Source organism: Achromobacter sp. Root83 (assembly GCF_001428845.1).
Taxonomy (GTDB): Bacteria; Pseudomonadota; Gammaproteobacteria; order Burkholderiales; family Burkholderiaceae_B; genus Achromobacter.
Genome location: NZ_LMIU01000002.1, coordinates 55,027 through 111,926 on the forward strand (window position 1 = coordinate 55,027; position 56,900 = coordinate 111,926).

The following is a 56,900-nucleotide window of genomic DNA, read 5'->3' on the forward strand; positions in this document are numbered from 1 at the left end:
TGCGGCTGTTCCCAAGCTGGCGCAGCACGCTGGCCGTGTACCGCTTCGCATCCCCCTGACATTCCGACACGCATCTCCTGACGGCGCGGACGAACAGGCCCTAAAATGCCGCAAGCCCGCGGCCGGCGCCGATTGCGCCGCCGGCCAAGTCCCAGGAGACCGTCATCACCGCTGTATCCAACGTCTACACCAGCCCGCGCGTTGCCCCATTGCTGGTTTTGGGCTTTGCCAGCGGGCTGCCGTTGGCCCTGACCAGCGGCACCTTGCAGGCCTGGGCCACTGTCGAAGGCGTCCCGCTTCAGGAAATCGGTTTCCTCACCCTGGTAGGCACGGCCTACACCATCAAGTTCCTCTGGGCCCCGCTGGTGGACCGCTACGTGCCGCCCTTGCTGGGCCGCCGCCGCGGCTGGATGCTGGTGACCCAGCTGCTGCTGGCGCTGGCCATCATGGGGATGGGGGCGATGTCGCCGTCGGCCGCGCTGATGCCCCTGGCCTTGCTGGCGGTGTTGGTGGCCTTCCTGTCCGCCACGCAGGACATTGCTTTCGACGCCTATTGCACGGACGTGCTGCGCAAGGACGAACGGGGCGCGGGCGCGGCCATCAAGGTCATGGGGTACCGGCTGGCGATGATCGTGTCGGGCGGCCTGGCGCTGATTCTTGCGGACCAGTGGATAGGGTGGGGCAATACCTACGTGCTGATGGGGGGGCTGATGCTGCTGTGCGCGCTGGCCACGTTATGGGCGCCGGAACCCGAACACGTTTCGCGCCCGCCGCGCAGCCTGCGCGAGGCCGTCGTCGAACCCCTGCATGAATTCTTCACCCGCCGCGGCGCACTGGCGGTCCTGCTGCTGATCGTGCTGTACAAGCTGGGCGACGCCTTCGCCGGCGCGCTGTCCACCACCTTCCTGATCCGCGGCGCGGGCTTCACGCCGACCGAAGTCGGCACCGTGAACAAGGTGCTGGGGCTGGCGGCCACCATCATCGGCGCGCTGGCCGGCGGGTCGCTCATGTCGCGCTGGGGGCTGTACCGTTCGCTGATGGCCTTCGGCCTGCTGCAGGCAGTGTCGAATCTGGCGTACTGGCTGATCGCGGTCAGCCCGAAGAACATCTGGCTGATGGCCACCGGGGTCGGCATCGAGAACCTGTGCGGCGGCCTGGGCACGGCGTCTTTCGTCGGCCTGCTGATGGCGCTGTGCCGCCAGCGGTTCTCGGCCACGCAATTCGCTTTGCTGTCGGCGCTGTCGGCCGTGGGCCGCACCTATCTGGCCGGGCCGCTGACGCCGCCGTTGGTGAACCATCTGGGCTGGCCCGGCTTTTTCCTGCTGACGGTCGCGATTGCGATACCGGGGCTGGTGCTGCTGAAGATCCTGCGCGGCACCATCGCTTCCATGGAAAAACAGGGCGAAGCGTAGCCGCGCCACGTTTCGCCCTGTGTGAAAGGCGGCGCCCAAAGCGCCGCCTTTTTTCTTTGGCCCGATTACTCGTCGCCAGTCAGCCTGACGATCAGCACGTCGCTGGGCAAGGATTCCAACAGGCGTTCAGCCACGCTGCCGATCGCCGTGCGCAGGATGCCCGTGCGGCCATGGGTGCCCGTCACGACCAGGTCGGAACGGTGGTTGAACGAGTATTCGGACAGCACGGTTTCCGGCTGGCCGGCTTCCAGCACGACCTTTGGCGGCACTCCCTTGGGCAGTTCGGGCGTTTCGGCGATGAACTGCAGCGCGCACTGTTCGGCGGTCTTGAAGAAGCTGTTGACGACGGCGTCGTCGGGCGTGTTCACCCCCTGGAAGGGCACTTCATAGGCGTTGAACAAGGTCAGGTCGGCGTTGGGCACGAGTTGCAGCGCCGCGCGCAGCGCCTGCCGCGAGCCGGCCGAGAAGTCGGTGGCGACCAGGACGTCGCGGTACGGCTTGCGCGGGCGGTTCTTCACGACCAGCACCGGCTGGCGCGCCTGGCGGGCCAGCTTTTCCACGGTGGTGCCCAGCAGCAGGCGGCCCAGGGTTTCGTCGCGGGCGATGCCGGTGACGATCAGCGAGCAGCCGTAGGTGTCGGCCGTTTCCATGATGCGCGCAAGCGGATCCCCCTTGGCGACGACGACTTCGGTGGGCACATCGGCCGCGGCCAGGTCTTCCGCCAGCTCGCGTTCGGCCAAGGCCTTGTGGTCGGTCGACAGGCGCCGCCAGACCGGCGTGGTCAGGCGCGCGGGCGTGGCATGGGATTCCATGACATGCAGCACGATCAGCTTGGTATTGAGTTCCTTGGTCAACTGCAATGCGCGGTCCAAGGCTCGGTCGCCGCGTGCGCTCAGGTCGGTGGCCAGCAGGATGGGGCCAGTTTGCTGTGTCATACCTTATCTCCCGGTTGTGGCCAGATGGGCGGCTCCCGCGTCCGTGCCGTCTGGCTATTGGCGCCCGGTCGGGCACATTTCCATTGTCTCGCCGCGAAACGAGACGGGCTTTGATGGATATCAACCCAGGGTCGAGGGTACGGGATGGCGGGCCGGCAGGCAATGGGCGCCGGCCGCCGGCCAGGCTCAATACAATGGGGCCTTCCTCGACCTTCGCGCGTCCCATGCTCTCCGATATTTCGCCCGTTCTGCTGCACACGCTGTACCTCGTCGCCATCGTGGCCGAAGCCATGACCGCGGCGCTTTCGGCGGGGCGGCGGGACATGGACTGGATGGGCGTCTGCATCATCGCCTGCGTCACCGCCCTGGGGGGCGGCTCGTTGCGCGACGTGCTGCTGGGGCACTATCCGCTGACCTGGGTGATCCATCCTGAATACCTGTGGATGACCGGCGGGGCGGCGATCCTGACCGCCCTGATCGCGCCGGTCATGCGGCGGCTGCGCAGCGTGTTCCTGCTGGCCGACGCGCTGGGACTGGTGGCTTTTACCGTCATCGGCTGCCAGGTGGCGCAAATGATGCAGCTTCCGATCACGGTGGTGCTGATCAGCGGGATGATCACCGGATGCGCCGGCGGGGTGCTGCGGGATGTACTCTGCAACGAGGTGCCGCTGCTGTTCCGCAAGGAGCTCTACGCCAGCGTGTCCCTCGTGACCGGCGCCCTGTACCTGGGTGTGCAGGCCTTGGGCCTGTCCGCCAACGCCGCCGTGCCCATCGCGCTGGCCGCCGGCCTGGCGATGCGCCTGCTGGCGCTGCGATTCAACTGGCAGATGCCCAAATTCGTGTATCGCGACGATTGGGACTGAACGGCCGGGCGCCGGGATGGTTTTTTCGGTATGAAACAGTATTACTACTTGTGTTTCAATAAATTTCTAGTATCTTGTCACTGTCTCATACCATGCGTTGCGCAGTAAAAGGGGAGCCGATTGGACGTCAAAGCGCCCGCCACGATTCCGTATTTCCTACAGGAACAGATTCGTGAGTTGATAGTGGACGGCACTATCCGGCCAGGGCAGCCGTTGCGGGAACAGGAACTGGAGCAGCGCTTCGGCACCAGCCGCAGTCCCATCCGGGAAGCCCTGCGTCTGCTGGAGCTGAGCGGCCTGGTTACGCATATTCAGCGCAAGGGCTTCCGGGTCACCCTCTATACCGAAACCCAGATCCGCCATCTGTACATGTTGCGCGCGGAGCTGGAGGCGTACTGCATCCGTCAGGTTGCCGAAATGCCCGATGTGGCGCCGCTGGTGGCCGAATTGCGCGGCTATCACGAGGCGATCGTCGCCGCGATGGCCCGCCGCGACGTGCGCGGCTTTATCGTGGCATCGCGCGAGTTCTATCTGGCAAGCGCCCGTTACACCGGAAATACGCCGCTGACCAGCATGCTCAGCAAGCTCTACGAGCAGATCGAGCCGCTGCGCTATCTGCTGGCCCGTCAGTCGCTGGCGTCCAACCAGATCCCGAACTACACGCACGGGATACTCCTGGCGCTGGGCAACCGCGACTTTGACCGCGCGGCCGAGTTGACGCGCGCCTACGTGGTGGAAGTATTGCCCGAAATCCTGCGGACCTATCGCAGCGCGTCCCTGCAGGACGCTTGATCAGCAGGCGCCCCGGCTTCTGACGCCGGGCGGCCACCACCCCTCAGCCGCGAGGCGGCGTACCCACTTCGATGCCCGCCTTTTCCAAGGCCTGGCGGATGCCGTTGGCGAAAATCAGCGCGTTGGGCTGGTCGCCATGGATACAGAGCGTGTCGGCCTGCACCGGCACGTCCTTGCCGTCGACCGAGCGCACCAGACCTTCCCGCACCATGCGCACCACCTGCGCCACGGCCTGATCCACGTCTTCGATCATGGCGCCGGCACGCGCGCGCGGCGTCAGCGAGCCGTCGTCCTGGTAGGAGCGGTCGGCGAATACTTCGTTGGCGGCCGCCAGGCCGATGGCGCGCGCGGCGTCGATCAGCTTGCTGCCCGCCAGGCCGTACAGGATCAGCGAGGCGTCCACGTCCTTGACCGCCTGGCAGATGGCTCGCGCCAGGCCTTCGTCCTTGGCCGCCATGTTGTAGAGCGCGCCATGGGCCTTCACATGGTGCAGCCGCGCGCCCTGCGATGCCGCCACGCCGGCCAGCGCGCCGATCTGGTAGACCACGATGTCATAGGCTTCGTCGGGGCTGATCTGGATGATGCGGCGGCCAAAGCCCGCCAGGTCCTGCAGGCTGGGATGGGCGCCAAGCGCCACGCCCTGCTTGAGCGCGGCCGCCACGGTCTTGCGCATGGTGGCTGGATCGCCGCCGTGAAAGCCGCAGGCGATGTTGGCGGAGCTGACGTATTGCAGCACCGCCGCGTCGTTGCCCATGGTCCAGGCGCCATAGCTTTCGCCCATGTCGCAGTTCAAATCGATGCGGGTGGTCATAGCGGTTTCCTTTTTAGGCCAGGAGCGCGCGCAGCGGCGCCAGCGCCTCGTGCAATTGCGCGAAGGCGCGTTCGCGCTCGCCGTCCAGGCGCTGCGCTTCCTCGAGTTCGATGCGCTGGAATCGCAGGGCCTGTCCGGGCGCGCATTGCGCCAGGGCGGGCAGGTCCACCGTTGCGATCTGCGCGATCTTGGGATAGCCGCCGGTGGTTTGCCGGTCGGCCATGAGGATGATGGCCTCGCCGCCCGAAGGAACCTGCACGGTGCCGAAACAGGCGGCCTCCGACAGCATTTGCCGTGGCTGGTTCATGGACAGGCGCGGACCGATCAGCCGATAGCCCATGCGGTCGGACTGCGGGCTGATGTGGAATTCGGATTCGGCGTAGGCGCGGCGGCTGGATTGCGAGAATTCCGGCCAGTGCACGCCGGGCAGGAAGCGGATGGCCTCGCGGCGCTTGTTGCCCAAGGTGGACGGCAGGTAGACGCGGACATCCCAAAGCGCTTTCTGCAATGCGCCCAGGTCGCGGCCTTGCGCGAGCGGCTGGCGTAGGGGGATGACATCGCCCTTTGCCAGCGCGCGCCCCTGGAAGCCGCCGAAGCCGCTGCGCAGGTAGGTGGTTTCGCTGCCCATGACGGGCGCCAGCGCAAAGCCGCCATGCACCGCCAGATAGGCGCGCACGCCCGCCGCGGGCCGGGCTCCGAAGGCCAGGATGTCGCCGGCCCGGGCGACCAGCGGCCGAAGCAGCGGAATGTCCTGGCCGTTCAGCGTGGCGCCAAGGTCGGCGCCGGCCAGCGCGAAGCAGGCCGGGGCGTCAAAGCGCAGGGACGGGCCGGTCAGGGTGATTTCCAGCGTGGCCGGGTCGCCGGTATTGCCCGCCAGCGCGTTGGCCAGCCGGTGGGCGCGTTCGTCCATGGCGCCCGCCACCGGGATGCCCTGGTGCTGGTAGCCTTCGCGCCCGCGGTCCTGGAAGCTGGACTGCATGCCGGGCTTGATCACGGTCACGCTCATGGCCGGGCTCCGCGGATGCGGTCGAATTCTTCGGGGCCGATGGGCACGAACCGCACCGAGTCGCCAGGCTGGAGCAAGGCGGCGGGGTCGCGGGACGGATCGAACATCACGAGCGGGGTGGCGCCGATGATGTTCCAGCCGCCCGGCAGCCGGTTCGGGTAGATCACGGTCTGGCGGTTGGCGATCGCCACGGCGCCGGGAGGCACCGCGGTGCGCGGCGACGGCCGCCGGGGAATGTTCAGTTTTTCGTCGTGCACGCCCAGGTAGGCGTGGCCCGGCGCGAAACCCAGCATGAACACCATGCTGCGCGGCTGGCTGTGCAATTGAATGATGCCGTCGGGCGTGAGGCGGGCGGCGCGGGCCACTTCGTCCAAGTCGGGTCCGTGTTCGCCACCGTAGCAGACGGGGATATCGACCTCGCGTCCGCCGGCGTCGGCGGCCGGGATACCGTTGGCCAGCAGGGCCTGGATATGTTCGGCCAGCGTGGCGTAGGAGGGGCCTTCGCCGTGTCCGCCGGGGCGGTAGTGCACCGCCACCGCGACAAAGGAGGGCACCACGTCGGTCACGCCCGGCAGCCGCGCGTCGCGCAGCTTGCGGGCCGCGGCCAGACAGGTGCGTCCTACCGAGGCGTCGATCTGGTCTCCGAAGGAGATGATCAGGCAGCGGTCACCCTGGGGCAGGATGCGCCAGCGGGTTTCGGCCGGAGAAGGGGGGTCTGAAGTTGCGTTCAACGGCACGAAACCTGTAGTGGCGGATTACTTGGCGAACAACGAATCCATGTTCTTGAATGCCTTGAATTCCAGCGCATTGCCCGACGGATCCAGGAAGAACATGGTGGCTTGTTCGCCCACTTCGCCCTTGAAACGGATGTAGGGCTCGATGACGAACTCGGTGCCGGTGTCGGTCAGGCGCTTGGCCATGGCTTCCCATTGTTCCATGGAAAGCACGGCGCCGAAATGGCGCACCGGCACATTATGCGAATCCACGGCGCTAGTGGCCTTGTGGCCGCATTCGCCGGGCGACAGGTGAGCCACGATCTGGTGGCCGTAGAAATTGAAGTCGATCCAATCGGGCGAGCTGCGGCCCTCCGGACAGCCCAGCTTGTCGCCGTAGAAGGCGCGGGCTTCGGCCAGGTCGCGGACCGGAAAGGCCAGGTGGAACGGCGGCAGATTGGTTTGGGCGGTCATGAAAAGCTCCGGGTGAGGCAAAAGAAGATGATCGGTCAGAATGCGGGCCGTCGCAAGATTGCGGGACGCTTAGCACCAGTGTGTAGTTTAGGTATTGTTTTTTTGATTGAAAAACGATATTTTTTGTGTCTTAGCATCGAAAATATTGATCGTGATCAAAGAATTCAGGACCTTCCTGGCGGTGGCGCGCGACGGCACCTTCACCGGCGCCGGCGTTCACCTGGGGCTGACGCAGTCCGCCGTCAGCGCCCAGATCAAGCGCCTGGAGGAATACCTGGGGATCGAACTGTTCGACCGTGGCGCGCGCGCGGCAGTGCTGAATGCCCATGGCCGCGAGATGCTGCCTCAGGCCGAGGAACTGGTCGCCATGGCCGAGCGCATGGTCACCACGGCGGGCGCGGGCCACGTCAGCGGCTCGCTGCGCATCGGCGCCATCGCCTCCGTGCAGCAGGACCTGCTGGTGCGCGCGCTGGGCGTATTCCGCGCCGTCTACCCGGACGTGCGGGTGCGCATCGTGCCCGGCGTATCGCTGTCGTTGCTGGGGCAGGTGGACGCCGGCGAGGTGGATCTGGCCGTGCTGATCCGGCCGCCGTTTGCCCTGCCTCCCGAATTGGGCTGGCAGCCCCTGATGAGCGAGCCCGTGGTGCTTGCCGTGCCAGAATCCCTGGCGCCCGCGCCGTGGCGCGAACTGCTGGCGACCCAGCCCTTCATCCGCTACGACCGGGCGTCGTTCGGCGGGCGCGTGGTGGACATCTTCCTGAAGAAGCACCGGATCAACGTCCACGAGGCCGTGGAGCTCGACGAAATCGAGGCCATCGCGGGCATGGTGCGGCATGGCCTGGGCGTGGCGCTGCTGCCGCGACTGCGGCGGCTGGATATGACGGGGCTGCGGCTGGTGTCTCTGGGCGAGGCGGCGTTCCATCGCGAGATCGGCATCATCGGGCGCCTGCCCTTCGATGCGGGCAGCGTGCGGGACAAGATCGCGGAATGCCTGGTGAGGTCGGCGGCCGACGATACATCGACGACTCCAATCACCCTCGCATCAAGCGCAAGCGAAAAGGCCTGAGCCCGGTTCGGTACCGGACCCAGGCCTTCGGCCTTTGGATAACCGACCGTCCAACCATCGGGCGGCCAGTTCTCGAAGGGCTCTTTGCTTTACAGCCGGTCGCAGCGCACGGTGATCGGATGGTCGCGCAGGGCGGTCATCACGATGTCGTCGACCTGGCCTTCCACGTCCGTGATCACGTAGCCGATCTGGCCGCGGGTCTGCAGGGTTTGGCTGACGATGTTCAGCCCGTGCTGCGCCATCAGGTTGTCCAGTGCGCCCAGGGCGCCCGGCGCGTTGCGGTGGACGTGCAGGATGCGCGTGCCGCCCGCCTGTTCCACATAGGGCAGTTCCGGGAAGTTGACCGCGCCCTTGGTGGTGCCGGCTTGCAGGAAACGCACCAGTTTCTCGGCCACTTCGCGGCCGATGTTCTCTTGCGATTCCTGCGTGCTGCCGCCGATGTGCGGGGTCAGGATCACGTTGGGCATGCCGATCAGCGGGCTGGCCAGCGGTTCGTCGGCGCTCTTGGGCTCGGTGGGGAACACGTCCAGCGCGGCGCCGGCCAGGTGGCCGGACTTCAGCGCCGCGTGCAGCGCGGAGATATCCACCACCGTGCCGCGCGAGGCGTTGATCAGGATGGCGCCGCGGCGCATGCGCGCGATGGTTTCCGCGTTCATGATGTTTTCGGTGGACTTGCCGCCGGGCACGTGCAGCGTCACGACGTCGGCCTGTTCCAGCAGGTCGTTCAGCGTGCCGGCGGGGCGGGCGTTGCCCAGCGGCAGCTTGGCTTCCACGTCGTGATAGATGACGCGCATGCCCAGGCTTTCGGCCAGCGTGCTGATCTGCGAGCCGATATTGCCGTAACCCACGATGCCCAGCGTCTTGCCACGGGTCTCGAAGGCGCCGGAGGCGCTCTTGTCCCAATGGCCCAGGTGGACGCGCGCGTTCTTTTCGGGAATGCGGCGCAGCAGCAGGATGGCTTCGCCCAGCACCAGCTCGGCCACCGAACGGGTGTTCGAGAAGGGCGCGTTGAACACCGGGACGCCGCGCTGCATGGCCGTATCCAGGTCGACCTGGTTGGTGCCGATGCAGAAGCAGCCCACGACGCGCAGGTCGGGGTTGCCGGACAGCAGGGCGGCATCCAGATGCGTGCGAGAACGGATCCCCGCCACTTGCACGCCGCGCAGGGCGTCGTGCAATTGCGCCGGCGGCAGGGCCGCGGCATGCGTGACGATATCGGTGTAGCCGGCGGCTTCGAATACGGCGCGGGCGCTCGGGTGGATGTTCTCGAACAGGACGATTTGTGCCATGACTGCCAGGGGGTGGGTGAGAAACGCGTTTTATTTATTGTGGCGCATTTTTGCTGCAGTGCAAGGAGTAGCCATTGAGCCGGTGTGGATGAATTGTTTCAGCGCGGCGGCTAGCGCGGCGGCTAGCGCGGCGGCTAGCGCGGCGGCGAGCGCCGCGGCCAGCGCGCGCGCCTAGCGGTAGGCCTGGAAGACCTTGGACTGGCCCTGCTTATCCACCAGCACCACATCGTGCGGGGTCTTGCGGCCGCCGTATTCCGGGCCATCCATGCCGGGCGACCCCAGCGGCATGCCCGGCGCGGCCAGGCCCGCCGCGTGGGGCTTTTCCAGCAGCAGCCGGCGCACATCGCTGGCCGGGACGTGGCCTTCGACGGCATAGCCGTCGACCATGGCCGTGTGGCAGGAGCCGTAGTCCGCCATGCCCGCGTTACGGCGGATGGGGCCGGTGTCCTGGACGTCATGCGTGGTGACGGCGAAGCCGTTGTCGCGCATGTGCTTGACCCAGTCCTCGCAGCAGCCGCAGGTGGGCGTCTTCCAGACTTCCACCTTGACGGGCGTCTGCGCGGTGGCATAGACGGGGGCGCACAGGGCCGCGGCGATAAGCAGGCGGCGCGTAAGACGGGAAACGTTCATGATGCTCCGTACAGAAAACGTGAGTCCTTGCGGGGCGCGGGCCCTGAAGGGTCAGAACCAGAATCGGGTCAGAACCAGAAGCGGACGCCCGCGATGATGGCGGCCTGGGACCGCCCTTCGCCGGCATCGGCCGCGTAGCGTGCGGTTTGGCCGAACTTGCGTTCAAAGGATACGCCAACATAGGGCGCGAATTCGCGCGTGACCTCATAGCGCAGCCGCAGCGATAGCGCGCCCTGCGACAGGCCGGAACCGATGCCGCGCGCCGGGTCGTCCTTGCCATAGAGGCTGGCCTCCAGCTCGGGCGTGAAGATCAGCCGCTGGGTCAGCAGCAGATCGTATTCGGCCTTCAGCGCCAGCGCGGTGCGGCCGGACGGACCGGCGTAGGCGGTGGTCTCCAGTTCGATGTTGTAGGGCAGCACGCCTTCGATGCCGATGGCGGCCCAGTTGCGCTTGGGGCCCGTGCCGATGTCCCGGCGCGCGCCCAGCTGCAGGTCCCAGAACGGCGACACGGCGTGGCTCCAGAAGGCTTCCACCTTGCCGTCCGAGCCGCCGCCGCTTTCTCGTTCACCCTCGCTCTTGACCACCAGCCGGTTGGCGGCGGTGCCGAACCAGTAGCGGCCGTCCCATTCCAGCGCGTTCTGGCCATCGCGATTGCGGGCGGCGCCGAACTTGTCGAACAGCACTTGCCAGGTGGGCGCGTTGTCCATCATGTGGGGATGGATGCCATAGCTGTCATAGCCCCGCTCGCCCGCGCCGTCGCTGGCGGGCAGGCTGCCCACGGGTGGCGCGCCGGTGGCCGGGGCGGTGCCGTGGCCCATCGATCCATGGTCCATGCCGGCGGATTGCGCCCACGATACGGGGCCGGCCAGTGTCATTGCGATGGCGCAGGCGCCCAGCAGCGCATGTCGGGGATTCTTCGGTTTCATTATTTACTCCACCACGACCGCCCTGAACATGCCGGCCTCCATGTGATACAGCAGATGGCAGTGGTAGGCCCAATGCCCGCGCGCATCGGCGCTGACGCGATAGCTCAGGCGCTGCGCCGGATTGAGCGTGATCGTGTGCTTGCGCACCTGGAACGCGCCGTCGGGCGATTCAAGGTCGCTCCACAGTCCGTGCAGGTGGATCGGATGCGTCATCATCGTGTCGTTGACCAGAACGAAGCGCACCCGCTCGCCGTAGCGCAGCACGATGGGCTTGGCGTCCGAGAATTTCACGCCGTTGAACGACCACATGTAGCGTTCCATGTTGCCCGTCAAGTGCAGCTCGATCTCGCGCGAGGGCGGACGGTTGTCGTCCGGTTCGCGCATGGAACGCAGGTCCGCGTAGGTCAGCACGCGGCGGCCGTTGTCGCGCAGGCCGACGCCCGGATCGTCCAGCCGCGTCGACACCACGTCTGGCAGCATCGAGTTGCCCACGCCGCGCTCGGCAGCATAGGGGTGCCTGACCTCGATCATGCCGCCTTGCTCCGCGCCGGAGCCGTGGACGCCGCCGTGGTCCATGCCCGCCATGGCGGCGTGGTTCATCGCGCCGGCGGCCGCGCCGTCCTGCATGCCCGCCATGTCGTGGCCGCCACCCATGTCGTGGGCCATGCCCATGTCCATCATGCCCAGCAGCTGCACACGGTCCACCGCCGGCACCTCGGCCTGCATGCCGGCGCGCGGCGCCAGCGTGGCGCGCGCGTAGCCGGAGCGGTCCATGGCTTGGGAGAAGATGGTGTAGGCGCGCGCTTCCCGTGGTTCGACGATCACGTCGTAGGTTTCCGCCACGCCGATGCGGAATTCCTCGACGTCCACGGGCCTTACATCCTGCCCGTCGGCGGCCACGACCGTCATCCGCAAGCCGGGGATGCGCACGTCGAAGTACGTCATCGCCGATCCGTTGATGAAGCGCAGGCGCATGCGCTCGCCCGGCTGGAACAGCCCGGTCCAGTTGCCCGCCGGCGTGGCGCCGTTGGTGAGGAAGGTGTAGGTCGAGCCTGACACGTCCGCCAGGTCTGACGGGTTCATGCGCATCTGTTCCCACATCAGGCGTTCGGACAGCGCGCCGCGCCAGCCCTTTTCCCGGGCGTCGGCCGCCAGGCTCTGGATGCTGGGCTGGATGCGGTTGTAGTAGTCGGGCATCACCTTCAGCTTGTTGAACAGGCGCATCGGGTCTTCGTCCGTCCAGTCGGACAGCAGCACGGTGTAGTCGCGGTCGGACGCGATGGGGTCGCGGTGGCGCGGATCGATGACGATGGCGCCGTACAGGCCGGTCTGCTCCTGGAAGCCCGAGTGGCTGTGATACCAGTACGTGCCGCTTTGACGGACATCGAAGCGGTAGGTGAATGTCTGGCCCGGATCGATGCCGGGAAAGCTCAGGCCCGGCACGCCGTCCATCTCGGTGGGCAGGAGGATGCCGTGCCAGTGGATGGATGTCTGTTCGCGCAGGCGGTTGGTGACATGCAAGGTCACCGTATCGCCCTCGCGCCAGCGCAGCAACGGCGCGGGCAGCTGCCCGTTAACCGTGGTGCCGATGCGCGCGGCGCCCGTGAAGTTCACGGGGGTCTCGCCGATCTCCAGGTGGAATTCGGTGCCGCGCAGTTCGGCGGCCGGCGCCGTGTGCTCGCGCGCCAGCGCCACGCGCCAGCCGCCAAGCGCCGCCAGCGCGCCGCCGGCGGCCAGGCCCTGCACGAAGCGCCGACGGCCAGGGGGAGGAGATGTCGTCATGTCAGAGCACCGACACCGAGCCCTTCATGCCGGCGGTGTAGTGGCCGGGCTCCAGGCAGCCGAAGGACACCTTGCCCGCCTTGTCGAAGCGCCACACGATCTGGCCGCTCTTGCCGGCTTCGAGCGATACCGCGTTGGCTTCCTCGTGACGCATGCCGGGGTCCTTCATCATCATGTCGTAATGCGATTTCAGGTCGGCGTCGGTGCCAAGCACCAGCTCATGGCGGATCTTGCCGGAGTTGCGCACGTTCAGGCGCACGGTTTCCCCGGCCTTGACCTCGATGCTCGCGGGAGTAAAGCGCATGGCGTCAGACATGTCGACGTCGATCGTGCGCGTGACGCGGGCGGCGTCTCCCGGTTTGCCGATGGGGGTGGAAGCGGCCGGCATGGCGTGGCCGGCATGATCGCCCGCGGCGTATGCGGCGCCGGCGGACAGCGTAAGGGCCAGGGCGGCGGCTTGGGTGATGCGTAGCAATGTGCTCTTCACGTGAATCCTTTCAGGGAGTGACCGTGAAGACACTTTAGGAAAAGCCGGGTGACCCGATCCTGTCGCGCAGATTACGTTTCTGTAATGTTCGCGGAGTTGGCGGGGGCGTCGGCCCCTCTCAGGGTGATGCCGACCACGGTGCCGCCGGCGGCGTCCGACCTGGCGTCGACATCGCCGCCATGCATGCGCGCAATGGCGCGCACGATCGCCAGTCCCAGCCCGTGGCCTTCGCTGCGCGGCGCGCGGGCCTGGCCGGAGCGGAAGAAGCGATCGAAGATGCGGGGCAGGTCGGCGGGCGGAATGGGCGCACCGGGGTTTCGGACTTCGACCCGGGCCCCGGCGCGGGACGCAGAGCAGGCCAGCACGATCTCGCGGCCCCGGGGGGTGGCCTTGATGGCGTTGGAAATCAGGTTGGCCAGGGCGCGGCGCACCAGGCCCGGATTGGCGGCCACGGTGGCGTCGCCCTCGCAGCGCAGCTGCACACCGTGCTCCTCCAGCGTGGCTTCGTAGTATTCCGCCACGCGCCGGGCTTCGGCGGCCAGCGACACCGGCGCCAGGTCGGCGGCGCGTTCGCCGCGGTCGGCGCGGGCCAGGAAAAGCATGTCGTTGACCAGGGTCTTCAGGTCTTCCAGCTCTTCCAGGTTGGATTCCAGCGCGTCGCGCAGTTCCGCCGCATGGCGCGGCGAGGACAGCATGACCTGCGTGCCGTTGATGAGTGTCGCCAGCGGGGTGCGCAGCTCGTGCGCCACGTCGGCGTTGAAGCCCTCCATCTGCTGATAGGCCGCCTGCAGCCGGTCCAGCGTGCGGTTGAAGGAGCGCACCAGCTCATGCAGTTCGCGGTCGGTGTCTTCGAGCGGCAGGCGCCGCGCCAGGTTATCGGGCTGGATGCGCGCGGCCTGCCCGGAAAGCCGGCGCGCCGGCGCCATGCTGCGCCGCACGGCCCAGGCCGCCAATACCACCGTGGCGCCCACCCATAGCGCGCAGATCAGCAGCAGCGCGGTGCCGTAGGCGTAGAGAAACTGCGAACTGGTGCGGGTGCTGACCGCCACGGTGAGCTGCGCGCCCGGCAGGATGCGGTCGTTCATGGCGACCCGCAGGCCGCGCATGCGGACGCCGTCCTGGGTCTGCAGCACGACCTGATTACCGTCCGCGGTCTCCAGCGTGGCGGGGGCGGGGCCGCCGTAGACGGCCTGGCCGCCCGCGTCCACGATCCAGATGCCGAGCTGGCCCTGCCCGGTCCGCATCTCGTCGAAGGTGGCGGCCAGGTCCTGCAGGCCGCTGGCGCTGTTCTGCATGTCGATCAGGTGGTCGATCAGTTCGAGCTTGCCGCTGACCTCGGTGATCTCCTGGCGCTCCACTTCGCGCTTGAGCGCCCAGAACAGCGTGGCGCCCGCCAGACTGGACACCAGCAGGGCAATGGCGCCCAGCAGCAGCGTCAGCCGCGCCTGCATGGACCGCACGCGGGGCGGCTTCATGCGGGGCGGCCATCCGCGGGGCGGCCATCCGCGGGGCGCGATTCCAGTACATAGCCCATGCCGCGCACGGTGTGCAGCAGCTTGGCGTCGTAAGGATCGTCCAGCTTGCCCCGGAGCCGCCGGACGGCAACGTCGATGACGTTGGTGTCGCTGTCGAAATTCATGTCCCAGACCTGTTCGGCCAGGGTGGTGCGCGACAGCACCTGGCCCTGGCGGCGCAACAGCAGCGCCAGCAGGCTGAATTCCTTGGCGGTCAGGTCCAGCCGCTGGCCGCCGCGCTGGGCCCGGCGGCGCGCCAGGTCCAGTTCCAGGTCGGCCAGCCGCAGCAGCGTGGGCTCCTGGGAACGTCCGCGGCGCAGCAGCGCCTGCACGCGGGCCAGCAGTTCCGAAAACGCGAAGGGCTTGACCAGGTAATCGTCGGCGCCGCCCTCCAGGCCGCGCACCCGGTCCTCGACGGCGTCGCGCGCCGTCAGCATCAGGATCGGGGTGTCTTTTCGCGCGCGCACGGCCGACAGGACCTCGAAGCCGTCCAGGCCGGGCAGCATGACGTCCAGCACGATCAGGTCGTAGGCGCCTTCCAGCGCCAGGTGGCGGCCGTCCACGCCGTCGCGGGCCACGTCCACGACGTGGGTTTGCTCCGACAGTCCCTTCTTGAGGTAGTCGGCCAGTTTGGGTTCGTCTTCGATGACCAGGATGCGCATGGCCAAAAATTTACCATCCGCGCCGCGCGGATGCCGCGTCGCCCGCGGGCAACCGGATCAGGCCGCCTCGCTGGGGATCGGGCAACTCGGCATCGGGCCGCCTCGCGTGGGACAGGCCACTTGGGGTCAGGCGGCTTCGTCGAGGGCGATGCGGTCGGGCGGAAAGCGCAGGGAAAAGACGCTGCCCTTGCCCGGCTCGCTGGTGATGAGCAACTCGGCGTCGTGACGCATGGCGATGTGCTTGGTGATCGCCAGCCCCAGGCCGGTGCCGCCCACCGCGCGCGACCTGCCGCGGTCCACGCGGTAGAAGCGCTCGGTCAGGCGCGGCAGATGGCGGGCGGGAATACCGATGCCCGTGTCCTGGACGCTATAGCGGGCGCCGCCGTTGGGCTCGCGCGCCCAGCGCACGGTGATGGTGCCGCCGTCAGGCGTGTAGCGCACCGCATTGGTCAGCAGATTGGACAGCGCGGAGGTCAGTTCGGTCTCGGCGCCCAGCACGTCCAGTCTTTCGTCGATGTGCCATTCCAGCACATGGCGGCCGCCCGACAGCGCCTCGATCTGCTGGCGCGCCTTTTGCAGCAGCGCGCCCATGTTGATGGCGCGGGGATCGCTGCCCGGCGACGATTCCAGCGTGGACAGGGTCAACAGGTCTTCGACGATGGCCTGCATGCGCTGGGCCTGCTCGTGCATCATGTCGATGTACTGCGAGCGCTGCTCCGGGGGCAGCGCGTCGGTCGGCATGTCGCGCAGCGTTTCCAGGAAGCCCGCCAGCACGGTCAGGGGCGTGCGCAGTTCGTGCGAGACGTTGGCGACGAAGTCGCGGCGCGTGGTTTCCAGGCGTTCGATCTGCGTGACGTCGCGCGTGATGAGCAGGCGCTGATTGCTGGCGTAGGCCGTCAACTGCATCATCATCAGCCGCTCCTGGCCTTGCTGGCCCAGGCGCACCAGGATGGGTTCGGGCCAGGACGGACGGTGGGCGTATTCCACGAACTCCGGCGCGCGCAGCAGGTTCAGCAGGTTGTGGCCGCGGTCCGCGGGCAGGCGCAGACCCAGGTGCTGGCGCGCCATGCGGTTGCACCAGTCGATCTGGAAGTCTTCATTCAGGGTCACCGCGCCGTCCGGCAGCGCCTGGGCGGCCGCCAGCATGCCCTGCATGGTGTCGCGGGTTTCAGTCAGTTCGCGGGCGCGGGCCCGGGTGTAGCGGTACAGCGGGGCGAGGATGTCGTCCCAGGGCCCGACGGAGGCGGGAGGAGAGGTGTCCGGGTGGCTGGCCCAGTGGGAAACCAGCGTCAGCCGCCAACTGCGCCAGAGCAGCATGGCGGCCAGCGCGGCCGAAAACACTATCCAGCCCGCCGGATCTCCAATGAGCCATTGCGCCAGTAATGCAATCACCGCCCACAGGGCGACCAGGAAAAGTGTGCGCAGCCAGATCATCGTGCGGGAGTTTTACCGCGTCGGAAGCTGTGCCGTAAACCGGTAGCCGCTGCCGCGGACCGTTTCCACATGCGCATCGTGGCCGCTGGGTTCCAGCGCCTTGCGCAGGCGGCGGATATGGACGTCGACCGTGCGCTCTTCCACGAACACGTGGTCGCCCCAGACCTGGTCCAGGAGCTGCGAGCGGGAGAACACGCGCTCGGGGTGCGTCATGAAGAAGTGCAGCAGGCGGAATTCGGTGGGGCCGATCTGCAGCGACTGGCTGTTGCCCGACAGCCGGTGCGTGACGGGGTCCAGCTTCAGGCCGCCCACGTCGATCACGTCGTCGGTAAGCTGGGGGGCGCGGCGGCGCAGCACGGCCTTGATGCGCGCCATCAGCTCCTTGGGGGAAAACGGCTTGGTGATGTAGTCGTCGGCGCCGGCTTCCAGGCCGTCCACCTTGTCCTGCTCGGAGCCCTTGGCGGTCAGCATGATGACCGGAACGGCGCGGGTGCGCTCGTCGTTGCGCAGCTTGCGCGCCATGGCCAGGCCGGACGTGCCGGGCAGCATCCAATCCAGCAGGATCAGATCGGGGAGTTCGGCGCGGATCAGCGTCTGGGCCTGGTCGGCGTCGAAGGCGCGCAGCACCTTGTGCCCGGCGAAGGACAGGTTGACGGCGATCAGTTCCTGGATTGCGGGTTCGTCTTCGACGACGAGGATGGTGCTGGACATGTCGAATTTGGCACACTTCGGAGCGCCGGCGCGGCGCGAACATTGCGATAGTATGGCCGCAATATTTCAGGTATGTGACCGCAGCGTGCTATCTGTGGCGCCGAGCGGCCGCGCCCGGTTGCCCGATAGGCTACCATTGAACGATATATCGGGAATTCACCATGCAAAACCCCTCCGAATCGCAACAATCCGCGGACTCCGCCTCGCCATCGACACATTTCGGCTTCCAGTCGGTGCCGGAAGGCGAAAAGGCCCGCAAGGTCGCTGAAGTCTTCCACTCGGTCGCCCAGCGCTACGACGTCATGAACGACTTCATGTCGGCGGGCCTGCACCGCGTATGGAAGGCGTTCACCATCGGCCGCGCCGCCATCCGCCCCGGCATGAAGGTGCTGGACATCGCGGGGGGCACGGGCGATCTGGCCCGTGCCTTCGCCAAGCGCGCCGGCCCCACGGGCGAAGTCTGGCTGACCGACATCAACGATTCCATGCTGCGCGTGGGCCGCGACCGCCTGACCGACGCCGGGCTGCTGGTGCCCGCCGCTGTGTGCGATGCCGAACGCCTGCCGTTCCCGTCGGGTTACTTCGACCGCGTCAGCGTGGCCTTCGGCCTGCGCAACATGACTCACAAGGACCGCGCCCTGGCCGAAATGACCCGGGTGCTCAAGCCGGGCGGCAAGCTGCTGGTGCTGGAATTCTCGCGCGTGGCCAAGCCGCTGTCGCCCGCCTACGACTGGTATTCCTTCAACGTGCTGCCCTGGCTGGGCAAGAAGATCGCCAACGACGAGGCCAGCTACCGCTACCTGGCGGAATCCATCCGCATGCATCCCGACCAGGAAACCCTGGCCGACATGCTGCGCACCGCCGGCCTGGAGCGGGTGCAGTACTTCAACCTGACCGCCGGAATCGCCGCCTTGCACGAAGGCGTGCGACTGGCCTGACGCCGGGGCGGGGTCACGGCATGTTTCGCTGCCCCCCGGGGAACTTGTGGGGCGGCGTCTTGTCCGTTATTCTTACGTCATTCAGATTATTGTAAGAAAAGTCGCGCAGATGGTCCTGCTGTTCGTGGGACCCTCCCGTTGCTCGGGGCAGCGGGGGCGCGAGTACGAGGGAGCAAACCTATGACCAAATTCTGTCTTTCGCGGTTTGTCGCCGCGGCGCTCATTGCCGTTTCCGGCGCGGCGTTGGTGACGGCGTCGTTTGACGCCGAAGCCCGCCGTGCGGGTGGCGGCAGCAGCGTCGGCCGCCAATCCTCCAACGTGACCACGCAACGCCAGGCCACCACGCCTCCGGCCGCCGCCAACAATACGGCTGGCGCCAGCGCCGCTCCGGCAGCCGCCGGCGCGGCCACGGCCGGTGCCGCGGGCGCCGCCGCCAAGAGCGGCGCTTCGCGCTGGCTCGGCCCCATCGCCGGCATCGCCGCCGGTCTGGGTATCGCCGCGCTGCTTTCCAGCATGGGCCTGTCGGGCGCTTTGATGGAATTCCTGTCGTCCGCGCTGCTGATCGGCCTGGTCGTCTTCGCAATCATGTTCATCGTCCGCCGCCTGCGCGGTGCCGGTCCGCGCGCTGCCACGCAGGGCGCGTTCAACGGTGCCAACAACGCTTCGGGCCAGCAGCAACAGCAGCCGATGTGGCGCGAATCGCTGCAGCCGGGCGCCGCAGCGGCTCCGGCCGCCGCGCCCGTGGCTCCCCCGGCCGTGATGCCCAAGGCTGGCGAGGACAACAACTGGTTCGTGCCCGGCGATTTCGATACGCCGAACTTCCTGAAGCAAGCCAAGGAACAGTTCGTCCGCATCCAGGCCGTCTGGGACAGCGGCAGCACCGATGGTCTGCGCGACTTCCTGACCGATGACCTGATCACCGAGCTCAAGCCGCAACTGGCCGAGCGCGGCGCGGCGCCCAACAAGACCGAAGTGGTGCTGTTGAACGCCGAAATGCTGGGCATCGAAACGGTGTCCGACGGCCACCTGGCCAGCGTGCGCTTCTCCGGCATGCTGCGCGAGGCGCCCGGCGCCGAAGCCTTCCGCTTCGAAGAGGTCTGGAACCTGTTCAAGCCGGCCAATGGCGGCTGGTTGCTGGCCGGCATCCAGCAGATTCCGGTGGACCAAGCCAGCTAAGCCTGGCGGACTGGCTTGACCCGTCTCCGTTGGGGGTGCCGTCAGGCATCCGCTTGAACCGGCCCCTCAAGGGCCGGTTTTTCCATGTGCCTCGACAAAACACGCTCCGATCTAACCCGTTACACTCCCGATTTACCCATCAACTTCGGCAACCCGTCCATCCGGGCCGTCGCAACCGTCATGCTGCCTTTTCCGTTCCTGCCCACTCCAACGCGGTTGGCTGTAAGCGCGCTCAACGCCCTGTTGCGGCGTGAGGACTGGGCGCGCGAGCGCCTGGCCCGGCACGCCGGCAAGACGGTGCGCTTCGCGCTGGGCGGCTTCACGCTCGGGCTGTCGATCGACAGCGAGGGGCTGGCGGACCAGGCCGATCCCGCCGTGGTGCCCGACGTGACCCTGACCGTCGCGCCCGAAAAACTGCCGCTGCCTCGCCTGGGCGCGGATCGCCAGACCCCAGACTTCGCCGAAGCCACGCATATCTCCGGCGACGCGGCGCTGGCGCAGGTGGTGGCGGACCTGTCCAAGCAACTGCGCTGGGATCCCGAAGACGCGCTGGCCCGCGTGGTGGGCGACATCGCCGCGCTGCGCCTCCTGGGCGGCGCCCGCGCGGTGGCCGGCAGCGCGCGCACGGCCGGACAGCGCCTGGCGGAGAACGTCTCGGAATACCTGGCTGAAGAGAGCGGTGTGCTGACGGGCCGGCCGGCCCTGGAGCAGTGGCGCCTGGACCTGGCGGAACTGAACGCCCGCGCCGACGCGCTGGCGCGTTCGGCGACGGCCCTGCAAACCCGGCTGGCCACGGCCGCCGCAAAGCGGGGCGCCTGATCCATGTTCCCCCTGTTGCGCCTGCTTCGCATCATCGTCGTCTCTCTGCGCTATGGCCTGGATGAGCTGGTGCTCTCCAGCCTGAATCACCCGCTGGCCACCTGCCTGTTGCGCGTCATCCGCCTGGGCACCCGCCCGCGCGCCCCGCGCGGCCGGCGCCTGCGCCTGGCGCTGGAATCGCTGGGGCCCATCTTCGTCAAGTTCGGACAGGTGCTGTCCACCCGGCGGGACCTGATCCCCGCGGATATCGCCGACGAACTGGCCCTGCTGCAGGACCGCGTGCCCCCCTTTCCGTCCGCGCAGGCCGCCGCCTGCATCGAGGCCGCGCTGGGCGCTCCCCCCGAAAAACTGTTTGCGCAGTTCGACGTGGACCCCATCGCCTCGGCCTCGATCGCCCAGGTCCACTTCGCGGTGCTGCACGATGGCCGCGAGGTCGCCGTGAAGGTGCTGCGGCCGGGCATGCTGAGCATCATCGAGAAAGACCTGTCGCTCTTGAAGATCGTGGCGCGCATCATCGAGCGCCTGGGCGCGGATGGCCGCCGCCTGAAGCCGCGTGAGGTCGTGGCCGAGTTCGACAAATACCTGCACGACGAGCTGGACCTGGTGCGCGAGGCCTCGAATTGCAGCCAGTTGCGCCGCAACTTCGGCCCCGAATCCGGCCGCGGCGACATGCTGATCGTGCCCGAGGTGATCTGGGAATACACGGCCTCCACCGTGTTCACCATGCAGCGCATGTACGGCATGCCGGTGGGCCAGGTCCAGCGCATGCGCGAGGCCGGCATCGATATCCCGACGCTGGCGCGCACCGGCGTCGAGATCTTCTTCACTCAGGTGTTCACCGACGGCTTCTTCCACGCCGACATGCACCCGGGCAACATCTACGTGTCCGATCGGCCCGGCACGCTGGGCAGCTATATCGCGCTGGACTTCGGCATCGTGGGTTCGCTGTCCGAGTTCGACAAGAATTACCTGGCGCAGAATTTCCTGGCCTTTTTCCACCGCGATTACCGCCGCGTGGCGCAACTGCACATCGAATCGGGCTGGGTGCCCCGCGACACGCGCGAGGAAGAGCTGGAGGGCGCCGTGCGCGCCGTCTGCGAACCGTACTTCGACCGGCCGTTGTCCGAGATCTCGCTGGGGCAGGTGCTGCTTCGGCTGTTCCAGACCTCGCGCCGCTTCAATGTGGAGATCCAGCCGCAGTTGGTGCTGCTGCAGAAGACGCTGCTCAACGTCGAGGGATTGGGCCGCCAGCTCGATCCCAACCTGGATCTCTGGAAAACCGCCAAGCCCTATCTGGAACGCTGGATGCGTCAGCGTGTCGGATTCAAGGGGCTGCGCCAAAGCCTGGAAAAGGAGGCTGCGCAGTGGTCGCAAATGCTGCCGGCCCTGCCCAGGCTGGTTCACGACCACCTGAACCGCCCCAATGTCTCGCCCGCGTTGCTGGCCGAGATGATTCAGTTGCGGCGGGCGCAGGAGCAGAACAACCGGCTGGTTGCAGCGCTGGTTGGGGTGCTGGCGCTGGCGATCGGGGTTGCGATATGGGCCCTGACCCGATAGGCGGCGCGATGATCTAGATGATTCTTGTCATGTTTCATTCATGAAACGGTCATCATAGCTTCGCGGGAGACGGCGAAAAATAGCGCTGCGGTGGATGAATGCAGCGACCATGCCGATAAGACGCGCGCGCCATCCGTTAATTTTCACAGCCCCACAAGCGGGACGAATACAAGGGCAGAACATGCTTTATCCTGAACTCTTCAAGACCATGGAAGCCGTACGCTGGAACATGGCTCATGACATCCCCTGGGATGATTTTGACCGCAGCAAGCTCTCGGACGAGCAGGCGCACACGATCAAAATGAACGCCATCACCGAGTGGGCGGCATTGCCGGCCACCGAAATGTTCCTGCGCGACAATCGCGGCGACAGCGATTTCTGCGCGTTCATGTCGGTGTGGTTCTTTGAAGAACAGAAGCATTCGCTGGTGCTGATCGAATATCTGCGCCGCTTCCGCCCGGATCTGGTGCCCACCGAAGAAGAACTGCACAACGTGCGCTTCGAATTCGACGCGGCCCCCGAACTGGAAACGCTGATGCTGCATTTCTGCGGCGAAATCCGCTTGAACCACTGGTACCGCCGCGCCGCCGAATGGCACACGGAACCGGTCATCAAGGCCATCTACAAGACGGTCGCGCAGGACGAGGCCCGCCACGCGGGCGCGTACCTGCAGTACATGCGCCGCGCGCTCCATGACCGCGGCCAGGACACCAGCGAGCAGGCGCGCCTGGCGTTCTCGAAGATCGGCGTGCTGATGGCGTCCGCCGGGCGCACCCAGCAGGCCCTGCACCCGACCAATCTGCATGTGAACAAAGATCTGTTCCCCAACGACACGGTGCAATCGCGCCTGCCGGAGCCGGGTTGGCTGGAACACTGGCTGGACACGCAGATCCGCTTTGACGGCGTCTGGGAACAGAAGGTCGCCAGCCGCATCCTGCACATCCTGTCCAAGCTGATGGACCGCAGCTTTGAATCGGTGAAGGACCTGAACCGCTACCGCAAGGAAATGACGGCGCTGCTGGTGCCCAAGGAAAAGCAGATCATCCTGGGCGGGGCCTGACAGCCAATATAATCGCCGCATGTCCACCGCCCGTTTCGAATCCAAGGTCCTGACCCGCGACGAATGCGTCGCCGCCGTTGCCGCTGGCCGCTATCCGCGGCCGCTGGTGTTCACCAATGGCGTGTTCGACATCCTGCACCGGGGCCATGCCACGTATCTGGATCAGGCCGCCCAACTGGGCGCCACCCTGGTGGTGGCGGTGAACACCGACGAATCGGTGCGGCGCCTGGGCAAGGGCGCGGAACGCCCGCTGAACCGCATGGAAGACCGCGCCGCGCTGCTGGCCGCGCTGGGCTTCGTGACGGTCGTCACGTCTTTCCACGAAGACACGCCCGAAGCGCTGATCGCCGAACTCAAGCCCGACCTGATCGTCAAGGGCGGCGACTACGACATGGAAAAGCTGCCCGAGACCGCGCTGGTGAAAACCTGGGGCGGCCGCGCGGTGGCGATTCCGTTCGAGTTCGAGCGGTCGACCACGGCGTTGGTGAAGAAGATCCAAGGCGCCTGATCTCGGCCGGATTTAAGAGGCTGGCGGGAGCGTGCTACGCCCGCGGTCATTGCGAGCCCGCCGGATTGACATGATGTAATCACTCGATTACAGTTTTTCATGATCTACGTGTTGAAGCAACTCGATGAGTTCTCCGACTGGCTGAAAGGCCTGAAGGATGGGCTCACGCGACAGCGCCTCATTAAGCGGCTGCGCAAGGTCCAGCTCGGCAACTTGGGCGATGTCGAGCCCGTGGGTGAAGGCGTGTTCGAGATGCGCGAACATTTTGGGCCAGGCTGGCGCCTGTACTACGTTCAGCGTGGCGAGTTGGTGATCGTGATGCTTGGCGGCGGTGACAAGTCCACTCAACAGGCCGACATTCGGCGAGCCATTGCGCTGGCGAAATCCCTGGAGGATTGACCATGACCAAGAAAATTAAGGTTTCCCAGCTCGGTGAGTTCGATGCTGCCGAATATCTGAACAGTGAAGAGGATGTGGCGGCATACCTGACAACCGTCCTTGAAGAGAACGACCCGGCGCTGCTCGCCGCGGCCATCGGTGACATTGCCCGTGCCCGTGGAATGTCGCAAGTCGCCAAGGATTCAGGCATCGCTCGGGAAGCGCTATATAAAGCGCTTCGGCCCGGCAGCGAGCCGCGTTTTGAGACCATCACCCGCGTGTGTGCCGCGTTGGGTGTGCGGCTGGTAGCGAAACCGATACATCTACCGCACTGACGGAATCTTCGGCGGTGATTGTCCGCCAGCCGGAAGGCTCAGCGCGGGTCCCGCAGCAGGCGGTTGATTGCTTCCAGATCGGTTTCGGCCAGGATGCCGCCGGTGGCTTTCAGGCGCAGGCCCGACAGCACCGTGCTGTAGCGCGCCAGGGCCAGGTCGCGCTGGGTGGCGTAGAGCTGCTGCTGGGCATTGAGCACGTCCAGGTTGATGCGCACACCCACCTCGTAGCCCGTGCGGTTGGCCTCCACGGCGGCGCGGCTGGATTTCTCGCCGGCTTCCAGCGCCTGGATGCGGGCCAGGCCGTTGGTGACGCCGGTGTAGTACTGGCGGGACGCCTGAACCGCCTGGCGGCGCGCCGTTTCGAAGTCGTACCGCGCCTTTTGTTCCAGCTGGACCTTTTCCGTGACTTGCGAGGACACGCCGCCGCCGGCATACAGCGGGATCGACAGCACCACGCCGATCGTGTTGTCGATCGGCTTTCCGGGGGCCGCGTTGCGCATGACGGCGTCGCTGGCGCTGCCACTGGTGGCGCGCAGGTTCAGCGTGGGGTAGTGGCCGCTCTTGGCGATCTGGATCTCGCGGCCGGCGATGCGGGTAAGCAACTGCGCGCGCAGCACTTCCAGGCTGGATGATTCCGCCTGGTTGCTCCAGTCCGCGACGCGGGCGGGTTGCGGCGCGGGCAATTGCACGCCGTAGGGCAGTTCGGCCAGGGCGCCGGGCTGCGTGCCGATGATCTTGGCCAGCTCGTCGCGGCGGACTTCCAGGTCGTTCTGCAGGCGCAGTTCCTGGGCCACCACCAGGTCGTAGCGCGCCTGCGCTTCATACGTATCCGTGATGGTGGAATTGCCCAGCTCGAAGTTGCGCCTGGCCGATTCGAGCTGCCCGGCCACGGCGGCCTTCTCGGCCTCGGTGGCGGTCAGCGTGTCCTGGGCGTACAGCACGTTGAAGTAGGCGTCCGCCACGCGCAGGAGCAGATCCTGGAAGGCTTGCTGGAGCTGCACTTCAACGTCGGCGACGATAAGCTTGGACTGCTCGAAATTCTGCCAGCGGCCCCAGTCGAACAAGGGCTGAGTCAGCGCCAGATCCCAGACGCCGCGCCCGCCGCTGTAGGCGTAGCTCAGGCCGCGGGTGCTGCGGGTTTCCTGGTAGGCGCCGCCGGCCTCGGCGGAAATCAGCGGCAGCAGCAGCGCGCGGGCCTGGGGCTCTTTTTCCAGGCCGGCCCGGTAGTTGGCGCGGGCGGCGGCATAGGTCGGATCGTTGCCCAGCGCGGCCTGCCAGACCTGGATGAGGTTCTGCGCGGAGGCGTTCATGGGCCCGGCGCTTGCGGCGCAGGTAAAAACCAGTAAAGCCGTAAGCGATCGGACGCGCATGATTTTCAACGATACGCCAGGCCGCCGGGCGGGGCGCCGGCCGTCGACGGGCCGGGCGAGGGGCGGCAGGGCCGGGGGTTTAGAACTTGAACTGGGATACCGTGACACCGCGCAACGGCTTGATGACCGTTTCGAACAGGTTCACGGTTTCGAAGCTGGCGGCGGTGGTGCGGGTGATGCGACAGGCCGTCATGACGGGCGTCTGGCCCACGATAACGACCAGGCGGCCGCCCACGCGCAACTGGTACTTCAGCGCGTCGGGCACGACCGGCACGGAACCCGTGACGAGGATGGCGTCGTATTCGGTGGAGCCCCAGCCGTTGCGGGCGTCGCCGGTTTCAACCTTGACGTTGGTGACGTTGTTCATCTGCAGGTTCTGCTGCGCGAACGTCACCAGGCGGCTGTCGATCTCGACCGACGTGACCTGTTGCGCCAGGTAGCCCAGCAGCGCGGCCTGGTAGCCGGAGCCGGTGCCGATTTCCAGCACGCAGTCGGACTTGGTCAGCAGCAGTTCCTGCGCAAGGCGGGCTTCCACCTTCGGGGCGAGCATGGTCTGACGCGTATTGACCGCGTTGATCTCGAGCGGCAATTCCAGGTCGGAAAACGCCAGGGCGCGCAGGGCGGGCGGAACGAATTGTTCGCGGCGCACATCGAACAGCGCTTGCAGCACGTTGGCGTCCAGGACGTCCCACGGGCGGATCTGCTGTTCCACCATATTGAAGCGGGCTTGTTCTACGTCGGGCAGGGTCGAGGCGTTCATGACGGTCAGAAAAAACAGAGGAATCAACAGCCCATTGTACCGATTCGTAGCGTCCTGTGACGGGGTGGCCGGCCGGCAGTTGTTTCAGCCGGGGCGCCATGCCCCGGAAATGCAGACGGCGCCCCGCGGGACGCCGTCTTGCGTAGGGTGGCAGAGCGGCCGCCTCGCGCCTACCACCAGCCGTGGAAGTGATGGACCGGCCCATGGCCCGATCCCACCGACAGGCGCTCGGCATGGCGGATGGCCTCGGTCAGGTAGGCCTTGGCGCGCTTGGCGGCTTCCGGCACGTCCCCGATTTGCGGCAGCAACGCGGCCAGCGCGGCGGACAGCGTGCAGCCGGTGCCGTGGGTGTTGACCGTTACGATGCGGTGGCCGGGCAGTTCGATCATCCGGTCGCCGTCGTGCAGCAGGTCGATGGTCTCGTTGCCGGGCAGATGGCCGCCCTTGACCAGCACCCAGCGCTCGCCCGAATGCGCCAGCTTGTTGCGCAGGCGTTCGGCCACGCGCCGCATTTCCTTGACGGTTTCGACCGGCCGCTCTTCCAGCAGCACGCCGGCCTCCGGCAGGTTGGGCGTGAGCAGGGTGGCCTGGGGCAGCATGGCTTCGCGCATGGCGCCCACGGCGTCGTTTTCCAGCAGCAGGTCGCCGCTTTTGGCGACCATGACGGGATCCAGCACCACATGGGCCGGCGTCCACTTGGCCAGTTTTTCGGCCACCACCTCGATGACCGGGCGCTGGCCCAGCATGCCGATCTTGACGGCGTCGATGCGCACGTCGGTGAACAGCGTATCGATCTGCAGGCCGACGAAGGCGGGCGGGACGGGCGAGATGCCGGTCACGCCTTTCGTGTTCTGGGCCGTCAGGGCGGCGATGATGGCGCAGCCATAGGCGCCCAGCGCGCTCATGGCCTTGATGTCGGCCAGGATGCCGGCGCCGCCGGAAGGATCGACGCCCGCGATCGTCAGCGCGTTGGGAATGGGGCGGCCGGCGGCGGCCTGCTGGCGCGAGCTCATTTGGCCGGGCCGGCGGTGATCAGCCCTTCAGTGGGCGAACTGGGCGCGCCGCTGTACAGCTTCTTGGGCATGCGGCCGGCAAGAAAGGCCTCGCGGCCGGCTTCCACGCCCTTTTTCATGGCGCTGGCCATCAGGATGGGGGCGCGCGCGGCGGCGATGGCGGTGTTCATCAGCACGGCGTCGCAGCCCAGTTCCATGGCGATGGCGGCGTCCGACGCGGTGCCCACGCCGGCGTCCACCACGACCGGCACGCGGGCCTGATCGATGATCAGGCGCAGGTTCCAGGGGTTCAGGATGCCCATGCCCGAGCCGATCAGGGACGCGAGCGGCATGACGGCCACGGCGCCCATGTCTTCCAGCATGCGGGCCTGGATCGGGTCGTCGGTGCAATAGACCATGACCTTGAAACCGTCGTCCACCAGGGTCTTGGTGGCCTTCAAAGTTTCCGGCATGTTGGGGAACAGGGTGTGCGGATCGCCCAGCACTTCCAGCTTCACCAGGTCGTGGCCGTCGAGCAGCTCGCGCGCCAGGCGCAGGGTGCGCACCGCGTCGTCGGCGCTGTAGCAGCCGGCGGTGTTCGGCAGCAGCGTGAACCTGGACGGCGGGACGTAGTCCAGCAGGTTGGGCTCGCCGGCGTTCTGGCCGATATTGGTGCGGCGGATGGCGACGGTGACGATTTCCGTGCCGCTGGCATCCAGCGCCGCGCGGGTCTGTTCGAAGTCCTTGTACTTGCCGGTGCCGACGAGCAGGCGCGACGAATAGGCGCGGCCGGCAATGGTGAGAGTGTCTTGTGTGGTCATGGCGGTGCTTCAAAGGGCGGGTGCGCACGATGCGGGGCCCGCGGGACTGGACGAATGATAAAGCACGACGCCGGGCGGCAGGGCGGGCCGGGCCAGGCGCGCGTTCCACTATTTGAGGAAGGCGCAGGGCGCGGGCGTGTCAGCGCAGCCGGTCCAGATCGGCGCAGATGGCCTCGGCCGCGTCGATCAGCCGCGGCCCGGGCCGGTACAGGGCGTCGGCGTCGACCCCGTACACGTGGCCCTGGCGGGCGGCGGGCAGCCCCATCGCCTGCCAGGCGGCCAGGTTTCTCTGCGTGTCTTCCGGGCGGGAAACGCCGGCCAGCACCGCCTCGGGACGGGCCGCCAGCACGCCTTCCAGGGTGACCTGCGGCGCGACGATGGCCGCCTGGCCGAAGACGTTGACGCCGCCGCAGATGCGCAGCGCGTCGCTGACGATGCTGGCGTCGTTCAGGGTGTAGATGGGGTCCAGGCCGGCCTGCACGAAGACGCGCACCGGCCGGCGGCTGGCATAGCGCGCCTGCAGGGCGTCCAGCCGGGCGCGCATGTCCCGCGCAGCGGCGCGCGCCTGAGGCTCGGTGCCGAACAAGGCGCCCATGCGTTCCACGGCGCCGGGAATGGCGGCAAGCGTCAGCGGATCGCTGTAGAACACGGGGATGCCCAGCTTGTCCATTACGCGGGCGAGCGGTTCGGCGGCGGAGGGCTGCCAGGCGATCAGCAGGTCGGGACGGGCGGCGGCCACGCGTTCGGCGTCGGGCTGCGTGCCGTCGCCGATGACGGGCAGCGCGAGCGCGGCGGGCGGGTAATCGCTGCCACGGACCGTGCCGATGAGATAGGCGCCCGCGCCCGCGGCGTAAACGAGTTCGGCGGCATGGGGGGCCAGGGTGACCGCGCGCCGGGCGGGCGTGGCCAGGACCACGCTGCGGCCCCGGTCGTCCTGGATCCGGATGGCCGGTGCCGGGGTGTCCGGCGCGCCGCGGGCAAGTGCCGGACCCAGCGCCAGGATCAGCGCCAGGCCGGCGGTTGTCAGGGCGCGGTCGGGTGTCATGCGGGGTCTCGATATGGTCGGCGCGAAACGCCGACTATATCGGAAGGCCGGATCAATAGCGCAGCGTGAGCGACGCGTAGAAGTTGCGGCCCGGAGCGGGGTACAGGCTGTAGTTGGCGACAGGGCCCAGCATTTCGAACGACGCATTGCCGCCGCGGATGCCGTAGGTGGCGTATTGGCGGTCGAAGATGTTGTTCACGCCCAGGGCGCCTTCGATGTTGCGGGTGAACTTGTAGGCCACCTTCGTGTTGAACAGCACGTAGGCGTCCAGTTCCTTGCCGAACTGGTTGGCCTGGTCGTTGTCCATGCGCGACTTGCCCACGTATTGCCCCGATACGTTCCACAGGAACGAGTCGGTGGGGCGCCAGGTCACGCCGGCGTTGGCCAGCCATTTCGGGGCCAGCGGCACGGTCTTGCCCGCCAGGTCCACGCCGGCGTAGGTGCCGGAGCGGAACTGCGCTTCCATCCAGGTCAGGTTGGCGTCCACGGTCACGCTGCGGGACAGGGCGGTGCGGCCTTCCAGCTCGACGCCTTGGCGGCGGGTCGGATCCAGGTTGGTGTTGGCGCCGGTGCCCGGACCCCACATGCCGTCGGCCAGCGGGTTGTACTGGATCTCGTTGGTCAGGTCATAGTGGAAATACGACAGGCGCGCGCTGCTGGTGTCAGACTGCCAGGTGACGCCCACTTCCTTGTCGGTGGAGGTCTGGGGCGACAGCGGCGACTGGACCGACAGCAGTTCGTCGGCATTGGGCAGGCGGAAGCTGCGTCCGACCTTGCCATAGAGGCCGAAACCGGCCGGCAGGTCCTGACGCACGCCCAGCTGCCAGGCGGTCAGGTGGTTGCTGCTGTCCGACGCGGTGCCCGAGCCCGAAATCACGTCCAGGTCGTCCGACGCGTACTGGCGGCGCACGCCCATCGTCACGTACGTGCTGTCCGTGGCGCGGATCTGGCCCTCGGCGAACACGCCGTACTGATGCTGGCGCGATTGCCACTGGGACGGTTCGAAGTCGTAGTAGGCGTTCTGGTCGGCCGTCGTCTTTGCTTCCTGTGCGTCGGCGCCGAAGACGAGGCTGTGGCCGCCGTCGATGGGCAGGCGGTAGCGCACGCTGCCGATGTTCTCTTCCAGCTTCTGGTCGCGCAGGATGTCGCCGAAGCCGTCGTAGGTCAGGCCGTTCAGCTTCTTTTCGCGGGTGGACAGGTCGGCGTACAGGGTGCCGGCGCCGATCGCCTGCTCCAGCTGCAAGCCGAACGTGGTGGTCGTGGTCTTGACGTAGTCGACGTCGTTCTTCGATCCACGCGGGTCGTCCTCGAACTCGTTCAGGCCCGTGGTGGGGTTGATCGTGCGCGGACCGGGCAGTTCCAGCTTTTGCGAGGTCGTGCGGCCATACAGGCGGATCGAGCCGTCGCCGTGGCGGAACGTGAGGCCGGCTCCGCCGCCTTCGCGGCGCTCGCCGCTATTGTCGCGGTAGCCGTCGGAATGCAGCGACTGCATGTAGGCGTCGATGCCCACCTTTTCGTTGTTCATGGCGACGGCGGCGTCGTACTGGCGCAGGCCATAGCTGCCGAAGGTGGCGGTGGCGCGGGCGGTCACCGGTTCCTTCGAGAAATCCGACCTGGTGATGATGTTGATGACGCCGCCGGTGGTGCCGCCGCCGTATTGCACGGATCCGCTGCCGCGCACGATCTCGATGCGTTCCACCTGGTCCAGCGGCACCACGCCCAGGCTGGGCGCCGACAGGTCGTTGGTGTTCTGCTTTACGCCGTCGATCAGGATCAGCGTATTGCTGGCGCCGGTGATGCCGAAGCCGCGCAGGTCGACGATGGCGTTGTCGCTGGAACCGGTGGTGTTGACCAGGTTGATGCCGGCCTGCGTCGACAGCAGGTCCTGCATGGTGCGGGCGCTGCTGGCCGCGATGTCCTGGGCGGTGATGACCGAGATGGACACCGGCAGCGTGCGGCCATCCGTCGGCACGCGCTGGGCGGTGACGGTGATGCTGTCGAGTTCAGGGGTAGCGGGGGTGGCTTGCTGGGCGGCGGCGATGGCCGGAGCGGAACAGAGCAGGGCGCCGGCGTAACGCCGGATGGAGCGGGCTTTCATCTACATAACCTCGATGCGACCCGCGACCCCGCAGGTCATTCACGATGGGGAGGATGCCCGGGTCCGCGGCCGGCCCGGAGGGCGGGGGCGCATACAGGCATCCTGGCGATCGAACTGGCCGGTATCGGGCTGCCACGCGCGCATTGCGCGCATGGGGACCGTTGCGGGGGCAGCACAGGCTGGACGCGGGGACTACCGGGCCGTTTTGGGCGGCGCGGCGGCCCTGGCGGGCGTCTTCCTGTTTCCCGTTTACCTTTCGCGCGCGGCCGGCAAGTGTTGTGTTCTTGCCAGCCCGTTGCGCCGAAAGCACCGGTTCGGGGCCGAAACTGTATCACCGTGAGGCGCGGCAAGGCCTCATTTGTTACGATCAGGTCTTGTTTTTTCAGCGTTTTTCGCTTTTTTGCCACATTCGCGCTGCCGTGGCCAACTCATTGCCGGACCTGACCGTGTCGTATCCCCGCCTGCCGTACCCGCCCGAAGCCTATACCCAGGGCGGCGAATTCGCCCGCCTGCTGGGCAAGCGCATCCTGATCCTGGACGGCGCCATGGGCACCATGATCCAGCGCTACAAGCTGGGCGAGGCGGACTTCCGCGGCCAGCGCTTCGCCGGCCACGGCAAGGACGTGAAGGGCAACAACGAGCTGCTGTCCCTGGTGCGGCCCGATGTGATCTCCGAGATCCACCGCCAGTACCTGGAAGCTGGCGCCGACGTCATCGAGACCAACACCTTCGGCGCCACCACCATCGCGCAGGGCGACTACGATCTGCCGGAACTGGCCTACGAACTGAACCTGGAGTCGGCCAAGCTGGCGCGCGAGGCCTGTGACGCCTACAGCACGCCCGACAAGCCGCGTTTCGTGGCCGGCGCGCTGGGCCCGCAGCCCAAGACGGCGTCGATCTCGCCCGACGTGAACGACCCCGGCGCGCGCAACGTCACCTTCGACGAACTGCGCGTCGCGTATATAGAGCAGCTCAACGGCCTGCTGGATGGCGGCATCGATATCGTCCTGATCGAAACCATCTTCGACACGCTGAACGCCAAGGCCGCCATCTTCGCGACCGAGGAAGTCTTCGAGCAGCGCGGCGTGCGCCTGCCGGTGATGATCTCGGGCACCGTGACCGACGCCTCCGGCCGCATCCTGTCCGGCCAGACGGTCGAAGCCTTCTGGAACTCGGTGCGCCATGCGCGCCCCGTCACCATCGGCCTGAACTGCGCGCTGGGCGCCGCGCTGATGCGCCCCTACGTGGCCGAGCTGTCCAAGATCTGCGACACCTACGTCTGCGTCTATCCCAACGCCGGCCTGCCCAACCCGATGGCCGAAACCGGCTTTGACGAGACGCCCGCCGACACCTCGGCCCTGCTGGAAGAATTCGCCCGCGCGGGCCTGGTGAACATGTCGGGCGGCTGCTGCGGCACCACGCCCGACCACATCCGCGCGATCGCCGAGAAAGTCACGGCGCTGACCCCGCGCGTCGTGCCCGACATCCCGGTCAAGACCCGCCTGTCGGGCCTGGAACCGCTGAACATCGACGAGGACACGCTGTACGTCAACGTGGGCGAGCGCACCAACGTGACGGGCAGCAAGATGTTCGCGCGCCTGATCCGCGAAGAGAAATACGACGAGGCACTGGCCGTGGCCCGCCAGCAGGTGGAAAACGGCGCGCAGATCATCGATATCAACATGGACGAGGCCATGCTGGATTCGGTGGCCTGCATGCACCGCTTCCTGAACCTGATCGCGTCCGAGCCGGACATCGCCCGCGTGCCGGTCATGATCGACAGCTCCAAATGGGAAGTCATCGAGACCGGACTGAAGTGCGTGCAGGGCAAGCCGGTGGTGAACTCCATCTCCATGAAGGAAGGGCTGGAGCCCTTCCGTCACCATGCGCGCCTGTGCCGCCGCTACGGCGCGGCCGTGGTGGTGATGGCGTTCGACGAACTTGGCCAGGCCGACACGCTGGAACGCCGCAAGGAAATCTGCGCGCGGGCCTACAAAATCCTGGTCGAGGAAGAGGGCTTTCCGCCGGAAGACATCATCTTCGATCCCAACGTTTTCGCGGTCGCCACCGGCATCGACGAACACAATCATTACGCGGTCGACTTCATCGAAGGCACGCGCTGGATCCGCGACAACCTGCCGCATGCCCGGATCTCGGGCGGCGTGTCCAACGTCAGCTTCTCGTTCCGCGGCAACGAGCCGATGCGCGAGGCCATCCACACCGTCTTCCTGTACTACGCGGTCAAGGAAGGCATGACGATGGGCATCGTCAATGCCGGGCAACTGGGCGTGTACGCCGACCTGGATCCTAAGCTGCGCGACCTGGTGGAAGACGTGGTGCTGGACCGCCCCGAGCCGGTCGGCAAGACTGACCCCGCCGACGAGCGCACGCCCACCGAACGCCTGGTGCAGTTCGCCGACAGCGTGAAGGGTTCGGGCGCGAAGAAGGAAGAGGACCTGGCCTGGCGCAACGCGGAGGTTGAAAAGCGGCTGTCGCATGCGCTGGTGCATGGCATCACTACCTTCATCGTGGAAGACACCGAAGAGGTCCGCCAGAAGATCTTCGACCGCGGCGGCCGTCCGATCGAGGTGATCGAAGGCCCGCTGATGGACGGCATGAACGTGGTGGGCGACCTGTTCGGCGAAGGCAAGATGTTCCTGCCGCAGGTCGTGAAATCCGCCCGCGTGATGAAGCAGGCGGTGGCGCATTTGATTCCTTTCATCGAGGAAGAAAAGCGCCAGATCGCCGCCGCCGGCGGCGATGTGCGCGCCAAGGGCAAGATCGTCATCGCCACGGTCAAGGGCGACGTTCACGACATCGGCAAGAACATCGTGTCGGTCGTCCTGCAATGCAATAACTTCGAAGTCGTGAACATGGGCGTGATGGTGCCCTGCGCGCAGATCCTGGAGAAGGCCAAGGAAGAGAACGCCGACATCGTCGGCCTGTCCGGCCTGATCACGCCCAGCCTGGAAGAGATGGCCTATGTGGCCTCCGAGATGCAGCGCGACGAGTACTTCCGCAGCCGCAAGCTGCCGCTGATGATCGGCGGCGCCACCACCAGCCGCGTGCACACGGCCGTGAAGATCGCGCCCAACTACGAAGGCCCGGTCATCTATGTGCCGGACGCCAGCCGTTCGGTGGGCGTGGCCACCAGCCTGATGTCGGACCAATCGGAAAAGTACCTGGCCGAACTGGCCGAGGAATACGAAGAGGTGCGCCGCCGCCACGCCAACCGCAAGGCGACGCCCATCCTGCCGCTGGCCGATGCGCGCGCCTCGCGCCCGGTGATCGACTGGGACAACTACACGCCGCCGCGCCCGAAGTTCATCGGCCGCCGCACATTCAAGAGCTATGACCTGTCCGAGATCGTGAAGTACGTGGACTGGGGCCCGTTCTTCCAGACCTGGAGCCTGTTCGGCCCGTTCCCCGCCATTCTGGACGACAAGGTCGTGGGCGAGCAGGCGCGCAAGGTCTACGCCGACGGCCTGGCCATGATGAAGCGCATCGTCGAAGGCCGCTGGCTCACCGCCAACGGCGTGGTCGGCTTCTACCCGGCCAACAGCGTCAACGACGAAGACATCGAAATCTACAAGGACGAGACGCGCAGCGAAGTCCTGTTCACGTACCGCAACCTGCGCCAGCAGGGCGCCAAGCGCGAAGGCGTCAGCAACAAGTCCTTGTCCGACTTCATCGCGCCCAAGTCGTCCGGCAAGCTGGACTACATCGGCATGTTCGCCGTCACGGCGGGCCTGGGCATCGAAAAGAAGGAGGCGGAATTCGAGAAGGCGCTGGACGACTATTCCAGCATCATGCTGAAGTCCCTGGCCGACCGCCTGGCCGAAGGTTTCGCCGAATGCCTGCATGCGCGCGTGCGGCAGGACCTGTGGGGCTATGCGGCCGACGAGGCCCTGTCCAACGAGGACATGATCGCGGAAAAGTACGTGGGCATCCGCCCGGCGCCGGGCTATCCGGCCTGCCCGGAGCATGTGGTGAAGACGGACATGTTCCGCGTCCTGGACGGCGAGGACATCGGCATGTTGCTGACGGACAGCTATGCCATGTATCCGGCGTCCAGCGTGTCGGGCTTTTACTTCAGCCATCCGCAGTCGCAGTACTTCAACGTGGGCGTCATCGGCGAAGACCAGCTCGAAGACTACGCCCGCCGCAGCGGCCGCAGCATCGAGGATCTGAAGCGGACGCTGGCGCCGAATCTGGGCTAGCGATCCGGCGCGGGGGGCGCAGCGATGCGCCCCAGTATCTTCTCGATGGCCATGCCGATCGCCAGCACCTTGCGGTCCTCGCCCGGCAGGCCGTCGATCTCCAGTCCCACCGGCAGTCCCTGCGCCGACAGGCCCGCCGGCACGCTCAGTCCCGGCAGGCCCGCATTGCTGCCGGGGTCGACGTTGCGGGCCAGGCGGCCAAAGGTCTCGAAGCTGCTGGCCTCGGGCGTGGCGGCCGGCGGCATGACCGGCACGGTCGGAAACAGCAGGCCGTCCAGCCCGTGTTCCTGGAACGCGCGCCGGTAGACGTCGATGAGTTCGTCACGGTGGGTCGCGATGGCCCGCTCATACAACGGCTGCAGCGCCAGAACCTGCCCGTCCGGCGTGGGCAACACGCCCGGCACGATCAGGCCGTCGAAAATCCCCTTCACGTCGGGGCTGGATATCTGCGCGACCACCTCTTCGAAGCTCACACCGGCGCCATAGCGCGCCAGGTAGTCGATCAGGTCGGGCTTTTGCTCGTACAGGCACAGCGGCATGCCCACGGCCGAATTGGCGGCCGGGAGGTCGGGCATGTCCAGGTCCACCAACTGCACGCCGGCCGCGCGCAGGCGGCCCAGGGCCGCGTCCGCGACCGCCTGCACCTCGGGGGCCAGATCGTCCCAGAAATAGCGAACCAGGCCCAGCCGGATATCCGTGGCAAGCGCGGGCGCCAGGGCCTGCGAGTCGCCCGCCAGCACCGCATCCAGCAACACGATGTCCGCCATGCAGTTGGCGATGGGGCCGGGCGTGTCGCGCGTGTGCGAAATGGGCGTGATGCCCGCGCCGCTGTACCGGCCCACCGTTGGACGGAAGCCGGCCGCGCCGTTGACCGCCGCGGGCAGGCGCACCGAGGCGCCCGTGTCGGTGCCCAGCGCGGCCGGCGCCAGGCGCGCGCCCACCGCTGCGCCGCTACCCGAGGATGAGCCGCCGGCGATGAGGCTGGTGTCGTAGGCATTGCGCGTGCCCTCGCCGTGCGGGCCGGGGAAGGCGGTGTTGTAGCCGGACACGCCGAACGCCAGCTCATGCATGTTGGTCTTGCCGAGAATGATGGCGCCCGCTTCCCTCAGCCGCCGCACGACAGGCGCATCCTCGGCGGGGCGGAAATTCCGCAACGCGGGGGTGCCCGCCGTGTTGGGCAGGGCGGCGACGTGGATGTTGTCCTTGATGGCGATGGGAACGCCGCCGAGCGGCCCCGGCGCCTGCGTCCCGCGCGCGGCGTCGAAGGCGCGTGCCTGCGCCAGCGCGCCTTCGCGGTCGACGGTGATGAAGGCGTTCAGATCCTGGCGGGCATCGATGCGGTCCAGGCATGCCTGGGTCAGTGCAAGGCTGGTGATACGGCCGTCGCGAATCAGGGCCGCCGCGTCCACGACGGTCAGGTCCGTCAGCGTAGACGGCAAGAGCTGTTCGGTCGTGCTGGGCATGGCGCTTTTCCTTGGTTGTGACGATCCCTATCTATACAGGGCCGCCGCCCGCGCTGTCGAGGGCTGGCTGGATGGGCATCGGTACGGATAGTGGTAAACCACGATAGCGAAAATTGGTAGACCAAATACGATTTGGTCTAACCAATTCAAGGCGCCATGACGTTGCAACCGCTATCCAAGCCTGACGTCCAGACCGGCCGCCCCGCGCCGGACCGCGGCTATCTGCGTCTGGCCGCGCAGATCCACGCGCTGGTGGCCCAGGGTGAATTCGCCGCCGGCCAGCGGCTGCCGGCCGAGCGCGCGCTGGCCGAACGGTTCGACGTCAGCCGCACGTCCGTGCGCGAGGCCATCATCGCCCTGGAGCTGCAGGGCGTGGTGGAAGTGCGCGGCGGGTCGGGCATCTATGTTTGCGAGGCCGGCCCGGCCACGAATCGCCTGCCCGCCATGCCGGAGCCAGGAGCCGGCCCGTTCGAGCTGCTGCGCGCGCGCTGCCTGATCGAATCCGAAATCGCGGCGCTGGCGGCGGCCACGCGCAGCGACGCGGACCTGGACCGCATCTTCGAAGCGCTGACGGCCATGCGCGACCGGATGACGGACAAGGCCGCCAACGCCGAGGCCGACCGCCGGTTCCATCTGGGCATCGCCCATTCCACCGGCAACAGCGTGCTGCTGGCGACGGTGACGTCGATGTGGGATCAGGCCCAGGGGCCGATCTGGGAAAAGATCGAACAGCATTTCCACACGCAGGCCTTGCGCCAGGCGTCGCAGGCGGATCACCAGCGCATTTTTTCCGCGCTGGTGGCGCGCGATGCGCAGGGCGCAAGGCAGGCAATGCGCGATCACCTGGAGCGGGTGATTGGCGAATTTGCACAGGGGTGGCGCTGATGCTGAATTGCGAGATCCACGGGGCGCGGGACCTGCGTGTGGTCGAAAGGCCGCCGGAAGCGCTGGGGCCGTCGCAGGTGCGCGTCGGCGTGAAGGCCGTCGGCATCTGCGGATCCGACCTGCACTATTTCCGCCACGGCAGGGTGGGGGACTTCGTCATCCGCGAACCGCTGACGCCCGGCCACGAAGCCTCGGGGCAGGTGCTGGAGGTGGGCGCGGACGTCACCGCCGTCAAGCCGGGCGATCGCGTCGCGCTGGATCCGGCGCGCACCTGCGGCGTCTGCCGCTACTGCCGCCAGGGCGATTCCAATCATTGCGAGGCCGTGCACTTTTTCGGCAGCGCCAGCCGTTACCCGCACATGCAGGGCGCGATGCGCGAAGAGGTCGTCGTGCAGGAGCGGCAGTGCGTGCCGGTGCCGGACTCGCTGCCCTTCGAGCTGGCCGCTTTCGGTGAACCACTGGCCGTAGCCCTGCATGCCGTGCGCAGCGCGGGATCCCTGCTGGGCAAGACCGCCATGGTGGTGGGCGCCGGGCCTATCGGCGCCCTGATCCTGATGGCCGCGCGCCTGGCGGGCGCCAGCCAGGTCATCGTGGTGGACATCGTGGACCAGACGCTGGCGGCCTGCGCCCGCGTGGGCGCGACGCGCACCATCAACGCCGCCACGGACCCCGGGGCGCTGGACGCGCTGGCCGCGGGCAAGGGCACGGTGGACGTGTGCTTCGAGGCGTCGGGCAGCTACGCGGGACTGGCGAGCTGCCTGCGCGCGGCGCGTCCGCGTGGCGTCGTCGTCACGGTCGGCACGCTTAGCGGCAGCAGCGAACATTGCCCGTTCAACCAGATCATGGTGAAGAGCCTGTCGTGCATCGGCAGCTTCCGCTTCGTGGACGAATACGCCATGGCCGTCGACTGCCTGAGCCGCGGCCTGTTGGATGTGTCGCCGCTGCTGACGGCGGCGGTGCCGGCGGCGCGCGTGCATGATGCCTTTGCGCTGGCGGGCGACCGCCAGCTGGCGATGAAAGTGATGGTGACGTTCTGACCCGCCGGCCGCCTTGCGGCCGTCCCTCCCACGTAGCCGGAAGTCCACGATGAAGATTACGAACGCACGCGTGATTGTCTGTTCGCCGGGCCGCAATTTCGTGACCCTGAAGATTGAAACCGACCAGGGCCTGACCGGCATCGGCGACGCGACGCTGAACGGACGCGAACTGGCCGTGGCCGCCTATCTGACCGAGCACGTGATCCCCTGCCTGATCGGCCGCGACGCGCACCAGATCGAGGACATCTGGCAGTACCTGTACAAGGGCGCCTACTGGCGGCGCGGACCGGTCACCATGACCGCCATCGCTGCCGTGGACACGGCGCTGTGGGACCTGAAGGCCAAGGCCGCCGGCCTGCCGCTGTACCAGCTGCTGGGCGGCAAGAGCCGCAGCGGCGTGATGGTCTATGGGCACGCCAACGGGTCGGACATCGAGCACACGCTGAACGAAGTGCTGCGCTATGCCGACATGGGCTATCGCGCGATTCGCGCGCAAAGCGGCGTGCCGGGCCTGGACAAGGTCTATGGCGTGGGTCGCGGCAACCTTTTCTACGAGCCCGCCGATGCCGACCTGCCCAGCGAGCACGACTGGTCCACCGAGAAATATCTGCGCCATACGCCCAAGCTGTTCGAGCGCATCCGCGAGAAGCTGGGCTTCGATCACCACCTGCTGCACGACGTGCATCACCGGCTGACGCCCATCGAGGCCGGCCGCCTGGGTAAGTCGCTTGAACCCTACAACCTGTTCTGGATGGAGGATGCCACGCCCGCCGAGAACCAGGACGCGTTCAAGCTGATCCGCCAGCACACGACGACGCCGCTGGCCGTGGGCGAGATCTTCAACACTATCTGGGATTGCAAGGACCTGGTGCAGAACCAGCTTATCGACTACATCCGCACCACCGTGGTCCATGCCGGCGGCATCACGCACTTGCGCCGCATCGCCGACCTGGCCTCGCTCTACCAGGTGCGGACCGGCTGCCACGGCGCCACCGACCTGTCGCCGGTCTGCATGGGGGCGGCGCTGCATTTCGACCTGTGGGTGCCCAACTTCGGCATCCAGGAGTACATGCGCCACACGAAGGAGACAGACGCCGTGTTTCCGCATGCGTACACCTTCGACCAGGGCATGCTGTATCCGGGCGACGTTCCGGGTCATGGCGTGGACATCGACGAGAAGCTGGCCGCCAAGTATCCGTATCAGCGTGCCTACCTGCCGGTGAACCGCCTGCAGCAGGACGGCACGCTGTGGAACTGGTAGCTCCGGAGGCCGGCCGCCTGCATGCGGCCAGCCTTGCGGCGTTGCCCGCGCAGGTGGCGCGGCCCGGGTACGACAGGGCCGCGCTCAAAGCGGGCATCGTGCATCTGGGACTGGGCGCGTTCGCGCGCGCCCATCTGGCGGCGGTGAACGATGCCGCGCTGCGCGCCGGCGCGGATCGCGGCTGGGGCATCTGCGGCGTCTCTCTGCGCCAGGCCGACACGCGCGACGCGCTGGCGCCGCAGGACGGCCTGTATGCGCTTGCCTTGCGCAGCGCTGGCGAAGACGGCCGGCCACGGCAACACCTGACGGTGATCGGATGCCTGCTGGAAACGCTGGTGGCGCCCGAGGATCCGCAGGCGGTGCTGGCTCGCATCGCCGGGCCGGACACGCGCATCGTCAGCGTCACGGTTACCGAGAAAGGCTATTGCCACGATCCGGCCAGCGGGCGGCTCGACCTTGCCCACCCCGACATCGCGCACGACCTGGCGCAGCCCGCCGCGCCGCGCAGCACCATCGGCTTTCTTGTCAGGGGCCTGCAGCGCCGGCGCGCGGCGGGGCTGGGGCCCGTCACCGTGATGTCCCTGGACAACCTGCCCGCCAACGGCCGCCTGCTGCGCGCCATGGTGCTGGCGTTCGCGACGCGGGTCGACGCGGCGCTGGCGGCCTGGATCGCCGCTGCCTGCGAGTTTCCGTGCTCGATGGTCGATCGCATCGTGCCCCGCACGACCGATGCGGACCGGCAGGAGATTGCCGGCGCGCTGGGCGTGCGCGACGCCTGGCCCGTGCTGGCCGAGCCCTATCTGGAGTGGGTGGTCGAGGACCGGTTCGCGGCGGGGCGTCCTGATTGGACGGCTGGCGGGGCGCGCTTCGTGGACGATGCCGCGCCCTTCGAAACGCTGAAGCTGCGCATGGTCAACGGCGCGCATTCGGCGCTGGCCTGTCTGTCGGTCATGGCGGGCTGGACCACGGTCGACCAGGCGATGGCCCAGCCCGCCATGGCGTGCTACCTGCGCGACCTGATGCGCAACGAGATCGAGCCCACCCTGCCCGCGCTGCCCGGGCTGGACCTGATGGCGTACCGGCAGCGCCTGCTGCGCCGCTTCGCCAATCCGGCGCTCAAGCACCAGACGCGGCAGATCGCGATGGACGGCTCCCAAAAACTGCCGCAGCGCCTGCTCGCCACCGTGCGCGCGCGCCTGGCGGCGGACCTGCCGTTTCCCGGCCTTGCGCTGGCCGTGGCCGGCTGGCTGCATTTTCTGCGCGGCGTCGATCAGGACGGGCGGCGCTACGACATACAGGATCCGATGGCGGATATCCTGGCGCGCCGGTACGCATCGGCCGAGAGGGCGGCGCTGCAGGCGGGCGCAGACAGCGCGGGTGGGGTATGGGCGGGTGCGGAACGCGCGGGTGAAGATACGGCGGGCGAGGAACCGGCGGCGGCGATGCTGGCCTGGACCGGCGAACTGACCGGCCTGGAGGCGGTGTTCGGGGATCTGGGCCAGAACCCGCGCTTTGTGCGGGCCGTGGCCCAGGCCGTGCAGTCCTTGCGCAGCCTGGGCGTGGCGGGCGCGCTGGCGGCGCGCGGGCTGCCGCGGCCAGGCTGAATCAGCCCGGCTTCCTCACGACGATCGTGGCGGTGTCGCTGGTGAAGGAGCTGTCATCGCGCACGTCGAAGTGCGCGCGCACCACGTCGGGCGCGATGCCGAACATATGGCGCAGCGCTGCCACCAGCGTGTCGGGGGTGCGCATGCGCGTGACCCAGGATTGGAATTCCAGCGGCAGGCGGCGCGGGGCCAGGCCTTGCAGGGTGAAGCCCGCCTCGGTCAGCATGCGGGTCCATTCGGCGACGGAGTAGTCGCGCACATGGGACGTGTCGCGCAGCACTTCGATGGTCTGCAGCCAGGTGTCCAGCAGCGGTTCGCCCGGCGACACCACGTCGGCGAACACGGCGGTGCCGCCGGGCTTGAGCACGCGGAAGGCTTCACGCAGGCCGCGCCCGGCGTCCTGCCAGTGGTGCGTGGAATAGCGCGACATCACCAGATCGAACTCGCCGTCGCCGAACGGCAGGTATTCGGCCTTGCCCTGACAGGTGACCAGGTTCGAGAGCCCGCGCTTGGCGGCTTCGCCCGCGACCACGTCCAGCATCTGCTGCGACAGGTCATAAGCGGTGACCTGTCCGACCAGCGGCGCGACGTGAAAGCTCACGTGGCCGCCGCCGCAGCCCAGGTCCAGGACCCGCGAGCCGGGGTGCTGGCCGGCGATGCCGGCCATCTGCAGCAGGTCTTCGCCCTGGGCATGGACCGCGCTGGTCAGGTAGGCCGTGGCGCGAGGGCTGAACTGGCGGTCGACGGCGGCGTCGTGCGAACTGGAGGTCATGAGGATCCTTGGTTTTCGGAATGCGGAACCGCAACGGAAAAAGGCGGCGCAGGCGCTAAGATAGGCGGGCGCGTATACACGTACAAGTCCATTGCTTATCCTGGTATGAATACTTCCCCCCTGGCTGGTGCCGCCGGCCACGAAGGCTCCCACCTGCGCCGGCAGGCGCTGGGCGAATTCGTGCGCAGCGCCCGGTCCCGCATCACCCCCCAGATGGCCGGCCTGCCGGAAGGCACGCGCCGCCGCACGCCCGGCCTGCGGCGCGAAGAGGTGGCGCAGCTTTGCGGCATCAGCGTCACCTGGTACACCTGGATCGAGCAGGGGCGCGAGGTGTCGGTGTCGCCTTCGGTATGGTCCCGCATCGCGGGCGTGCTGCAGTTGGCCCGCGCGGAACGCGCCTATCTGTTCGACCTGGCCGACTGCGCGGATCCGCAGCATGCCCGCGACGACGCGGGCGGGGCGCCGGGGCCGCTGCATGAGTGCGTGAACGCGATCAACGCGCCGGCCTATGTGCTGGACCGCGCGTGGAACGTGCTGGCCTGCAACGAGCCGCTGCGCGATCTGTTCGACGATTGGCCCGCCCGCGATCCCGAACCCAACCTGCTGCGCTATATCTTTCTGGATCCCGCCGCCCGCGAACTGGTGGTGGACTGGGACCAGCGCGCGCGCCGGGTGGTGGCGGAATTCCGAGCCGACGCCGGGGCGCACCTGGACGAGCCGGCGGTGCTGGCGCTGCTGGACAGCCTGAGCCGGCAAAGCCCGGTGTTTTCCCATTGGTGGACACGCCATGCCGTCGTGGAGCGCGAAGGCGGGCTGCGGGAGTTCCAGCATCCGCGCCGCGGCAAGCTGGGGTATCAGCAGATCACCTTCCGCCTGGCGACGCACCCGGATCTGAAGCTGGTGATGCTGCTGAGCGGAAACGGCGACGCGGGCGCCTGAGCCGCAGGCGCGCTAGCGTGCCTGCCCGTCGAACAGGCTGTCCTGCATGCCCGCGTCCACCAGGCCCTGCAAGAGTTTCTTCACCGGCGCGGGCAGCGCCATCGATCCCAGCTTGTCCGCCGGAACCCAGCGTTCGGGCCGCGCGGCTTCGCGCAGGCCGGCCGCGCGCACGGGCACGAGCCACGGCTTGATATGCAGCCGGTAGTGCGTGAAGGTATGGGCGAAGGCGGCGAGCTCGAAGCGCTGCTCGGGCTCCAGGCCCAGCGCGCGCGAGGCGCTGTCGGGATCGCCGGTCACATCGAACTCGGGCAGGCTCCACAGCCCGCCCCAGATGCCGGGTTCGGGCCGTTGCTGCAGCAGGAACGCGCCCTGATGCCGCAAGACCAGCATACAGGTCTCTCGTTCCGGGATGGCCTTGCGCACCTTGGGCGTGGGCAGCTCGGCCTGGCGGCCCTCGCGCCGGGCCACGCAGCTGTCGGCTGCCGGGCACCGGTCGCAGGCGGGCTTGCCCCGCGTGCAAAGCGTGGCGCCCAGGTCCATCAGCCCTTGTGTGTAGGCGGCCATGTCCAGGCCGGGCGCGGCGTCGACCTGCGCGTCGGCCAGCCCCCACAGGCGTTGTTCGATTTCGCGCTTGGCGGGATCGCCCGCGATGCCGAAGTGGCGTGTGAACACGCGCTTCACGTTGCCGTCCAGGATGGGCGAGCGCTCGCCGTAGGCGAACGCGGCAATGGCCGCGGCGGTGGACCGGCCGATGCCGGGCAGGGTGGCGATGGCCTCGGCCGTGGGCGGAAAGCGCCCGTTCCAGTCGCGCGCGATCTCTTGCGCGCAACGGTGCAGATTGCGGGCGCGGGCGTAATAGCCCAGGCCGGCCCAGTACGGCATCACGTCTTCCTGCGCGGCGGCGGCCAGCGCGGTTACGTCCGGGAAGCGTTGCAGGAAGCGGTCGTAGTAGGGGATGACGGTGGCCACCTGCGTTTGCTGCAGCATGATCTCGGATAGCCAGATCCGGTAGGGATCCCGGGTGTTCTGCCAGGGAAGATCGTGACGTCCGTGCTGGCGCTGCCAGGCGACGATTCTAGGGGCGAAGTCCATGCGGGCAATTATCGCATCGCCCTATTGCCCGGGGTGGGCGTGCCGGTTACAACCGGAAGGACCAGAAGCGCGAACGCGCCAGAACTTCACTTTCACGGCCCTTGTCGGCCCGCGCGCGTTCCCCGGGGAACCGCGCGCGAAGCTGGTGGGGGCATCAGGATCTTGGAGTAGCCATGAATGCCCCCCTTACGCCCGCCGTCCGCGCGGCGCTTGACTCCGTCCAGCTCGACGACAAATACACCCTGGAATCCGGCCGCGCCTGGATGAGCGGCATCCACGCCCTGGTGCGCCTGCCCATGATGCAGCGCGTGCGCGATGCGAAAGCGGGGCTGAACACGGCGGGCTTCGTGTCGGGCTACCGGGGGTCTCCGCTGGGCGGCGTCGACCAGAACATGTGGAAGGCGGCCAAGTACCTGAAGGCGCACCACGTCGAGTTCCAGCCCGGCATCAATGAAGACCTGGCCGCGACGGCCGTCTGGGGCTCGCAGCAGGTCAATCTGTTTCCGGGCGCCAGGTACGACGGCGTCTTTGGCATGTGGTACGGCAAGGGCCCGGGCGTGGACCGCTGCGGCGACGTCTTCAAGCACGCCAATGCCGCGGGCACGTCGCGCCATGGCGGCGTGCTGGTGGTGGCGGGGGACGACCACCCCGCCAAGTCCTCGACCCTGCCGCACCAGAGCGACCACATCCTGAAGGCCTGCATGATACCGGCGCTGTTTCCGTCCAGCGTCCAGGAAGTGCTGGACTACGGCCTGCACGGGTGGGCGATGAGCCGCTACGCGGGCGTGTGGGTCGGCATGAAGTGCATCACCGATATCGTCGAGGTATCGGCGTCGGTCGACGTGGACCCGCAGCGCGTGCGGATCCTGCTGCCCGAGGATTTCATGCTGCCGGCGGATGGCTTGAACATCCGGTTGCCCGATACGCCGCTGCAGCAGGAAGCCCGGCTGCTGGACTACAAGCTGTACGCGGCGCTGGCCTATGTCCGCGCCAACGGGCTGAACCGCGAACTCTGGCAGGTGCCGCAGCGCGATGCCCGCTTTGGCATCATGACTTCGGGCAAGGCCTATCTGGATACGCGCCAGGCGCTGTCCGATCTGGGGCTGTCCGAAGACGCATGCCGGCGCATCGGCCTGCGCCTGTTCAAGGTCGGGATGGTGTGGCCGCTGGAGTCCACGGGCACGCAGCAATTCGCGGAAGGGCTGGACGAGATCCTGGTCGTCGAGGAAAAGCGCCAGGTGCTGGAATACCAGTTGAAGGAAGAGCTGTTCAGTTGGATCGGCAGCGGCAAGAAGATCCCGCGTGTGGTGGGCAAGTTCGACGACAAGGACGGCGGCGAGTGGTCGGTGCCGCAAGGCAACTGGCTGCTGCCTGCGCATTACGAGTTTTCGCCCGCCATGGTCGCCAAGGCGATCGCGGCGCGCCTGTTGCGTTTCGAACTGCCGGACGACGTGCGCGCGGGCATCGAGGCGCGGCTGGCGTTCATCCGCGCCCGTGAACAGGCCCTGGCGCGTCCGCGCGTGGTCGAAGAGCGCAAGCCCTGGTTCTGTTCGGGCTGTCCGCACAACACCTCGACGCGCCTGCCGGAAGGCTCGCGCGGGATGGCGGGCATCGGCTGCCATTACATGGTCAGGTGGATGGACCGCAACACGGATGTGTATACACAGATGGGCGGCGAAGGTGTGCCGTGGCTGGGCCAGGCGCCGTTCACCGATGAAAGGCATGTGTTCGCCAATCTGGGCGACGGCACCTACTTTCATTCGGGGCTGCTGGCGATACGCGCGGCGGTGGCCGCCCGGGCGCCCATCACGTACAAGCTCCTGTTCAACGACGCGGTGGCGATGACGGGCGGGCAGCCTGTGGATGGTCCCATCAGCGTGCCGATGATCACGCGCCAGGTGGCGGCCGAGGGCATCGAGAAGATCGTCGTCGTCACCGACGATCCCGACAAGTATCTGGACGTCGGCGATCTGGCGCCTGGCGTGCGCGTGCATCACCGGGACGAACTGGACGCGGTGATGCGCGAGCTGCGCGAACATCCGGCGGTGTCGGTGCTGGTCTATGACCAGACCTGCGCCACCGAGAAGCGCCGCCGCAGGAAGCGCAATGCCTATCCGGATCCCGCGCGGCGGGTGGTCATCAACGACAGGGTGTGCGAAGGATGTGGAGACTGCTCGGCGAAATCGCACTGTCTGTCGGTGGAGCCGCTGGAGACGGAATTCGGCCGCAAGCGCACGATCAATCAGTCGAGCTGCAATAAGGATTTTTCCTGTCTGAAGGGCTTCTGCCCCAGTTTCGTGACGGTGGAAGGCGGCAAGCTGAGAAAGCCTCGCGCCTTGGCGCGGGACGATGGCGGGATTGACGACGAGGTGCCGCTTCCGCGGGTGCCGGGGCTGGAGCGGCCTTATGGCGTTTTCGTGGCGGGGGTGGGCGGCACGGGGGTGGTCACGATCGGACAGTTGCTGGGCATGGCGGCGCACCTTGAGGGCAAGGGCTGCTCGGTGCTGGATATGGCGGGCCTGGCGCAGAAGGGCGGCGCGGTGTATTCGCATGTGGTGCTGGCGCAGGCGCCGGATAGCCTGATGAATACGCGGGTCGCGATGGGCGAGGCCGACCTGATGCTGGCGGGCGATCTGGTCGTGGCGACCAGCGCGGAAGCCATGGCGCGGGTGGGCCCGGGCCGCACGCGTGTGCTGCTGAACACCGATACGGCGCCGACCGCGGCGTTCGTGGGCAATCCCGACTGGACGCTGCCGGGCGCGAGCCTGACGGCGGATCTGCAGGCGGCTTGCGGCAAGGAAAGCCTGGATACGGTGGATGCCGCCGCGCTGGCCGTGGGGTTGTTGGGGGACGCTATCTATTCGAATCCGCTGATGATGGGCTATGCGTACCAGAAGGGGTGGATTCCGCTGTCGCGCGAGGCGCTGCTGCGCGCGATCGAGCTGAACGGCCAGCAGGTGCCCGTGAATGTCGCGGCTTTTGCCTGGGGCCGGCGCGCGGCGCACGATCCCGCGGGCGTTTCCCGCTTGCTGGCCAATGGCGGGGTGCCGCCCGCCAAGCCGGAGGACATCATCGAGATCAAGCGCCCGCGCGTGGCCAGTCCGGTGGTGGAGCTGAAGAAGCCGGCCGGTGAGCTGGCAGAGGTGGTGGCGGTGCGCAAGGAGTACCTGACGCAGTATCAGAATGCGGCTTATGCGAAGCGGTACACGGACCTGGTGGACAAGGTGGCGCATGCGGAGCGCGAGGCGACGGGGACCAGCCGGCTGGCGGTGGCGGTGGCGCGCTATTACTTCAAGCTGTTGGCCTACAAGGACGAGTACGAGGTGGCAAGGCTGTATTCGGACGGCGAGTTCGTCAGGCGGGTGGGCGAGCAGTTCGAGGGGGACTGGAAGCTGCGTTTTCATCTTGCGCCGCCGATGTTCGCGCGGCGCGGCAAGGACGGGCATCCGGTCAAGCGCAGCTATGGGCCGGGGATGCTACGGGTCTTCCGGCTGCTGGCGAAGCTGCGCTTTCTGCGCGGGTCGAGGCTGGATCCGTTCGGGTATACGCAGGAACGGCGGGCTGAGCGCGAACTGGCCCGGGAGTACCGGGAGACGATGACGGCGATTTTGTGCAAGCTGAACCGGGGGAATCTGGATCGGGCGGTGGCGTTGGCCAGTGTGCCGGACGAGATCCGGGGGTATGGGTATGTGAAGGAGGCTTCGATGTTGCGGGCGGAGGCGGTTCGGGATGAGTTGCTGAAGGAGTTCAGTGCTCGGGTGGTTGCTATTGGGGTTCGGGCGGCTTGATGGGGTTGGCTTTGGATTCGGGTGGTGGTGGTGGTGGTGTCAGTGTGGGTTCTTTAGACGCACGGCGCGCTGGCGGCCTGGGGTGCGCGGGGCTGCGATTGCGGTCCGGAGCCTTCGCTCCGGACTGCCCCTGCCTCATCCTCGTGGCCGCCTGCGGCGGCTGCCTTCGGATTCCGTCGGGCGCATCTGACGCCCCGCGCACCCCAGGCCGCCAGCGCGCCGTGCTCCGGGGGCTGAAGCTTCACGGTCGCTGGGGGGTGCGGGGTTCTTGAGGTTCTTGCCGGGGGTGGGCTGGCGGTGGAAAAGCTTGCGGGGCCCGCCCCATGCCGGCCGCGCGGGCGGCCTTTTGGGGCTTACGCGGTGTCTTGCGGGTGGGGGTGTGGTGCTGCGCGTGCTGGTGCGTGCACGTGTCGGTGCGCCGGCGGCCGCCGGGACGGGGGTTTACTTTGCGGCGCCTGCCGACCAGCCTTTTGACAGTTCCACGGCCTGCCGCCAGCGCTTCATCCGGGCGTCGCGCACGGATTGGGGCCAGGTGGGTTTGAAGGTGTGTTCGGCCTGCCATTTGGAGGCGAATTCGTCCTGGCTGGACCAGAAGCCGACCGCCAGGCCCGCCAGGCCGGCGGCGCCCAGGGCGGTGGATTCCGGGACGCGGGGTCGGACAACGGGGACGCCCAGGATGTCGGCCTGCATCTGCATCAGCAGGTCGTTGCGGGCGGCGCCGCCGTCGACGCGCAGTTCGGTCAGCGCGATGCCGCTGTCGCCGTTCATGCAGGTGAGCAGTTCGGCGCTTTGCAGGGCGATGGATTCGAGCGTGGCGCGGGCGATGTGGGCGCGGGAGGTGCCGCGGGTGAGGCCCACGAGGGTGCCGCGCGCGTAGGGATCCCAGTGCGGGGCGCCCAGGCCGGCGAAGGCGGGCACCATGAAGACGTCGTCGGTGTCGGACACGCTGGCGGCCAGGGACTCGATGTCTTCCGAGCGCTGGATGATGCCCAGTCCGTCGCGCAGCCATTGCACGGCGGCGCCCGCGACGAAGACGCCGCCTTCGAGCATGTAGGTGGGGGTCCAGCCGCCGTTGTCCGCTTTGGGCAGGCCCCAGCCCACGGTGGACAGCAGGTTGTTGCGGGACTGCACGGGCTGGTCGCCGACGTTCATGAGCATGAAGCAGCCGGTGCCATAGGTGTTCTTGGCCATGCCGGGCTTGAAGCAGGCCTGGCCGAAGGTGGCGGCCTGCTGGTCGCCCGCCACGCCTGCGATGGGCACGGAGCCGCCCAGCCATTCGGGCAGGGCGTCGCCCACGATGGCGCTGCTGGGCGCGATCCGCGGCAGGACGCTGCGGGGGATCTTGAGCAGCGCCAGGATGTCGTCGTTCCAGTCCTGCGTGTGCAGGTCGAACAGCATGGTGCGGGAGGCGTTGCTGGGGTCGGTGCTGTGCACGGCGCCGCCGGTCAGTTGCCATATCAGCCAGGTGTCGACGGTGCCGAAGGCCAGTTCGCCGCGTTCGGCCATCCGGCGCGCGCCGGGTACGTGATCGAGCAGCCAGGCCAGCTTGGTGCCCGAGAAGTAGGCGTCCACGACCAGGCCGGTGCGCGATTGCAGGAAGTCGCCGTGGCCGTCCTGCCGCAACTGGTCGCACAGGGGGGCGGTGCGGCGGTCCTGCCATACGATGGCCCGGGCCAGCGGGCGGCCCGTGGCGCGTTCCCAGATGATGGTGGTTTCGCGCTGGTTGGTGATGCCGATGGCGGCCAGGTCGGCGGCTGTGGTGCCGGCATTGCGCAGGGCTTCGCGCGCCACGTCGAGCTGGCTGTGCCAGATCTCGTTGGCATCGTGCTCGACCCAGCCCGGACGGGGATAGTGCTGGCGGAATTCGCGCTGGCCGACGCCGCGCACGACGCCTTCGCGGTCGAACACGATGGCCCGGGAACTGGTCGTGCCCTGGTCCAGGGCTAGGACATATTCATTCGTCGTCACTGTTTTTCGCGCCGTTCAGGTGTGCCCCAGCCAGAGGGTCGAGGCGTCTAAAGGAGAAGGTCGATGCCATGCACAGCAGGCCGATGACGACGAAACCGGCGACCACGTCGCTGACGGCCAGCGTTTCGGCGCCGCGCAGGGACATGCTGATGTTCAGCGTGACCGCGGCCACCCCGACGCCCAGGGTGATGCCCAGTTGCTGCGCCATTGCCGAGAAGCTGCTTGCGCGGCTCATCTTGGAGGGCGGGATGTCGGCATAGGTTAGCGTATTTACCCCGGTGAACTGCAGCGACCTGAAGAAGCCGCCGACCAGCAGGATGGCGATCATCAGCCACACGGGGGTGGCCGGGTTGAAGGCGCCGCAGACGATGATGAAGGCGCCCGCCAACAGCGAGTTCAGGGTCAGCACGCGGCGAAAGCCGTAGCGCTTCACGATGGGCGTGGCGACGAATTTCATCAGCAGCGCGCCGGCGGCGCTGGCGAAGGTGATCAGGCCGGCCGAGAACGGCGACAGGCCAAAGCCCACCTGCAGCAGCATGGCCAGCAGGAACGGCGTGGCGCCCACGGCGAAGCGGCACAGGTTGCCGCCCAGCGTGGAGATGGCGAAAGTGGGGATCCGCATCAGGGACAGGTCGATGATGGGATGCTCGACGCGGCGGGCGTGCACGCCATAGAGCAGGCCGCACGCGATGCCGACGGCAATCAGGCCCAGCAGCATGGGCAGCGGCATGACGTCGCGGCCGATCGCCTCGAAGCCGCTGACCAGCGAGGCCAGGCAGGTGGCGCTGAGCAGGAAGCCCAGCCAGTCCAGGCGCGGCGCGGCCTCTTCGCGGATCTCCGACACATAGCGCAGGACCAGGAAGATTCCAAGGATGCCGATGGGAATGTTGATCAGGAAGATCCAGTGCCACGACATGTACGTGACCATGAAGCCGCCCAGCGGCGGGCCGATCACCGGCCCCAGCAGCGCGGGGATGGACAGGAAGGACATGGCCTTGAGCAGATCCTGCTTGGGCACGGTGCGCAGCAGGATGATCCGCCCAACCGGCACCATCATTGCCCCCGCCATCCCCTGGACGATGCGGGCGATTACCAGTTGGGGCAGGTCCTGGGACAGGGCGCAGGCCACGGAACTGAGGGTGAAGAGGCCGATCGCGGCCACGAATACCCGCCGGGCGCCGTAGCGGTCGGCCGCCCAGCCGCTGACCGGCACGAAAACGGCGACGGACAGCAGATAGGACGTGATGGCCACATTGAGCCGGACCGGGGTGGACCCCAGTGCCCGGGCCATGGCGGGCAGGGCGGTGGCCACCACGGTGGCGTCCAGCATCTGCATGAACAGCGCGCAGCCCACGATGAAGGGGATCATGCGCGCCGCGCGCAGCGCGTCCGGGGTTGAGGGCGAAGCGGGATGTGCTGCGGCTGCGGATTCTGCGGACATGTCGGGAGGGGGCGTTGGGTGCCCGAAGATTGTAACGCCGGGGCGCGGGCCGCCGTGAAGTAAACTCCAGGGATCCGAAACCCATTGAAATTGGTGCCATGGCGACCAACTACGAATCCGAGATCACCCTTTTCCTGAAAGACTTCAAGCAGTCGCATCCTGGCACCGAAGAGCGCCAGCGCGAGGGCCGGGCCCGTCTTTGGGACAAACCGCAAGACTCGGAGCTGCTGGAAGGCTTCCGCGCGGCCCGTGTGCCGCAAAGGCCGTACGTGTATCAGGCAGACTGATACCGTTGCGGCAACCATGGTCCAGAATCCTTCGGTGCCGGGCGCTGCCCTGGCCGCGCTAGTGGAACCGTCCGTCGACAGCACGCCCGACACCATCGACAGCGTGGCATTCGCGCGGCTCTATGGCGAGCCGCTGTTCCAGATGCCGACGGACCTGTACATTCCGCCGGACGCGCTCGAGATCTTCCTGGAAGCGTTCGAAGGGCCGCTGGACCTGCTGCTCTACCTGATCCGCAAGCAGAACTTCAATGTGCTGGACATCCCGATGGCGGATGTCACGCGGCAGTATCTGTCTTATGTGGACCAGATCCGCATCACCAATCTGGAGCTGGCCGCCGAGTATCTGCTGATGGCGGCCATGCTGATCGAGATCAAGTCGCGCATGCTGCTGCCGGTGAAGAAGACCGACACCGGCGAAGAACCCGAAGATCCCCGCGCCGAACTGGTCCGCCGCCTGCTCGAATACGAACAGATGAAGCTGGCCGCCCAGAAGCTGGACAAAATGCCGCAGCTCGGCCGGGATTTCGTCAGCAGCCAGGCCGTCGCCGACCTCAGCGTGGAACGCGTGCTGCCCGAGGTCAGCGTGGACGATCTGCGCGCGGCCTGGGCCGACATCATGAAGCGGGCCAAGCTGAACCAGCACCATCACATCACGCGCGAACAGCTATCCGTGCGCGACCACATGACGCACATCCTGCGGCGCCTGAACGACGTGCGCTTCATGGAATTCGGCGATCTGTTCATGGAGCGCGTCCGCGAGGGCGCGCCCGCGGCGGTCGTCGTGGTGCATTTCATCGCCATGCTGGAACTGGCCCGTGAATCGCTGCTCGAAATCACGCAGGCGGAGCCCTATGCTCCCATCTATGTGCGCCTGGCATACACCAGCGTAGCGGCGGTCGCGGCCTGATCCTGACCGGGCTGCCCCCATCCCCGGAGAGTCCCTTGAAAGTCGTACACACCATCCAGGAATTGCGCGATCACCTGCGCGGACAGAATCGCGTGTCGTTCGTGCCCACCATGGGCAACCTGCATGAAGGCCACCTGTCGCTGATGAAGCTGGCGCGCCAGCATGGCGATCCCGTCGTGGCCAGCATCTTCGTGAACCGCCTGCAGTTCGGCCCGAACGAGGACTTCGACCAATATCCGCGCACGCTGGCCGCCGACATTGAAAAGCTGGAGCAGGCGCGCGACGTCTACGTGCTGTTCGCGCCCAATGAACGCGAGATGTATCCCGAGCCTCAGAGCTACCGGGTGCAGCCGCCCGACGATCTGGGCGACATCCTGGAAGGCGAGTTCCGCCCAGGGTTCTTCGAAGGGGTCAGCACGGTGGTGCTGAAGCTGTTTTCCTGCGTGCAGCCGCGCGTGGCGGTGTTCGGCAAGAAGGATTATCAGCAGTTGATGGTGGTGCGCAATATGTGCAGGCAGTTCCAGTTGCCCGTGGAGGTGCTGGCGCACGAGACCGTGCGCGCCGCCGACGGCCTGGCGCTGTCTTCGCGCAACCGCTACCTGAGCGATGCCGAGCGCGCCGAGGCGCCCGCGCTGTACGCCGAACTTCAGGGCATCGGCCGCCGGCTGGCCCAGGGCGAGCGGGATGCCGCCGCGCTGGAGCGCGACGCCGCCGGGAATCTGACGCAGCGCGGCTGGACGGTGGATTACGTGGCATTGCGCCGTCAGCGCGACCTGAAGCGTCCCGAGGCCGCCGACCTGCAGGCCGGCGAACCCGTCGTGGCGCTGGCCGCCGCCAAGCTGGGCGCCACCCGGCTGATCGACAACCTGGAGCTGGCCTACACGGCCTGATCCCGCGGCGCCTGAAAGCCCGGGGGGACGTTTCCGTCCGCCCCTGGCAGAATTGCCAGCTTCCGGCCCCCATGACCGCCGGGCAGACTAACTGCAATCCTATATTGCAAGTGAGCTGCCCATGCCAACGCCCCATCCCCAGTTGGACACCGTCCTGTCGTCCCTGACCGCCCGTGAACGGCAGATCGTCGATTATGTCGCGGCCGGCCGCCCGAACAAGGTCATCGCCATCGATCTGGGCATATCCCTGCGCACCGTGGAGGCACACCGGGCGCGCATCTTCGCCAAGCTGGATGCCCGCAACGCCATGCATCTGGCCTGCCGCCTGTGCGCGCATGGGCGTTCGGGCGCATCGCCTGTCCTCGGCGCTTTCCCAGCAGCCCGCTCCGGCGCGGCGCGGGCCAAGCCCGGCGCCCCATCTTTCGGCCACCCACCTCCTGACGCGCCATCCTATGTGCTGCACGAGTCCAAGGGGGAATACGCCGGATGTCACCCGGGACCGGAACAGGCGGACTTCGACTCGGATTCCGATTGCGACATCGACTCCGACTCTGACGCCGACTCGGAGTCCGACACCGACGCGGACTCCGACTCGGATTCCGATGCCGCCCGCACCAAACGCCCTGAATGAAACCGGGCCTGGCGGACGACATGTCCGTCAGGCCCGGGGGCTTTGCATCCGGCGGGCGGCGCTCAGGCGCCGCGGCCAGGGTTCAGGGGCACTTGGGCGCGGCGGCCTTGGCCAGTTCGTCGATCGGGTCCAGATCCGGCTGGCGGGTCAGGTTGTAGTTCAGGTTGGGCGTCTGGCCACCGACGGAGCGCACCCGCAGCACGTTGTTGACCGCCACCAGGAACTCCGCCCGGACATTGCCCTGGCCGTCCATCAGGATGACGCGCGGCGGCCGTTCGTCGGTGGCGTCCCAGCAACCTTGCTCGGATACCGGGGGGCCCTTCTTGGGATCGTTGTCCAGGTATGCCGTGCGGCCGCGCCAACGCCCATTGGGAGCCAGCGTCAGCGTCACGCGCTGCGCCGTGCATTGCATGGCGGGCGAAAAGCACGGCAGCGTGCCCATATAGGTTTGCGGCTGCGGCACCAGGCTTTGCGAGGCGGCATTGGGCGCGGCGGCGGCGGGGGCCGGCGCCGACGCCGACGAGCCGCCGCCGGAGTTGCTTTCGGTGCCTTCCGGGACGGCTTGGCCGTCTTCGGTGGTTTCGCCGGCGGGATTGGCTTGCGTGGCCTGGTTTTGCGGCTTGCGGGCGTCGGGCTTGAGCGCGATCTGCACTTGCGACGGCGCGCGGATGACGCTGCGGTAGCCGGCGCCGGAGCCCTGGTATTGGGCGTCGGTTACCGTGCTTTCGGCGGGCAGGTCGTAATAGCCTTCGGTTTTCTGCTGGGCACAACCCGCCGCGCCTATCGCGGTGCCCGCCAGCAGCAGCCCCATGATGCTTAGTTTGCGGGAGCGGGAAACGATGTCGACGCGCGCGGCCATGGCAGCTTATCCGTGAATTGAGTCTGTCTCCGATTTTACGCACTTATGCGAAGATTCGATACATTCCCTTAGCCGCTCTTGGGTATAGCAAGCACTTTATGCACAAATTACGACACGGCCACGGGTGGCCCTTCATGCCTTGCGGCGTAGCCCTCGGGGTGGATGCCCAAGCGCCCGCGCGCCGGCGGGGTGGTTGACTGCGATGTGGCATGTCTTCGATTTGCCCTTGGGCGTCTTCATCGGCGTGGCGGCGCTGGCGGGCCTGTTCGTCGGCAACTGGCTGACGGTGCTGATCCACCGCCTGCCGCGCATGATGGAACGCGAATGGCAGGCGCAATGCCTGGACGCCGTGGGCAAGGCGCGGCCCGCCAGCCGCTATGGCCTGCTGTCGCCCGCGTCGCACTGTCCGTCCTGCCAGGCGCCGATCAGCCGCTGGGGCCGGTTTCCCGTGCTAGGTTGGCTCGGGCTGCGGGGCCGCTGCGCGGCTTGCCATGCGCCGATCGGCTGGCGCTATCCCGCCATTGAACTGCTCACCTGCGCGCTGTTCGCCGCCTGCGCCTGGCGCTACGGAGCCACGCCCGTCGCCGTCGCGGCCATGGGCTTGTCCGCCACGCTGGTGGCCTTGGCCTGGATAGACTTCGAAGCTACGCTGCTTCCCGACGTCCTGACCCAGCCGCTGGTGTGGGCGGGGTTGCTGGTCAATCTGTTCGATGCCTTCGCAAGCCTGCAGATGGCGGTGACGGGCGCGGTGGCCGGCTATGTCTTTCTGTGGGTTATCTTTCATGTGTTCCGCCTGCTGACCGGACGCGAGGGCATGGGCCACGGCGACTTCAAACTGCTGGCCGCGCTGGGCGCGTGGTTCGGCCTCGAGGCCCTGCCCATGGTGCTGCTGAGCGCGTCGCTGGTGGGCGTGCTGATCGGCGGCGCGCTGACGCTGAGCGGACGCGCCAGCCGCGGGCAGCCCTTGCCCTTCGGCCCCTATCTGGCGCTGGCCGGTCTGGCCATGCTGCTGCTGGGCGGTGAGCAGGGCGTGCTGCAGTTCATGCGCTAGGCAACAAAGAAAGGAAGGGCGGTATGTTCAAGATTGGTCTTACGGGCGGCATCGGTTCGGGCAAGTCCCGCGTAGCGGACATGCTGGCGGAGTGGGGCGCGTCCCTGGTCGATACCGACGAGATCGCCCGTTCGCTGACCGCCGCGCAAGGCGCCGCCATGCCGGCCATCGAGCGCGAATTCGGCCCGCAGGCACTGACCCCCGACGGCGCGCTGAACCGCGACTGGATGCGCGGCCAGGCGTTCGCCGACCCGCGGGTCCGCTTGCGCCTCGAAGCCGTGCTGCATCCCGTCATCGGCCGCGAAACCGAACGCCAGGCCGCCGCCGCGAAGGGATCGTATCTGGTCTTCGTGGTGCCCCTGCTGGTGGAGTCCCTGGCGCGCTGGCGTTCGCGTGTGGATCGCATCTGCGTGGTCGACTGCGATCCCGAAACGCAGGTAG

General features: G+C 67.5%; 52 protein-coding genes (2 of these 52 only partly in view). 26 read left to right on the top strand and 26 right to left on the bottom strand.

From position 1 onward, the window contains the following. Both metW and ASE30_RS05730 read left to right on the top strand, forming a co-directional pair. On the top strand, positions 1-59 hold the end of the coding sequence (gene metW / locus ASE30_RS05725) for a methionine biosynthesis protein MetW (RefSeq protein ID WP_057283337.1). Its footprint begins 556 nt before the window's first position; 59 of the gene's 615 nt are visible here — the last part of the coding sequence; its start codon lies off the left edge, out of view; its stop codon occupies positions 57-59. A gap of 105 nt (positions 60-164) precedes the next feature. Beyond that, positions 165-1,412: a muropeptide transporter gene (locus tag ASE30_RS05730; RefSeq protein WP_057283338.1), complete on the top strand. Its 1,248-nt coding sequence runs from the start codon at positions 165-167 to the stop codon at positions 1,410-1,412. A 65-nt stretch (positions 1,413-1,477) separates the two neighbouring features. Here ASE30_RS05730 and ASE30_RS05735 read toward each other — a convergent pair whose 3' ends face one another. Then, a complete protein-coding gene (locus ASE30_RS05735) occupies positions 1,478-2,347 on the bottom strand; it encodes a universal stress protein (protein ID WP_057283339.1) in 870 nt (289 codons plus the stop codon). A 224-nt stretch (positions 2,348-2,571) separates the two neighbouring features. Here ASE30_RS05735 and ASE30_RS05740 point away from each other — a divergent pair, with 224 nt between their 5' ends. Together ASE30_RS05740 and ASE30_RS05745 are read left to right on the top strand one after the other, a co-directional pair. Further along, positions 2,572-3,210, top strand: coding sequence for a trimeric intracellular cation channel family protein (locus ASE30_RS05740; protein WP_057283431.1), 639 nt, complete (start codon positions 2,572-2,574; stop codon positions 3,208-3,210). 120 nt (positions 3,211-3,330) lie between these two features. Next, on the top strand, positions 3,331-4,002 hold the full coding sequence (locus ASE30_RS05745; RefSeq protein ID WP_057283340.1) for a GntR family transcriptional regulator: 672 nt from the start codon (positions 3,331-3,333) through the stop codon (positions 4,000-4,002). Positions 4,003-4,045: 43 nt separating this feature from the next. On the opposite strand, the gene ASE30_RS05750 is transcribed toward ASE30_RS05745, so the two are convergent. Genes ASE30_RS05750 through ASE30_RS05765 form a run of 4 tightly spaced genes read right to left on the bottom strand, consistent with a single transcriptional unit; the run spans position 4,046 to position 7,006 of the window. Next, positions 4,046-4,813 (bottom strand): LamB/YcsF family protein, encoded by a 768-nt coding sequence (locus ASE30_RS05750; protein WP_057283341.1) that lies wholly within the window; start codon positions 4,811-4,813, stop codon positions 4,046-4,048. Positions 4,814-4,826: 13 nt separating this feature from the next. After that, positions 4,827-5,819, bottom strand: a complete 993-nt coding sequence (locus tag ASE30_RS05755) for a biotin-dependent carboxyltransferase family protein (protein ID WP_057283342.1) — start codon at positions 5,817-5,819, stop codon at positions 4,827-4,829. Next, positions 5,816-6,550, bottom strand: a complete 735-nt coding sequence (gene pxpB / locus ASE30_RS05760; RefSeq protein ID WP_057283343.1) for a 5-oxoprolinase subunit PxpB — start codon at positions 6,548-6,550, stop codon at positions 5,816-5,818. The genes ASE30_RS05755 and pxpB overlap by 4 nt, the downstream gene beginning before the upstream one ends. A 24-nt stretch (positions 6,551-6,574) precedes the next feature. Beyond that, entirely contained in the window at positions 6,575-7,006 is a 432-nt protein-coding gene (locus tag ASE30_RS05765) for a VOC family protein (RefSeq protein ID WP_057283344.1), read from the bottom strand. A 151-nt stretch (positions 7,007-7,157) separates the two neighbouring features. Here ASE30_RS05765 and ASE30_RS05770 point away from each other — a divergent pair, with 151 nt between their 5' ends. Then, on the top strand, positions 7,158-8,072 hold the full coding sequence (locus ASE30_RS05770) for a LysR substrate-binding domain-containing protein (protein WP_057283432.1): 915 nt from the start codon (positions 7,158-7,160) through the stop codon (positions 8,070-8,072). An 89-nt stretch (positions 8,073-8,161) separates the two neighbouring features. On the opposite strand, the gene serA is transcribed toward ASE30_RS05770, so the two are convergent. From serA to phoB, 9 genes are all read right to left on the bottom strand, one after another. After that, entirely contained in the window at positions 8,162-9,361 is a 1,200-nt protein-coding gene (gene serA, locus ASE30_RS05775) for a phosphoglycerate dehydrogenase (protein ID WP_057283345.1), read from the bottom strand. Between the two features lie 171 nt (positions 9,362-9,532). Continuing rightward, positions 9,533-9,991, bottom strand: a complete 459-nt coding sequence (locus ASE30_RS05780; RefSeq protein ID WP_082601469.1) for a DUF411 domain-containing protein — start codon at positions 9,989-9,991, stop codon at positions 9,533-9,535. Between the two features lie 68 nt (positions 9,992-10,059). Next, positions 10,060-10,917 (bottom strand): copper resistance protein B, encoded by an 858-nt coding sequence (locus ASE30_RS05785; RefSeq protein WP_057283347.1) that lies wholly within the window; start codon positions 10,915-10,917, stop codon positions 10,060-10,062. A 3-nt stretch (positions 10,918-10,920) separates the two neighbouring features. After that, positions 10,921-12,699: a copper resistance system multicopper oxidase gene (locus ASE30_RS05790; RefSeq protein ID WP_057283348.1), complete on the bottom strand. Its 1,779-nt coding sequence runs from the start codon at positions 12,697-12,699 to the stop codon at positions 10,921-10,923. Position 12,700: 1 nt separating this feature from the next. Continuing rightward, a complete protein-coding gene (locus tag ASE30_RS05795) occupies positions 12,701-13,186 on the bottom strand; it encodes a plastocyanin/azurin family copper-binding protein (RefSeq protein ID WP_057283349.1) in 486 nt (161 codons plus the stop codon). Between the two features lie 71 nt (positions 13,187-13,257). After that, positions 13,258-14,661: a heavy metal sensor histidine kinase gene (locus ASE30_RS05800; protein WP_057283350.1), complete on the bottom strand. Its 1,404-nt coding sequence runs from the start codon at positions 14,659-14,661 to the stop codon at positions 13,258-13,260. Then, positions 14,658-15,362 carry a heavy metal response regulator transcription factor gene (locus ASE30_RS05805; protein ID WP_057283351.1) on the bottom strand — a complete coding sequence of 235 codons (705 nt, stop codon included), beginning with the start codon at positions 15,360-15,362 and terminating at the stop codon, positions 14,658-14,660. Before ASE30_RS05805 ends, ASE30_RS05800 begins: the two co-directional genes overlap by 4 nt. Positions 15,363-15,488: 126 nt before the next feature. Next, complete coding sequence (gene phoR / locus ASE30_RS05810; RefSeq protein WP_057283352.1) at positions 15,489-16,796, bottom strand: phosphate regulon sensor histidine kinase PhoR; 1,308 nt, start codon at positions 16,794-16,796, stop codon at positions 15,489-15,491. Positions 16,797-16,808: 12 nt separating this feature from the next. Then, positions 16,809-17,507, bottom strand: a complete 699-nt coding sequence (gene phoB, locus ASE30_RS05815; RefSeq protein ID WP_006227196.1) for a phosphate regulon transcriptional regulator PhoB — start codon at positions 17,505-17,507, stop codon at positions 16,809-16,811. A 161-nt stretch (positions 17,508-17,668) separates the two neighbouring features. Here phoB and ubiE point away from each other — a divergent pair, with 161 nt between their 5' ends. The 8 genes from ubiE (at position 17,669) to ASE30_RS05855 (ending at position 24,278) form a co-directional block, all read left to right on the top strand. Continuing rightward, positions 17,669-18,445, top strand: a complete 777-nt coding sequence (gene ubiE, locus ASE30_RS05820) for a bifunctional demethylmenaquinone methyltransferase/2-methoxy-6-polyprenyl-1,4-benzoquinol methylase UbiE (protein ID WP_057283353.1) — start codon at positions 17,669-17,671, stop codon at positions 18,443-18,445. A gap of 180 nt (positions 18,446-18,625) precedes the next feature. Beyond that, positions 18,626-19,621 carry a Tim44 domain-containing protein gene (locus ASE30_RS05825; protein ID WP_057283354.1) on the top strand — a complete coding sequence of 332 codons (996 nt, stop codon included), beginning with the start codon at positions 18,626-18,628 and terminating at the stop codon, positions 19,619-19,621. A 180-nt stretch (positions 19,622-19,801) separates the two neighbouring features. Then, a complete protein-coding gene (locus ASE30_RS05830; RefSeq protein ID WP_057283355.1) occupies positions 19,802-20,440 on the top strand; it encodes an SCP2 domain-containing protein in 639 nt (212 codons plus the stop codon). Positions 20,441-20,443: 3 nt separating this feature from the next. Further along, complete coding sequence (ubiB, locus tag ASE30_RS05835) at positions 20,444-21,997, top strand: ubiquinone biosynthesis regulatory protein kinase UbiB (RefSeq protein WP_057283356.1); 1,554 nt, start codon at positions 20,444-20,446, stop codon at positions 21,995-21,997. Between the two features lie 181 nt (positions 21,998-22,178). After that, complete coding sequence (locus ASE30_RS05840; RefSeq protein ID WP_057283357.1) at positions 22,179-23,057, top strand: ferritin-like domain-containing protein; 879 nt, start codon at positions 22,179-22,181, stop codon at positions 23,055-23,057. Between the two features lie 19 nt (positions 23,058-23,076). Continuing rightward, positions 23,077-23,565: a D-glycero-beta-D-manno-heptose 1-phosphate adenylyltransferase gene (gene rfaE2, locus ASE30_RS05845; RefSeq protein ID WP_057283358.1), complete on the top strand. Its 489-nt coding sequence runs from the start codon at positions 23,077-23,079 to the stop codon at positions 23,563-23,565. 99 nt (positions 23,566-23,664) lie between these two features. Next, the gene (locus ASE30_RS05850) at positions 23,665-23,964 is read left to right on the top strand and encodes a type II toxin-antitoxin system RelE/ParE family toxin (RefSeq protein ID WP_057283359.1); all 300 of its coding nucleotides are present in this window, start codon (positions 23,665-23,667) and stop codon (positions 23,962-23,964) included. A 2-nt stretch (positions 23,965-23,966) separates the two neighbouring features. Further along, positions 23,967-24,278 carry an addiction module antidote protein gene (locus ASE30_RS05855; RefSeq protein ID WP_200964392.1) on the top strand — a complete coding sequence of 104 codons (312 nt, stop codon included), beginning with the start codon at positions 23,967-23,969 and terminating at the stop codon, positions 24,276-24,278. Positions 24,279-24,316: 38 nt separating this feature from the next. On the opposite strand, the gene ASE30_RS05860 is transcribed toward ASE30_RS05855, so the two are convergent. From ASE30_RS05860 to ASE30_RS05885, 6 genes are all read right to left on the bottom strand, one after another. Then, the gene (locus ASE30_RS05860; RefSeq protein ID WP_057283361.1) at positions 24,317-25,648 is read right to left on the bottom strand and encodes a TolC family outer membrane protein; all 1,332 of its coding nucleotides are present in this window, start codon (positions 25,646-25,648) and stop codon (positions 24,317-24,319) included. A 79-nt stretch (positions 25,649-25,727) separates the two neighbouring features. Further along, complete coding sequence (locus ASE30_RS05865) at positions 25,728-26,408, bottom strand: protein-L-isoaspartate O-methyltransferase (RefSeq protein ID WP_057283433.1); 681 nt, start codon at positions 26,406-26,408, stop codon at positions 25,728-25,730. A 170-nt stretch (positions 26,409-26,578) separates the two neighbouring features. Further along, on the bottom strand, positions 26,579-27,421 hold the full coding sequence (gene thiD, locus ASE30_RS05870) for a bifunctional hydroxymethylpyrimidine kinase/phosphomethylpyrimidine kinase (protein ID WP_057283362.1): 843 nt from the start codon (positions 27,419-27,421) through the stop codon (positions 26,579-26,581). Continuing rightward, complete coding sequence (locus tag ASE30_RS05875) at positions 27,418-28,221, bottom strand: thiazole synthase (protein ID WP_057283363.1); 804 nt, start codon at positions 28,219-28,221, stop codon at positions 27,418-27,420. The genes thiD and ASE30_RS05875 overlap by 4 nt, the downstream gene beginning before the upstream one ends. 139 nt (positions 28,222-28,360) lie before the next feature. Then, on the bottom strand, positions 28,361-29,266 hold the full coding sequence (locus ASE30_RS05880; RefSeq protein WP_057283364.1) for a cobalamin-binding protein: 906 nt from the start codon (positions 29,264-29,266) through the stop codon (positions 28,361-28,363). A gap of 52 nt (positions 29,267-29,318) precedes the next feature. Further along, positions 29,319-31,364, bottom strand: coding sequence for a TonB-dependent receptor (locus tag ASE30_RS05885; RefSeq protein WP_057283365.1), 2,046 nt, complete (start codon positions 31,362-31,364; stop codon positions 29,319-29,321). Positions 31,365-31,810: 446 nt separating this feature from the next. On the opposite strand from ASE30_RS05885, the gene metH reads away from it, so the two are divergent. After that, on the top strand, positions 31,811-35,584 hold the full coding sequence (gene metH, locus ASE30_RS05890; RefSeq protein ID WP_057283434.1) for a methionine synthase: 3,774 nt from the start codon (positions 31,811-31,813) through the stop codon (positions 35,582-35,584). Here the strand turns inward: metH and iaaH are convergent. Further along, entirely contained in the window at positions 35,581-37,047 is a 1,467-nt protein-coding gene (gene iaaH / locus ASE30_RS05895; protein WP_057283366.1) for an indoleacetamide hydrolase, read from the bottom strand. The genes metH and iaaH overlap by 4 nt on opposite strands. A gap of 156 nt (positions 37,048-37,203) precedes the next feature. On the opposite strand from iaaH, the gene ASE30_RS05900 reads away from it, so the two are divergent. Genes ASE30_RS05900 through ASE30_RS05915 form a run of 4 tightly spaced genes read left to right on the top strand, consistent with a single transcriptional unit; the run spans position 37,204 to position 41,834 of the window. After that, positions 37,204-37,932, top strand: coding sequence for a FadR/GntR family transcriptional regulator (locus ASE30_RS05900; RefSeq protein WP_057283367.1), 729 nt, complete (start codon positions 37,204-37,206; stop codon positions 37,930-37,932). Then, positions 37,932-38,969, top strand: a complete 1,038-nt coding sequence (locus tag ASE30_RS05905) for an L-idonate 5-dehydrogenase (RefSeq protein WP_057283435.1) — start codon at positions 37,932-37,934, stop codon at positions 38,967-38,969. The genes ASE30_RS05900 and ASE30_RS05905 overlap by 1 nt, the downstream gene beginning before the upstream one ends. Before the next feature lie 49 nt (positions 38,970-39,018). Beyond that, positions 39,019-40,230, top strand: a complete 1,212-nt coding sequence (manD, locus tag ASE30_RS05910; protein WP_057283368.1) for a D-mannonate dehydratase ManD — start codon at positions 39,019-39,021, stop codon at positions 40,228-40,230. Next, positions 40,218-41,834 carry a mannitol dehydrogenase family protein gene (locus ASE30_RS05915; RefSeq protein ID WP_057283369.1) on the top strand — a complete coding sequence of 539 codons (1,617 nt, stop codon included), beginning with the start codon at positions 40,218-40,220 and terminating at the stop codon, positions 41,832-41,834. Before manD ends, ASE30_RS05915 begins: the two co-directional genes overlap by 13 nt. 1 nt (position 41,835) lies before the next feature. Here ASE30_RS05915 and ASE30_RS05920 read toward each other — a convergent pair whose 3' ends face one another. Beyond that, positions 41,836-42,606 (bottom strand): class I SAM-dependent methyltransferase, encoded by a 771-nt coding sequence (locus ASE30_RS05920; protein ID WP_057283370.1) that lies wholly within the window; start codon positions 42,604-42,606, stop codon positions 41,836-41,838. A gap of 105 nt (positions 42,607-42,711) precedes the next feature. On the opposite strand from ASE30_RS05920, the gene ASE30_RS05925 reads away from it, so the two are divergent. Continuing rightward, the gene (locus tag ASE30_RS05925; protein WP_057283371.1) at positions 42,712-43,545 is read left to right on the top strand and encodes a helix-turn-helix transcriptional regulator; all 834 of its coding nucleotides are present in this window, start codon (positions 42,712-42,714) and stop codon (positions 43,543-43,545) included. A gap of 12 nt (positions 43,546-43,557) precedes the next feature. On the opposite strand, the gene mutY is transcribed toward ASE30_RS05925, so the two are convergent. After that, entirely contained in the window at positions 43,558-44,637 is a 1,080-nt protein-coding gene (gene mutY / locus ASE30_RS05930; RefSeq protein WP_057283372.1) for an A/G-specific adenine glycosylase, read from the bottom strand. Positions 44,638-44,810: 173 nt separating this feature from the next. Between mutY and ASE30_RS05935 the strand changes: the two genes are divergently transcribed. Next, positions 44,811-48,425: an indolepyruvate ferredoxin oxidoreductase family protein gene (locus ASE30_RS05935; protein WP_057283373.1), complete on the top strand. Its 3,615-nt coding sequence runs from the start codon at positions 44,811-44,813 to the stop codon at positions 48,423-48,425. Between the two features lie 441 nt (positions 48,426-48,866). Here ASE30_RS05935 and glpK read toward each other — a convergent pair whose 3' ends face one another. Together glpK and ASE30_RS05945 are read right to left on the bottom strand one after the other, a co-directional pair. Then, entirely contained in the window at positions 48,867-50,393 is a 1,527-nt protein-coding gene (gene glpK, locus ASE30_RS05940; protein ID WP_057283374.1) for a glycerol kinase GlpK, read from the bottom strand. Further along, positions 50,380-51,834 carry a DHA2 family efflux MFS transporter permease subunit gene (locus ASE30_RS05945; protein ID WP_057283375.1) on the bottom strand — a complete coding sequence of 485 codons (1,455 nt, stop codon included), beginning with the start codon at positions 51,832-51,834 and terminating at the stop codon, positions 50,380-50,382. The genes glpK and ASE30_RS05945 overlap by 14 nt, the downstream gene beginning before the upstream one ends. Positions 51,835-51,932: 98 nt before the next feature. On the opposite strand from ASE30_RS05945, the gene ASE30_RS05950 reads away from it, so the two are divergent. The 4 genes from ASE30_RS05950 (at position 51,933) to ASE30_RS29735 (ending at position 54,549) form a co-directional block, all read left to right on the top strand. Continuing rightward, a complete protein-coding gene (locus ASE30_RS05950) occupies positions 51,933-52,121 on the top strand; it encodes a DUF3460 family protein (protein WP_013391300.1) in 189 nt (62 codons plus the stop codon). 16 nt (positions 52,122-52,137) lie between these two features. After that, positions 52,138-53,028 carry a ScpA family protein gene (locus ASE30_RS05955; RefSeq protein ID WP_057283376.1) on the top strand — a complete coding sequence of 297 codons (891 nt, stop codon included), beginning with the start codon at positions 52,138-52,140 and terminating at the stop codon, positions 53,026-53,028. Between the two features lie 35 nt (positions 53,029-53,063). Further along, a complete protein-coding gene (gene panC / locus ASE30_RS05960) occupies positions 53,064-53,918 on the top strand; it encodes a pantoate--beta-alanine ligase (RefSeq protein ID WP_057283377.1) in 855 nt (284 codons plus the stop codon). A gap of 121 nt (positions 53,919-54,039) precedes the next feature. Next, positions 54,040-54,549, top strand: a complete 510-nt coding sequence (locus ASE30_RS29735) for a response regulator transcription factor (RefSeq protein WP_082601471.1) — start codon at positions 54,040-54,042, stop codon at positions 54,547-54,549. 82 nt (positions 54,550-54,631) lie between these two features. On the opposite strand, the gene ASE30_RS05970 is transcribed toward ASE30_RS29735, so the two are convergent. Then, complete coding sequence (locus ASE30_RS05970) at positions 54,632-55,408, bottom strand: copper resistance protein NlpE N-terminal domain-containing protein (protein ID WP_057283378.1); 777 nt, start codon at positions 55,406-55,408, stop codon at positions 54,632-54,634. Between the two features lie 202 nt (positions 55,409-55,610). Here ASE30_RS05970 and ASE30_RS05975 point away from each other — a divergent pair, with 202 nt between their 5' ends. Together ASE30_RS05975 and coaE are read left to right on the top strand one after the other, a co-directional pair. Next, positions 55,611-56,459, top strand: coding sequence for an A24 family peptidase (locus ASE30_RS05975; protein ID WP_057283379.1), 849 nt, complete (start codon positions 55,611-55,613; stop codon positions 56,457-56,459). 23 nt (positions 56,460-56,482) lie between these two features. After that, positions 56,483-56,900, top strand: partial view of a dephospho-CoA kinase gene (gene coaE / locus ASE30_RS05980; protein WP_057283380.1) — the 5' portion only. The gene runs 200 nt beyond the window's last position; only the first 418 of its 618 coding nucleotides appear in the window; its start codon is at positions 56,483-56,485; its stop codon lies beyond the right edge, outside the window.

Coding starts and splice junctions, on each gene's coding strand:
- ASE30_RS05735 (WP_057283339.1), bottom strand. CDS start 2,347: ATGACACAGCAAACTGGCCCCATCCTGCTGGCCACCGACCTGAGCGCA.
- ASE30_RS05740 (WP_057283431.1), top strand. CDS start 2,572: ATGCTCTCCGATATTTCGCCCGTTCTGCTGCACACGCTGTACCTCGTC.
- ASE30_RS05750 (WP_057283341.1), bottom strand. CDS start 4,813: ATGACCACCCGCATCGATTTGAACTGCGACATGGGCGAAAGCTATGGC.
- ASE30_RS05755 (WP_057283342.1), bottom strand. CDS start 5,819: ATGAGCGTGACCGTGATCAAGCCCGGCATGCAGTCCAGCTTCCAGGAC.
- ASE30_RS05765 (WP_057283344.1), bottom strand. CDS start 7,006: ATGACCGCCCAAACCAATCTGCCGCCGTTCCACCTGGCCTTTCCGGTC.
- serA (WP_057283345.1), bottom strand. CDS start 9,361: ATGGCACAAATCGTCCTGTTCGAGAACATCCACCCGAGCGCCCGCGCC.
- ASE30_RS05780 (WP_082601469.1), bottom strand. CDS start 9,991: ATGAACGTTTCCCGTCTTACGCGCCGCCTGCTTATCGCCGCGGCCCTG.
- ASE30_RS05785 (WP_057283347.1), bottom strand. CDS start 10,917: ATGAAACCGAAGAATCCCCGACATGCGCTGCTGGGCGCCTGCGCCATC.
- ASE30_RS05790 (WP_057283348.1), bottom strand. CDS start 12,699: ATGACGACATCTCCTCCCCCTGGCCGTCGGCGCTTCGTGCAGGGCCTG.
- ASE30_RS05800 (WP_057283350.1), bottom strand. CDS start 14,661: ATGAAGCCGCCCCGCGTGCGGTCCATGCAGGCGCGGCTGACGCTGCTG.
- ASE30_RS05805 (WP_057283351.1), bottom strand. CDS start 15,362: ATGCGCATCCTGGTCATCGAAGACGAACCCAAACTGGCCGACTACCTC.
- phoR (WP_057283352.1), bottom strand. CDS start 16,796: ATGATCTGGCTGCGCACACTTTTCCTGGTCGCCCTGTGGGCGGTGATT.
- phoB (WP_006227196.1), bottom strand. CDS start 17,507: ATGTCCAGCACCATCCTCGTCGTCGAAGACGAACCCGCAATCCAGGAA.
- ubiE (WP_057283353.1), top strand. CDS start 17,669: ATGCAAAACCCCTCCGAATCGCAACAATCCGCGGACTCCGCCTCGCCA.
- ASE30_RS05825 (WP_057283354.1), top strand. CDS start 18,626: ATGACCAAATTCTGTCTTTCGCGGTTTGTCGCCGCGGCGCTCATTGCC.
- ASE30_RS05830 (WP_057283355.1), top strand. CDS start 19,802: ATGCTGCCTTTTCCGTTCCTGCCCACTCCAACGCGGTTGGCTGTAAGC.
- ubiB (WP_057283356.1), top strand. CDS start 20,444: ATGTTCCCCCTGTTGCGCCTGCTTCGCATCATCGTCGTCTCTCTGCGC.
- ASE30_RS05840 (WP_057283357.1), top strand. CDS start 22,179: ATGCTTTATCCTGAACTCTTCAAGACCATGGAAGCCGTACGCTGGAAC.
- rfaE2 (WP_057283358.1), top strand. CDS start 23,077: ATGTCCACCGCCCGTTTCGAATCCAAGGTCCTGACCCGCGACGAATGC.
- ASE30_RS05850 (WP_057283359.1), top strand. CDS start 23,665: ATGATCTACGTGTTGAAGCAACTCGATGAGTTCTCCGACTGGCTGAAA.
- ASE30_RS05855 (WP_200964392.1), top strand. CDS start 23,967: ATGACCAAGAAAATTAAGGTTTCCCAGCTCGGTGAGTTCGATGCTGCC.
- ASE30_RS05860 (WP_057283361.1), bottom strand. CDS start 25,648: ATGCGCGTCCGATCGCTTACGGCTTTACTGGTTTTTACCTGCGCCGCA.
- ASE30_RS05865 (WP_057283433.1), bottom strand. CDS start 26,408: ATGAACGCCTCGACCCTGCCCGACGTAGAACAAGCCCGCTTCAATATG.
- thiD (WP_057283362.1), bottom strand. CDS start 27,421: ATGAGCTCGCGCCAGCAGGCCGCCGCCGGCCGCCCCATTCCCAACGCG.
- ASE30_RS05875 (WP_057283363.1), bottom strand. CDS start 28,221: ATGACCACACAAGACACTCTCACCATTGCCGGCCGCGCCTATTCGTCG.
- ASE30_RS05880 (WP_057283364.1), bottom strand. CDS start 29,266: ATGACACCCGACCGCGCCCTGACAACCGCCGGCCTGGCGCTGATCCTG.
- ASE30_RS05885 (WP_057283365.1), bottom strand. CDS start 31,364: ATGAAAGCCCGCTCCATCCGGCGTTACGCCGGCGCCCTGCTCTGTTCC.
- iaaH (WP_057283366.1), bottom strand. CDS start 37,047: ATGCCCAGCACGACCGAACAGCTCTTGCCGTCTACGCTGACGGACCTG.
- ASE30_RS05900 (WP_057283367.1), top strand. CDS start 37,204: ATGACGTTGCAACCGCTATCCAAGCCTGACGTCCAGACCGGCCGCCCC.
- ASE30_RS05905 (WP_057283435.1), top strand. CDS start 37,932: ATGCTGAATTGCGAGATCCACGGGGCGCGGGACCTGCGTGTGGTCGAA.
- manD (WP_057283368.1), top strand. CDS start 39,019: ATGAAGATTACGAACGCACGCGTGATTGTCTGTTCGCCGGGCCGCAAT.
- ASE30_RS05920 (WP_057283370.1), bottom strand. CDS start 42,606: ATGACCTCCAGTTCGCACGACGCCGCCGTCGACCGCCAGTTCAGCCCT.
- ASE30_RS05925 (WP_057283371.1), top strand. CDS start 42,712: ATGAATACTTCCCCCCTGGCTGGTGCCGCCGGCCACGAAGGCTCCCAC.
- mutY (WP_057283372.1), bottom strand. CDS start 44,637: ATGGACTTCGCCCCTAGAATCGTCGCCTGGCAGCGCCAGCACGGACGT.
- ASE30_RS05935 (WP_057283373.1), top strand. CDS start 44,811: ATGAATGCCCCCCTTACGCCCGCCGTCCGCGCGGCGCTTGACTCCGTC.
- ASE30_RS05945 (WP_057283375.1), bottom strand. CDS start 51,834: ATGTCCGCAGAATCCGCAGCCGCAGCACATCCCGCTTCGCCCTCAACC.
- ASE30_RS05950 (WP_013391300.1), top strand. CDS start 51,933: ATGGCGACCAACTACGAATCCGAGATCACCCTTTTCCTGAAAGACTTC.
- ASE30_RS05955 (WP_057283376.1), top strand. CDS start 52,138: ATGGTCCAGAATCCTTCGGTGCCGGGCGCTGCCCTGGCCGCGCTAGTG.
- ASE30_RS29735 (WP_082601471.1), top strand. CDS start 54,040: ATGCCAACGCCCCATCCCCAGTTGGACACCGTCCTGTCGTCCCTGACC.
- ASE30_RS05970 (WP_057283378.1), bottom strand. CDS start 55,408: ATGGCCGCGCGCGTCGACATCGTTTCCCGCTCCCGCAAACTAAGCATC.
- ASE30_RS05975 (WP_057283379.1), top strand. CDS start 55,611: ATGTGGCATGTCTTCGATTTGCCCTTGGGCGTCTTCATCGGCGTGGCG.